Consider the following 56,584-nt stretch of genomic DNA (forward strand, 5'->3'; position numbering starts at 1 on the left):
AAAACCGCACAGCAGCATACAGGTGTAGCCAATCACTCGGCCTTCCCTGCGCAGTGGTCGGACGGCTTATGCCGCATACAGGTGTAGCCAATCACTCGGCCTTCCCTGCGCAGTGGTCGGACGGCTTATGCCGTGCTCTCCCGGGAGCCGAGTTCGTTCTGGCCTCCCTCGCCCTCGCGAAATTCACCGGCACCGCGCCGGTTGACGCGACTGCCGCCTCCGCAACAGCTTGGCCGTAGCAACGACGGCCAGGACCACACGGTTTTGCCGTACGCACGGCTCGCTTGTTCGCCGCAGTTTTTCCAGCCCTGTCGACGGAGCCGGAAACTTGCTGGCGAGACGAACCTAGCAGCGCCGCTCATCCGCACGAAGTTTTGGGCTCACGGAGAGCAATCCGCCCTGCCCTAACCTCTCGCGCCCGACGCTGCCGCGTCCACCGCAACCCGGCTCGCGACACGTGACGACACAAGATCGCCCCTCAAGGTCAAGCCGGGATGAACGACACATACGCCATTTCCGAATTTCGGCAAAGCGGAATATTTTCGAGTGAGCGGATTGACCGATCGCGGGGGTGTTTTGCCCGTCAGGCAACGCAAGGTCTCGTAGCCCGGATGGAGCGAAGCGTAATCCGGGGACTTACCACCAGATACAACGGCCCCGGATTTCGCTGCGCTCCATCCGGGCTACCAGAGGGCCGCTCAGGCCGACATCGCGCCCTTGCGCCCGAACGGATCGATCAGGCGGACGATCTCACAGACGGCAACGAGGCCGGCGAGCCAGACGGCGCTGGTCAGCCCAATGCGCGCGACGATGGCCACGGTGAAGGCGCCCTCGCCGCCGAGGGCCGGCGTCGCGGCGAGCAGCGCGAGCTCGTAGGCCGTGTAGGCCGCGACGAGCGTGAGCGCGAGCATCAGCGGTGTGCGTCCCTGCGGCAGCACGCGGAGCACGGCGGACGAGGCCGCGGTCGCCAGAAGCGCAGCGGCGCCGATGACAAAGCCCCAGGCGATGGTGCCGGCATCGATCGGGTAATGCAGCACGCCGAAGCCGATGGTCTGGTTCACCAGCCACGCTCCGGTGACGACGAGCAGCGCCGGCCGCAGCGGCAGCATCGCGGCCGCGACGACGGCGAATGCCGCAAACGGCGTCGCGCAGGCGAGCGCGAAACTTGCGAGGGCGCATGACACCGTCAGCAGCGCGAAGCAGAACATCGGGGCATGGCGCGGCGTGACCGGATGCAGCCGGAAACGGTCGGCACGAGGTGAAAGCATGTCAGCGGCCATGATTGGTCTCCCGACCCCGATCCTAGCACATTTGTCGAGAGATGAACCGCATGCGAACCGCCCGAACGCGAGGGCGCGCCTGCCGCTCAGGTTCGCCCTCTCGGCCGCTGAGCCCGAGCCCAGGCGATAGCGACGTCGCGCGGCGGGATGTCGATACGCCTGATCGGCGTCAATTCGCCGGAGGCCGAGACGATCGCGGTCTCCTCGCGGCGGCAGCGCGGACACACGAAGCAGACCTCATGCGGGGACGCCGACCAGCTCGAACGTTTGACGTTGGCCGCCATCGGCCATGCATCGCAATGCGAGCACGACACCAGAAACCGGCCGGGATCGAGCATACCCATTCCATCGGACTCCGCGTCCTGCCTGCCCTGCTCCAACGATATCCCATCCAAATCGTTCCGGTGTCCCGGCACCGTCAGCCGCCGGCGTTCCATCGCATCGGGGACCGCGTCCGGATGCGCCGCTCAGTGCGCCCCCTTGAGCGTGCAGGACGTGGTGCAGGTGACCGTGTTGCCGTGGTCGCACGCCTTGCAGGCACTGACGCACTGGTTCATGTCGCGGGGATTATAGGAGCTGTAGTTCCGCATCGGGCAGGACGCGGTCGAGCCGGTGATGTCCTGCTCCTGATTGCAGGCCGCCGTCATGAGCGCGAGCACGAGAACCGCAAGAAGGCGCATGGGATTGCCCTGTAAGGAACGGCAAAGCGACATCGGCGAGGCACGCTGCACCGCAACGAGCCCCGGCACTCCCACCGCGAGCAATCGCAAATCGCGCCGCTCGCATCCCAGAGGATGCGCGCCAAACATTAAGAACGGATTGCCGCCGCACTCAGGCCGCAGCCTTGCCCGCAGCCGCGATCACCTGCCGCATGTCCGCGGCCAGCTGGCGGTACTGCTCCCCGAGTTTCAGATAAAACTCCCGCTTCGCAGCGTCGGTGGCGAGCTTGGTGATCAGCTCGCATTCGGCGGTGAGCGTCTCGAACCGTTCCAGCCTGTCCTGAAGGTCTGTCATCGGCGTGTCCCCATCAAACGCCTCAAGGACACTCAACCTAAGCCCGGGAAATAGGTCACGGCGAACATCGTTATGGGGTAGAATTTCTTTTGTTCAAGGCGACGCCTTCGTGAGCTCGTTGCGACATCGAGGCAGGCAGCCGGGAGGTAGCCACATATTGACGCGCTCTCTGGCAGATGCCAGTTTCATCGGCGGTAGTGTCTGCAAGGACTCTTCAAGGGAATGCGGTGCGTCCGTCTCGGCGGGCAATTCCGCGGCTGCCCCCGCAACTGTAGGCGGATAGCCGACGACCAAACAAACCACTGGAGCCCCACGCGGGCCTCTGGGAAGGTGGTCGAAGGCGATGACCCGCGAGCCAGGAAACCTGCTGCCAGCCATGGTCACGCGCGAACGCATTGGGCGGGGTGCCCCGATGTCGGACAAGTAGCCGGTGCATCTGCCGCTTGGGGCGAAGGTAGATGGCTAAGGCAACCGCGGTGACAGTCTGTTTGCGTCGCCGCAGAGCGTTGTCGTGCAAAATCTTCATATCGGTGCTGGCGTTGCGCCAGCGTTTTCGCGTGTTTTCCTGATTGCCGCGCTCTCGTCGGCGTCGTTGTCTTCCACTGCCGTCGCCCAGAGCGCGGTTCAGGACAACCGGTCCCGGGAGGTTGGCCCGGTCATCGTCTCACCGCCCACTCCGAAGCCGGCTCCGGCCGTCGGCCCCGGCAATCAGCGATCCCGCGCGGCCCGCCGGGCCGCGGGACGCAATCGCGGCGCCCCTGTCGTCGCCGTTCCGGCGACCCAACCGCCGAGCGGCCCGGTCCAAACGCCGCTGAACACGGGCGCCGTCACTGAGGTCGGCTCCCGGCTCGGGATCACGGCCCGGGAGATGCCCGCGAGCGTAGAGGTCATCGACCAGCAGACCATACGGGAGCTGGGCATCAGGACCACCACTGATGTCGCCAAGTTGGCGGTCGGCGTGACCGGCGGCGATGCGCCGGGTGCACCCGCCATCTTCTCGATGCGCGGCTTTAGCGGCGACCAGATCTCTACCCTCTACAACGGCATCCCGATCGGTCCGTCGACCATGACCGGCCGTCCGATGGACACCTCCAATCTGCAGCAGGTGGAGATCATCAAGGGACCAGACTCGCTGGTGGCGGGCCTTGGCGCGACCGGCGGCGCCATCAACTACGTCACCAAGGCACCGCGCACCGGGCCGATCGTCAACGAGGCCTTCACCTCCTACGACTCCTTCAACGGCTATCGCGCCGGCTACGGTTCGGGCGGCAGCACGCTGATCGGCGGCCTCGACTACCGCTTCGACATCAGCCATTTCAACGACAAGAGTTTTATCGACGACACCTATTCGAAACTCAGCAACGTCTCCGGTCAGTTGAACTATCGCGTCAACGAGAGCCTGAAGGTCTGGGGCGCGGCCGAGTACAGGCAGGACAAGGACCGCTTCTACTGGGGAACGCCGCTGGTGCCGGCGAACGCTCCGGGCATCATTCCGACGAACGGCATCGTCTCGGGCCAGTGGACCAATTACTACCTCAACGGCCACACCGGGATGCTCAATCCGGTCACCATCGACGCGCGCACGCTAACCACCACCTACAACGTGCTCGACAACCACAGCGGCGCCAGCGAGCTCTGGCTGCGTAGCGGCTTCCAGTGGGACATCAACAACAGCGTCTCGCTGCGCAGCCAGGTCTACGGCTACGATGCGCACCGGCACTGGTTCAACAACGAGATCAATTCGTTCGACGATTCCGGCCCGAACAACGTCTATCGCGAGCGCCTGGCGCTGGACCATGCGCAGCGGCTCTATGGGAACATCACCGACCTTACCGTCAACTCGAATATCGGCGGCATGGACAACCGCTTCGTCGCCACCGTCGCGGCGAGCAGCTCGCAATTCAACGTTTCGCAGGACACGCTGTTCTTCTCGGACACGGTCGACCTGATCAATCCGGACCGCGGGCTCTACGGTCCGCGCAGCGACGAGAAGATCTATACCCACCTCGACACCGTCTCCCTGTCGTTCGAGGACCGGCTGAAGCTGACTTCGACATTCGCCCTGATCGGCGGCATCCGTTTTGAGAATATCGAGCTGTCGCGGACCCGCTTCGGCGAGAACGGCCTCCTGAAAGCCAACTATCCTTTCTCGACGACGTTCAAGCCGATCACCGGACGCGTCGGCTACACCTGGGACATCGCGCCCGGCGTGATGCTTTACAGCCAGTACGCGACGGCAGCCGACCCGACGGTGGCGAACATCTTCATCCTCAGGCCCACTACGCCGCTGCTACTGACGACGTCGCGGATCTATGAGACCGGCGTGAAGGTGCAATCGGCCGACAAGCGGGCCGAGGCCACGTTCTCGGCCTTCGACATCGAACGCAAGAACGTCTACGTCCCCGAGAGCGGCATCTTGTTCAACGTCGCCGGCAAGATGGCCTCCAAGGGCATCGAGATCGCGGCCGCGGTCAACCCGGTCGGCGGCCTGAAGCTGTGGGGCAATGTCGCCTTCGTGCAGTCGCGGTTCATCGACTTCACCTATGTCGACGGCAATGGCGACTTCCAGTCGTACTCGGGCAAGACGCCGCCGAACGTCCCGAACTTCATCGCCAATGCCGGGGCGTCCTATCGCTTCGACACGAAACTGCCGGTGGAGATCGGTGGCCTGGTCCGCCACGTCGGCGACCGCTTCAACTTCCAGGACAATCTGGTCACCATGAACGCCTACACGATCTTCGACGCATTCGCCTTCGTCGACATCCCCAAGGCCTATTTCCCGGGTGTCGACCAGACCCGGATCAGTTTTCGCGTCAAAAACCTGACAAACAAGCTCTACGCCGCCTGGGGCGATCCCGGTTACACCGACCAGATCATCCTGGGCGCACCGCGGAGTTACGAGGTGGCCGCTTCGTTCAAATGGTGAGGATGCAGCCTCTCCAATGTCGTCCCGGCGAAGGCCGGAACCCATACCGCGTGATCTCTCGATTGCGGAAGGCAGCAGTACTGAACGGCGAGTCTTCGCCAAACTGCCCCTGGGGTTATGGGTCCCGGCCTTCGCCGGGACGACACCGAGGGGAGTGAAATAATTACTTCTGCTCCAGCCGCCAGGCGCCGTCCCAGCCGGCGTCCGGCGGATTGGCCTCGAACTGCGCGATGCGGGCGAGCATGGTGCGCGAGGGACCGTCGCCGGGAACGGCTTCGAGCGCCGCGTTGAAGGCGGCACGTGCGTCGTCGAAACGGCGGGCGCGATAGGCGGCGAGGCCGTCGGCATAATGCGCGCGCAAGCTTTCCTGCTGCGTCGTGAGCGCGCCCGCCCTGCCCATCACCTCGAAGATGGGCTGCGGCGCGCTCTGGCCGGCGACCGCGAGACGATCAACCTCGCGGAGTTCGAGACCCGATCCGATCGCATCCGCGGTCGCCTGCGAGATCAGGATGCGGGTGCCGTAGACCTTGTTGACGGCCTCGAGCCGCGAGGCGAGGTTCACGGCATCGCCCATCACGGTGAAGCTCATCATCAGCTCGGAGCCGATGCTTCCGGTCAAGACCTCGCCGGTGGCGATACCGATCCGCAAGTCGCACGGCACCGGCATGGCGCGGATGCCGAGGAGATCCGGCAACTGCTTCTGGAGCGCCGGCACCTGATCGGCCATGTCGATGGCAGCACAGCCGGCGAGAAGCGCCTGCTCGTCCTCCTCGATGAAGGGCGGCCCCCAATAGGACATGATGGCGTCGCCGATATATTTGTCGATGACGCCGCGGTTGTTCCTGATTGGGCCGGACATCAGCGTGAAATAGTGGTTCATCACCTTGACGAGGCCGCGCGGGGTCATGCCCTCGCTCATCGAGGTGAAGCCGCTCATGTCGCAGAACATGATGGTCATCACCCGGCGCTGGCCGTCGATGGCGACTTCCGGCCGCTCGATCAGCCCCTGCACCACCTTGGGATCGATGTAGCGGCCGAAGGTCTCGCGGATCCGCTCGTTGTGGCGCAACTGCTCGACCATCCGGTTGAAGGCGGCGGCGAGCTCGCCGATCTCGTCCTGCGTCGACACCGTGATGGCCTTGTCGAAGCGGCCGGCCTCGACCTCGCGGGTGCCGGCCAGCAACAGCCGCACCGGACGCGTGATGCCACCGGAGACCAATAGCGCAAAGACAAATCCGACGATCGCCGCGAGGATGGTCACAATGCCCGAAACGATCATCGCCTGGCGCTGGTGGCCGATCACCTGCGCCGTGCTGGCGAAGACCTGCTTGAGCATGTCCGCGCGGATCGCGTCGATCTTCTGGTTGAACTGGTCACGCAGCGCGTCGAGATGCTCCAGCGTGCCGCGCATCTCCGTCATCTGCTTGGCATCGACCTGTTTGAGCAACTTGGCGTGTTCCTCGTTCATCCCCTGCCGCAGCTCGGTGACGACGGTCTCGATGCGCGTTTCGATCCGCGCCAGCGCCGCATTGTCGGAATGTGTCCTGGTGTCGTCGATGATCGCGTTGATGTGCTTGCGCGCACTCTCGGCCTCCTCGTCGATCTTCCGGTCCGCTTCCTCGAACTCGCGCAGGCGCGCCGCATAGGCCTCCTCCTCTGAGGGCGCCTGCATCTTCATCATAACCATCCGCCGCAGCGCCACCGACCGCTCCAGCGAGCGGATATTGGCGCGCGCCAGGTGCCCGTAGGCCGGGATGTAGCGATCGGTCAGCTCGTCCAGGAGGATGCCGACCTGGCTGGACATCACCATCGACAGGATCGAGGTGACCAGCATCAGGACGATCAATCCGAGGGCGATCCCGACGATCTTGCGCCGGATCGACTGGTTGAAAATCGGCATGGGTCCGGGACAATGGCTGAAAAGGGGGTCTGGGGACCTCAATACACCGGATTCTGGCTTGGGAACACGCGCAATCCGGCTGTTCTTGGCGTCCTGAACCGCCTGCCACCGTCGCGCGCGCCCCATTCGTTAACAAAGATTAAAGGCGCTACTTCTATCCCCCGTTGCACGAGTTCCCGCCTTCCATCCGTATTTTGCCGCATTGTTGCGTGAGCGTGAGGAATGCGAAACGATGCTGTGTCATCGTTTTTGATGTCGTCTTGATTCTCGAGCCGCATGTCGTCGCGGACTTTGGTTTGTACTGGTTTCGCAGGGGGACCACGGAATGAACCAGTGCCTACGCTCGCTCGCGTGTGTCGTTGCCGTGGCCGCTTTGGCCTTTCTCCCCACCGAGTTGGCAGCGAAGAGCAGTCACAAATCATCCGCGTCGAAGAAGACGCATGAAGCGAAATCCGGCAAGCAGCGCCATGCCGCGGCGGCCAAGTCGCGCCATGGCAAGCACGCCGCTGCCAAACGCAAGTCGAAGAAGCCCGACGACGAGCCCTCGGACAAGCCGGCAGCCCCGCCGCTCACCGGCGATCTCGCCGCGCTGAAGGACGCGATCGATCTGGCCCGCAAGGGCAAGACCGATGATGCAAGCGCGGCGCGCGACCGCATTGCCGATCCCGCCGGACAGAAGCTCGCCGACTGGTTCATGTTGCGCCATTCCGAGAGCACCGCGCCATTCAAGCGCTACGCCGCCTTCCTCGCCGCCAACCCGGACTGGCCGAGCAGCGCGCTGCTGCGCCGGCGCGCCGAAGCGCGGCTGTGGCAGGAGAAGAGCGACGCGGCCACCGTGCACAGATTCACCATGGACCGGCCGACCAGCGCCAAGGGCAAATTCGCGCTCGCCCGCGTGCTGCTCGCCGAGGGCGACAGCGACAGGGCCGCGCGTCTCGTGCGCGAGGCCTGGCGCACCGACGAATTGTCCGAACGCAGCGAGGAGGACTCTTACGAGGCGTTCCGCGATCTTCTGACCACTGATGATCATCGCGCCCGCATGGACAAGCGTCTGGGCGCCAAGGACTACGCCGGGGCACGGCGCGCCGCCAAGCGGCTCGGCGAGGATGCGCTCGCGATCGTCAAGGCCTGCGCCGCGGTCACCGGCAAGGCCAACAAGGCGCGGGACTATCTCGAGGACGTTTCGACCGACGCGCGCCGCGATCTCGGCTATGTGCTTTGCCGCGCGCAATGGCATCTCCAGAACGACCGCATCGACGACGCCGCCGATGTGATCCTGGCGGCCGCGCCCGACACGATGGCGGCGCAGGACACCGATGCCTGGTGGCGCGAGCGGCGCCTGCTGGCGCGAAAACTGCTCGACCAGGGCAAGTTCAAGACCGCCTATGACGTGGTGCGTGCGGCGGCCGTGCCGGCGATGGAGGTCTACCGCGTCGACTACCATTTCATGTGCGGCTGGATCGCGCTGCGCTATCTCGACGATCCCAGGACGGCGATGGTGCATTTCGCCGCGATCGACGAGGGCTCGCCCAATCCGCTCGCGCTGTCGCGCGCGCATTACTGGCGCGGCCGTGCCGCCGAGGCGATGGGCGCAACCGTCGACGCGCGCATGAGCTATCAGGCGGCGGCGCGCTATCCGACGGCCTATTACGGCCAGCTCGCTCGGGCGCGCCTCGGCCTCGACCGGATCGAGCTGCGTCCGCCCTCGCCCGTGCTGGCCGCGGCCGACACACCGCCCGCGGACGAACGCGTGCGCGCCGCCGACATACTGTACGGGATCGGCGAGCGCGACACGGTGTTTTATTACGTCGAGGACTTCGCCAAGGAGAGCACCGAGGTCGCAGCGCTCGAAGCGCTCGGCGAGCTCGCCGGTCGGCGCAACGATGCCCGCGCGATGCTCGAGGTCGGCAAGTCGGCGCTGGCGCGCGGGCTCGCGCTCGACCATTACGCGTTCCCGACCATCGGCATTCCCGAGCACAAGCAGGTCGCGCCCGCAATCGAGACCAGCGTGATCTATTCGGTGGCGCGCACCGAAAGCTCGTTCGACCAGCGCGACAAGTCCCCCGCCAACGCCGTCGGCCTGATGCAGGTGACGCCCGAAGCCGGGCGCGACACCGCAAAACGCTTCGGCCTGACCTATGACTGGGACAGGATGGTCTCCGACCCCGTCTACAACACGCAGATGGGTGCGGCCGAGCTCAGCGCGCTGCTGTCGGAATATCGCGGCAACCAGATCATGACCTTCGCCGGCTACAATGCCGGCCGCGGCCGCGTGCGCGAATGGGTGCAGGCGCGCGGCGATCCGCGCGACCCCAAGGTCGATCCGGTCGACTGGGTCGAGCGCATTCCCCTGTCGGAGACCCGCAACTACGTCCAGCGCGTGATCGAGAACGTGCTGGTCTACCGCGCGCGGTTCGAGGGCAGCAGCCCCGCCACGGCGAAGTCCGAGCAGCGCGTCACGACGCATGAGGTCAGCGCGGCACCAACGGCATCGGCCGCAGCCCCTGCACCTTAGCCTCGCAACGCCGGGGCTGGACGCGGCGCGAAGCTCGATGCAGTGACTGCGGCCGACTTCTCTGCGCGGCCAGCATTGCTCGGCTAGCCGTCACCTCCTTCCGGGGCGGGAAGGCTGTGCGCGCGCAGATATGCCTCGGTCAGCGAGCGCGAGAGCGCGCCCATCTGCATCATCCAGCTCCAGCTCGAAATGGCCGCCAACAGCGTGATGGCCTCGAGCGAAGTGCGGTAAGGCCAAAGCATTTCCATGGCCTGCTGCTGATATTGCCGGTAGCAATCAGTGTCGCAATACCGCCGTTGCGTGGACACATGGCGGACGTAACTCGCGCCCAACGGCTGGGCGCAGGCGCTGCAGGTGGCGCCGTGGCTGGGTCGTCCATGATTGACGAGCATGAATTTCAAGGTCGTGTCCTCTCCTGCCGGCGGGCGCACCGCCGATCGTCTCGACCACGTGTCCGCTCAAGACGCCGCTCGCGTACGCCCCTCGATCAACGGCGCAACTTCGCCATGCAGCGCGTAGCACTCGTAGCCGCAGTAAGGCAGCTGCGTCCTGGCGTCGCGCAGATAGCCGGTGCTGATCTGCTCGCAGCACCACAGACAGAACGTCTTGCGGAAAGGGGTTCTGCCGTTCACCAGTATGAATCTCACGTGGCACCTCCCAGCGCGAAGCAGTAGACCGTGTCGACCAGAGAGGCGGACGGCGGCGGCGCGCAAAGATGGTTGCGGCCGTCAGGATTGTCCCTGTTTCGCTCGACCTTCTGGGACGGGATGAGGATGTATTTGCCGTCTTCCCGGCGCCGGGCGTAGATCCTGCCGTCGACGTACTGAACCTCGGTCGGATAGCAATCTGCGTTGTTGCAGCAACTCAGCACCGGATTGTCGGGCATGTGCCAGCTCGAATAGAACTTCTCGTGCAGAAGCCGATCCTGGGACGGATGGTGACGATGTGCACCATCCTGCCTGACCTCCTCGGCCGCCACTCCCGTCATCACCGGAAGCGGCAGCGCGATCGCCAACAGGAGCTTGCAGGCACGGTTCAATTCAGCCTCCTGATTCAGAACTGCCGAACTGGGCTGATCCTCACGCCGCCTGAAATTGAAACAGCCATCGGCGGTCGCGCTCGCGGCGCGCCCTGAAGCGATCGAGGCATTTCCTTGAGCAGAGCGGCGTTCGCCAGGAATAATATCGGATCAGGCCAAACTTCCCGCCGCAGACGGCGCAGCCGTTTTCGGCAGGACGACGTTCGGATTGTTCGGACTTATCGCACATGATCCTCTCCTCTTGGCCTCTTATGGGTCCTGGCTTTCCTGGTGAGCGGTCACCACGTCGTCAATGAATGCGGCTTCTCAATCGTGACCCGCCAAGTCATGCGGCCGGTCAGGGCAACGGCAGAGGCGGAGCCTCTAAGGTGCATCACGCCGAGCTACGCGGCGGGTTGTGGTTCGCAATCGACTCCACTGGATTGGCAGTGAGACTAGGCCCTATGCAACGGATCGCTCAATTGTACGGAGGTAAATGCACGGTATGACTAGGGATGCGCGAGCTATACGTAGGTTTGTCCCGTAGTCTTGCGGACTTTGCCTGGGCGCAACGAGACGGCGCATGGCTCGCAGGCTGCACGGAGCCCGCGAGTTTTCGACGCAGAGCCCGACTTTGGTCGGAGGCAGAGTCCTGCTTGGTCTGAGGCAATTGCCCCTCTTGTCGCAAAATGCTCTACTCGCATTGACCCCAGCGAGCCGGGACGCATGCGATGATGCCTGGCCAGATCGCGAAACTTGGCAATTCGGCCGCTCAATTGCTGCTCGGCGGCCTTGCGGCGCTTCGATCTCTCGGCAACGGAGCGAAGGACAAGCCTGCGGTCGGAGATGACTGGCGGCAGGACAGCGAGCTGCGCGACGCCGTGAAGCAATGGCGCGAGGTGTTCGAGCACAATCCGGTCATGTACTTCATGATCGATCCGGCCGGAACGGTGCTCAACGTCAATACATTCGGCGCCGCGCAACTGGGCTACACGGCGGCCGAGCTGACCGGCCAATCCGTGCTGAACGTCTTCTTCGAGGAAGATCACGACCTCGTTCGCCGATGCGTCGCGTTGTGCCTGGAAACCGTGGACCAGTCGCATACCTGGGAGATCCGCAAGATCCGGAAGGACGGCTCGGTCCTCTGGGTCCGTGAAAACGCCAAGGCCATGCTGCGCCGCGACGGCACGCCGATCGTCCTGGTCGCCTGTGAAAACATCACCCAGCGCAAGGAGGCCGAGGATGCGCTGCGCCAGAGCGAGGCCTACCTCGCCCAGGCTCAGGAACTGAGCCGCACCGGCAGCTTCGGCCTGAACGCCGCGACCGGCGCGATCGTCTGGTCGAGGGAAACCTTTCGCATCTTCCAATGCGACCCGGCGGTGAAGCCGACCCTGGATTTTGTTTTTCAGCGCATCCATCCGGAAGATCGCGATGCGGTCCGCAAGACCCTCGATAGAGCCTTGCGCGAAGCGGAGGATTACGACCACGAGTATCGCCTGCTGATGCCTGATGGATCGGTCAAATATCTCCATTCCGTGGCGCGCGCGGTGAGACATGCATCAGGGCGCGTCGAGTTTGCCGGGGCTGTCACCGACGTCACGATCACAAAAGAAGCGGACCAGAGGTTGCGTCGCAGCGAGGCCTATTTGGCCGAAGCCCAGCGCCTTAGCCATACCAGCAGCTGGGCCTGGGACGTGAGTCGTCAGGAGTTCGCTTACCGATCGAATGAACTCTACCGCCTGTTCGGATTTGATCCGGACCAGCTCGATGTGCCGGCCAAGGCTTTCCAGCAACGGATCCTTCCCGAGGACTTTCGACGAATTGTCGACGTGGAACGTCAGGCGGTGCAGCAAAGGGAGCCCTTCGAAATTGACTTTCGGATTGCGCGTCCGGACGGTTCGATAAGACGCGTCCATACGGAAGGACATCCCGTCACGGGCAGCGACGGCGAGGTAAATGAAATTATCGGCACGCACGTCGACGTCACCGAGCAGTTCGTCGCAAAAGAAGCGCTGCAAAAGGCATTTGACGAGCTCAAGGAGTCCGAGCAGCGGTTCCGCGACTATGCCGAAACCGCATCGGACTGGTTTTGGGAGACCGGGCCGGATCACCGTATCACCCGGATCTCGGAACACGCCGATACGGCCATTGCTGCGCCGACGGGCTTGATCGGCCTGACCCGTTGGGACATTCCGCCCGATGCCGAGCTCGAGCCCGAGAAGTGGGAGCAGCATCGCGCGGCCCTCGATGCCCACCTTCCGTTTCGCGACCTGGTTTATCGCAGCAGGGATCGCAACGGATCTCCAATCTACGTGCGCACCAGCGGCAAGCCCTTCCACGACGCGAACGGCCATTTTCGCGGCTATCGTGGCGTCAGCAGCGATGTGACGGCGGCGACCCGCGCCGAGCAGGCCGAGGAAGCGCTGCGCAAGGCCCAAGCCGAGCTCGCCCATGTCACGCGCGTTACGATGCTCGGCGAACTGACCGCCTCGATAGCCCACGAAATCACCCAGCCTCTGGCTGCCGTGATCTCCAATGCAGACGCCTGCATCGGCTGGCTCGGCCGCGAACCGGCCGATCTGGATGCCGCGCGCCGCTCCGTGGAGTGGATTGTCGAGGACGCCAATCGGGCCAGCGAGGTGATCCGCAGGATCAGGGCGCTTGCGAAGAAGACCGAAATCGAAGTCGTTCCACTCGACATCAACCAGGTCGTCAGGGAGGCGTTGGCCCTCGTTCGGCGCGAGCTTGCCACCCATGCCGTGTCGGTGCGAATGGAATTGACGTCAAGTCTGCCCAGGATTTGCGGTGATCGGATCCAGCTCCAGCAGGTGCTGATCAACCTTGTCATGAACGGCATCGAAGCCATGGAAGCCAATGTTGGCCGCCCGCGCGAACTGGCGATCCGCTCCAGCCAAGTCGGCGAGAACGGCGACGGCCGCCTGCTCATCACCGTCACGGATCGCGGTGTCGGCCTTGACAAGGACGGGATGGAACGCATCTTCACGCCCTTTTTCACGACAAAGTCGGGCGGCCTGGGGATGGGACTATCGATCTGCCGGTCGATCATCGAGGCTCACGCGGGGCGGCTGTCGGCCTTTCCCAATGAGGGGAGCGGTGCGACTTTCCAGATTGCGCTGCCCTTGCCGCACGGGGACACGTCGTGACCGACCACGCCAAACCGACGCCGGCGCAGGCGGGCGCCGATGATCCGATCGTCATGATCGTTGATGACGATCCGTCGATGCGCCGTGCGCTCACCAATCTCTTTCAATCCGTCGGCCTCAAGGTCGAAGCCTTCGGCTCGGCAGCGGAGGTCATGGAAGCCAAGCCGCCGGCGGTCCCCAGTTGCCTTGTGCTCGACATTCGCCTGCCGGGCTCGAGCGGCTTCGACCTCCAGGCGGACCTCGCGAAGGCCAACATTCACACGCCCATTATCTTCATCACCGGTCATGGCGATATTCCCATGACCGTCAGGGCCATGAAGAGCGGCGCCATCGATTTTCTGACCAAGCCGGTGCGCGACCAGGACATGCTCGATGCGGTCCAGGCTGCGATCGAACGGGATCGCAAGCGGCGCGATGCCGAGAAGTCGGTATCAAGCGTGCGGACTCGCTTCGAAGGCCTGTCGGCGCGTCAGCGCGACATTCTCGCCCTGGTTGCGTCCGGCCTGATGAACAAGCAAGTCGCCGCCGAACTCGGATTGGCGGAGATTACCGTCAAAATCTATCGCGGCCAGATCATGCGGAAGATGGGCGCGAAGTCCTTGGCCGATCTCGTCAGGATGACCGAGGCGCTCGGAATCCAGCGCCCAGGGCGAAACGTGCAAACCTAAGTATGCTTTTCAAGCGCGCTCCGAGGGCCCACTTTCCGATGGGCGCTGCACCATGATCGGCGGCCCCCCCGATCAGGAGCGATCATGTCAATCCCTTCGGTCATTTCCGTCATTGACGATGATCCCTCCGTCCGGCTCGCGACGAACAATCTTCTGACGTCGCGGGGGTACACGGTCTACATCTTTGGCTCCGCTCACGAATTTCTCCAATCGGCTGAACTGCACCTGACGTCATGCGTGATCGCGGACGTGCAGATGTCGGCCATGAGCGGTGTCGATCTGTTGATGCATATGCGCGGCCTCGGTCACCGCACGCCCTTCATCTTCATGACGGCCTTTCCCGACGATACCGTGCGCGAGCGCGCGCTGAAGGCTGGCGCCATCTGCTTTCTCGCAAAGCCGTTTTCCACGCCGGCTCTCCTTCAATGTCTGGAGTCGGCCCTGACGGGGCTCGGTGAAGCCAGGACGTGATGCAGCAGCCTCGAGCCCTCTTCACGGCGAGGAATCTCGTCGTCGTGGCCGTGAACGAGGCGGCGATGCGCCTCAATCCACCTTGATGTTCGCCGCCTTGATGATCGGCCACCATTTCGCGATCTCCGCCTTCTGGCGCGTGCCGAGGGCTTCAGGGGTGAGCTGATCCTGGGGCGTCATCTCCAGGCCCTGGCTTTCGAGCTGTTTCTTCACGGCGGGATCGTTCAGCGCTTCCACGGCCGCAGCGTTGAGCCTGGTGACGATCTCCTTCGGCGTGCCCTTCGGCACCCACAGGCCCGACCACAGCGTCATGTTGAAGCCTTTCAGCCCCGCCTCCTCCGCGGTCGGGATCTCCGGCGCCGACGGCAGGCGCTTGTCGTCGGTGATCGCGTAGGCACGGATGGTGCCGGCGCGGACCTGGTTGATGGAGTTGGAGGTCTGGTCGACGATGAGGTCGATCTGGCCGGCGATGAGGTCGTTCAACGCAGGCGCGGTGCCGCGATACGGCACGTATTGCAGCTTGATGCCGCTGACGCTCTCGAAATAAACGCCGGCGATGTGGCTGCCGGAGCCCGCGCCGGCGGTACCGGCCGTTGCCGACGACGGCCGCGACTTCAGCCACGCCAGGAGCTCCTTCAACGAGGCCGCAGGCACGGCATTCTTGCTGACCACGATCATCGGGTTGCTCGGCAACAGCACCACCGGCTCCAGATCGGCGACAAGGTCGTAGTTGAGCTTGTAGACGGCGCCGTTGGCGACATGGGTGCCGAGATGGCCGAAGGAGATCGTGTAGCCGTCCGGCGGGGAATGCACGGCGCGGCCGACGCCGATCGAGCCGCCGGCGCCGGTGACATTCTCGATCACCAGCGGTTGGCCGAGCGACGTCCGCATGCGCTCGGCAAGCACGCGGGCCATCGCGTCCGACGGACCGCCGGCGGCGAAGGGCACGATGACGGTGATGGGACGTGAGGGATAATCATCGGCGCGCACGGCGCTCGTGACAGCAAGGATGCCGATCAGCGCGGCCCAGACGGGCTTCGTCATTGTGTCCTCCGCAGCGATTTTTGCTTTTTCCTTACCTCGCCCCGCTTGCGGGGAGAGGTCGAATTCGTGCGCAGCGCGAATTCGGGTGAGGGGGAGCCTCCGCGAGACCTTCTGCCAATGCGTTTGCGGAAGCAGGCCCCCCACCCCTAGCCTCTCAGCGCGAGCGAAGCTCGCCGCGGCCCCGCAAGAACGGGGCGAGGGAGAACTTCTAGAACTGCGAGAAGTCGATCGGCTTGTGCCGGTCGAGCGTGCGGGTCACCGGCGGCAGCGGGTACTTCAGGCCGGTGGCGCAGTTGAACAGCATCACGCGGTCGGTCTTGCTGACGCGGCCGTCGGCGAGGCTCGCCTTGTAGGCGGCGTAGGTCGCGGCGCCCTCGGGGCACAGCAACAGCCCCTCCTCGCGTGCGACCTCGTTCAGCGCCGACGAGATCTTGTCGTCGTCGACCGCGATGGCAAAGCCCTTGCTCTCGCGCACCGCGCGCAGGATCAGGAAATCGCCGATCGCCTGCGGCACGCGGATGCCGGACGCGATGGTGTGGGCGTCCTCCCAGCGCGTCGCATGCTCCGTGCCGGCCTCGTAGGCCCGCACCATCGGCGCACAGCCGGAGGCCTGCACCGCGACCATGCGCGGACGCTTCGCGCCGATGAAGCCGATCTTCTCCAGCTCGTCAAACGCCTTCCACATGCCGATCAGGCCGGTTCCGCCGCCGGTCGGATAGAAGATGACGTCGGGCACGTCCCAGCCGAGCTGTTCGGCGAGCTCCAGGCCCATCGTCTTCTTGCCCTCGATGCGGTAGGGCTCCTTCAGCGTCGAGGTGTCGAACCAGCCGACTTTTGCTTTCCCCTCGCCGACGATCTTGCCGCAATCGTCGATATAGCCGTTGACGCGGTAGACGGTCGCGCCCTGGAGTTCGATCTCGCTGACGTTCACCTCCGGCGTATCAGCCGGGCAGAAGATCGTGGTCTTGATGCCGCAGGATGTCGCGTAGGCCGCGAGCGCCGCGCCGGCATTACCATTCGTCGGCATCGCCATGTGCTTGATGCCGAGCGCCTTTCCCATCGACACCGCCATCACCAGCCCGCGCGCCTTGAACGAGCCGGTCGGCAGCCGCCCCTCGTCCTTGACGATGATCTCGCCGCCACCGAGCTTCTCCCCGAGCTTCGGCAGCCGGATCAGCGGCGTCGTGACCTCGCCGAGCGAGACGATGTCCTTGCATTTGCGCACCGGCAGCAGCTCGCGGTAGCGCCACATGTCGGCGGGGCGCTGGCTCAGCGCGTCCTTGGTCAGCGCCTTCTTCACCCGAGGGAGGTCGTAGCGCACCAGCAGCGGCTTGCCGGCCTTGGAGAGGTTGTGGACCTCATCGGCGGCGTAGCGGTCGCCTTCCATCGCGCATTCGAGATGGGTGACGAAGGTCGGGCGTTCGATGGTGAGGTTGTCGTTGTCTTTCACAACTGTTCTTTCATTTGGGTTTGCGGTTAGACCTTCAATAAGCACCGCCGCGCGGGGTTCGGCCCGCAGCGTCGGGGTACTTTGCATCGAGCGCGATATTATCGTCCCTGCACAGACCGGAGTAGCCCCAAATAAGTAGATGATCGCCGGGACGGGCGCGCGATTCCAGGTGGCGGACAAAATCTTCGTAATCGTCGAAGATTAGCATCAGTGGAGCAGAACTCCCCGCGTACAATCGGTGTTCCAGAATAATCGGCTCATGTTCCAGAATGTCCCGAACTTTGGCCAGCAATTTTGGCGCAAGGATATTGTTGCCAGTCTCTGACCAACCGTCATGAGCCGCCATTGAAGGCCCTATTCTAGATATTCAACACACGCCCATAAGCATCCAGCACGGCTTCCTTCATCATCTCCGACAGCGTCGGATGCGGGAACACCGTGTGCATCAGCTCTTCTTCCGTGGTCTCCAGGTTCATGGCCACCACATAGCCCTGGATCAGCTCGGTGACTTCCGCGCCGATCATGTGGGCGCCGAGCAGCTGGCCGGTCTTCTTGTCGAAGATCACCTTGACCAGGCCCTGGTCCTCGCCGAGCGCGATCGCCTTGCCGTTGCCGACGAAGGGGAAGCGGCCGACACGGATCTCGCGGCCATTCTCCTTGGCCTTGGCTTCGGTGAGACCGACGGAGGCGACTTGCGGCTGGCAGTAGGTGCAGCCCGGGATCAGGTTCTTGTCCATGGCGTGCGGGTGCAGACCCTTGATGGCCTCGATGCAGATCACGCCCTCATGCTCGGCCTTGTGCGCGAGCATCGGGGGGCCGGCAACGTCGCCGATGGCGTAGATGCCGGGGATGTTGGTCTTGCCGTAGCCGTCGATCACGATACAGCCGCGGTCGGTTTTGACGCCGAGCTTTTCCAGCCCAAGCCCTTCGATATTGCCGACCACGCCGACCGCCGAAATCACCCGCTCGAACTCGACCGTCACCGGCTTCTTGCCGTCGTCGATGGTGGCGACGACGCTGTCGGCCTTCTTCTCGAGCTTCGTCACCTTGGTCGAGGACAGGATCTTGATGCCCTGCTTTTCGAAGCGCTTTCGCGCCAGGCCCGCGATCTCGGCGTCCTCGACGGGCAGGATCTGCGGCAGCACCTCGACCACGGTGACATCAGAGCCCATGGTGTGGAAGAACGAGGCGAACTCGATGCCGATCGCGCCGGAGCCGACGACCAGCAGCGACTTCGGCATCCGCTCCGGCACCATCGCCTCGAAATAGGTCCAGATCAGCTTCTTGTCGGGCTCGAGCCCGGGCAGCACCCGCGGGCGCGCGCCGGTCGCGACGATGATGTGCTTGGCCTGGTAGCTCCCCTCGCCCAGCGCACCCTTCGGGGCCTCGACGTCGGACTTCTTCACCGTGACCTTGCCAGGCGCGTCGATCGAGGCCGCGCCCCAGATCACGCTGACCTTGTTCTTCTTCATCAGGAAGCCGACGCCGTCGTTGAGCCGCTTCGAGACGCCGCGCGAACGCTGCACCACCGCCTTCGGATCGAACGAGACGTTGTCGGCCGACAGGCCGTAATCCTTCGCGTGCTGCATGTAGTGGTAGATCTCGGCGGAGCGTAAGAGCGCCTTGGTCGGGATGCAGCCCCAGTTCAGGCAGATGCCGCCGAGATACGACTTCTCGACGATCGCGGTCTTGAAGCCGAGCTGCGCGGCGCGAATCGCGGTGACATAGCCGCCGGGGCCGGAGCCGATGATGATGACGTCGAAGGATGTGTCGGCCATTGCGGCTCCCATTCAACTGAACTTCGTAGGGTGGGCAAAGCGAAGCGTACCCACCGCCGTCTAACCCGTAAGAAATAAGGTGGGCACGGCGCCTTGCGCCTTTGCCCACCCTACGTATTCACCGTTCTCTGCTCACACCATCATCATGACGGGGTTTTCGATCAGCTGCTTGAACGCGCCGATCAGCTCGGCGCCGAGCGCGCCGTCGATGGCGCGGTGATCGCAGGACAAGGTCACGCTCATCATATTCGCGATCTCGATCTTGCCGCCGCGCACGACGGGGCGCTCCTCGCTGGTGCCGACCGCCAAAATGGTCGCATGCGGCGGGTTGATCACGGCGGTGAAATGGCTGATGCCGAACATGCCGAGGTTGGAGACCGCGGTGGTGCCGCCCTGGTACTCTTCCGGCTTCAGCTTGCGCGAGCGGGCACGCGCGGCAAAATCCTTCATCTCGTTGGAGATGGTCGAGAGCGTCTTGGTCTCGGCCTTGCGGATGATCGGCGTGATCAAGCCGCCGGGCATCGCCACGGCAACGCCGACGTCGGAATGGTGGTGCTTGACCATGCCGGATTCGGTCCAGCTCACATTGCAGTTCGGGATCTTCTGGAGCGCGACCGCCATCGCCTTGATGACGAAGTCGTTGACCGAGATCTTGTAGAGCGGCTTCTTCTCCTTGTCCTTCGGCGCGGCGGCGTTGATCTCCTCGCGTGCGGCGAGCAGCTTGCCGATGTCGCAGTCGATGGTGAGGTAGAAGTGCGGGACGTTCTGGATCGACGCGGTCAGCCGCTGCGCGATGGTGCGGCGCATGCCGTCGTGCGGGACGATGTCGTAGGAGCCGGGCTCGAACAGCGACAGGATCTGCTTGTCCGACATGGTCGGCGCGATCGCGGGCGCACCGGACGGCGCCGCCGCAGGTGCCTTCAGGCCCTTGCCGGACTTGGCCTGCTCGACGTCGCGCGCAACGACGCGGCCGTGCGGGCCGGTGCCGGTGACCATCGCAACATCGATGCCGGATTCCTTGGCRAGGCGCCGCGCCAGCGGTGACGAGAACACGCGACCGCCTTGGCCGTTGCTCTGCGCGGCGGGCGCGGCGGCCTGCGGCGCCGGAGCAGCAGCGGACGGCGGCGCAGCCTTGGGCGCAGCAGGTGCAGGCGCCGGAGCTTCAGCGGCCTTCGGCGGCGCGGCCGAGGCGCTCGGCTTCGCAGCCCCCGCGCCCGCAGCCTTGACGTCCTCGCCCTCGCCGGCGAGCACCGCGATCACGTCGTTGACCGGGACGTCCTGCGTGCCCTCGGGCACCAGGATCTTGGCGATCGTGCCCTCGTCGATGGCCTCGACCTCCATGGTCGCCTTGTCGGTCTCGATCTCGGCGATGACGTCGCCGGATTTGACCTTGTCGCCTTCCTTCTTCAGCCACTTGGCGAGGTTGCCCTTCTCCATCGTTGGCGAGAGAGCGGGCATCAGGATGTTGATGGGCATGCTGACCTCACGAAGAACTTCTCAAAACGTCGTCCTCGGGGCGAAGACGAACAGACCAGGTTTTAGTTGCCGATGTCGCCCTGCCAAAGGCGCTCATTGGCAGGATTGGAACGCCAAGTCTTCATCATGGTGATGGAGCGGTCGTCGGCAAGGTCGATCCAGGGGATGTTGAACTTGTCGAGGATGTCCTTGGAGCCCGGGAAGGTGACGGATTCCCCGATCACCACCAGCTTCACCTTGAACAGACCGAGCGCGCCGGCGCACATCGAGCATGGCGACAGCGTGGTGTACATGACGGTGTCGTGGAACGAGATCACGCCGGCCTCGCGCAGGCAGCTCATCTCGCCGTGCAGGATCACGTTGTTCTCCTGCACGCGGTTGTTGTGGCCGCGGGCGATGATCTTGTTGTCGCGCGTCAGCACCGCGCCGATCGGCAAGCCGCCCTGCGCGATCGAGGCCTCCGCCTCGCGGATCGCCTCCAGCATGAAATCGAAGTGATGGGATTCGATCGCCACGGTCAATGTCCCTTCTGCGATCGCGGCGTCGTGGTGCCGATATCGGTCGGCCGCTCGATCTCCGCCTGAAACATCTCCAGGATCCGGTTCAGGGCGTCCTCCTCGGTGTATTCGCTTTCGCGCGCATAGGCACGCGCGGCGTGGCGGGCGAGGTCGACGAGCAGCAGGCCCCACATGTCGGGCTCCTCGAAGGCGCGCTGGAACGCCATCGACAGCCCGCCGTCCAGCACGAAAACGCGCAGGATCTCGACCGCGTCCTCGCGGGCGATGACGTCGGGCGGCAGTGGCTGCTCCTTCGGGCCCGCCATGGTCTACCTGTAGCAGACGGCTTTGGCGGCCTCGACCACTTCAGCCGCCGAGGGAAGCGCGAGCTTCTCCAGGTTCGCGGCATAGGGCATCGGCACGTCCTTGCCGGAGACGCGGGCAACCGGCGCATCCAGATAGTCGAAGGCGTTCTCCATGATGCGCGCGGCGATCTCGGCGCCGACGCCGCTCTGCGCCCAGCCCTCTTCCACCGTGACGGCACGGCCGGTCTTCTTGACCGAGTTGACGATGGTCTCGGTGTCCATCGGCCGCAGCGTGCGCAGGTCGATCACCTCGGCCTCGATGCCGTCCTTGGCGAGCTCGTCGGCGGCCTTCAGCGCGTAGGTCATGCCGTTCGACCAGGAGATGATGGTGACGTGGCTGCCGGAGCGCACGATGCGCGCCTTGCCGATCGGGATCACGAAATCGTCGAGCTTCGGCACCTCGCCGGTATGGCCGTAGAGCACTTCGTTCTCGAGGAAGATCACCGGATTGGGATCGCGGATCGCGGCCTTGAGCAGGCCCTTGTAATCGGCGGCCGAGAACGGCGCGACGACCTTGAGACCCGGAACGTTCGAATACCAGGACGAGTAGTCCTGGCTGTGCTGGGCGGCAACGCGCGCGGCGGCGCCGTTCGGCCCGCGGAACACGATCGAGCAGCCCATCTGGCCGCCCGACATGTAGAGCGTCTTGGCGGCGGAGTTGATGATCTGGTCGATCGCCTGCATGGCGAAGTTGAAGGTCATGAACTCGACGACCGGCTTCAGCCCGGTCATCGCGGCGCCGACGCCGATTCCGGCAAAGCCGTGCTCGGTGATCGGGGTGTCGATCACGCGCTTGGCGCCGAATTCCTGCAACAACCCTTGCGTCACCTTGTAGGCGCCCTGATATTCCGCGACCTCCTCGCCCATCACGAAGACGTCGGCGTCGCGGCGCATCTCTTCGGCCATGGCGTCGCGCAGGGCTTCGCGGATGGTCTGCGTCACCATCTCGGTGCCGGCAGGCACTTCCGGATCTGGCTCGGCGACAGCCTGCGGCGCGGGCGCAGCCCTGGGCGCGGGTGCCTCGGCCTTCGCGGCGGCCGCGGCTGCGGGCTCCGCGGCCTTCTGCGGGGCAGGTGCCGGCGCCTTGGCGAGATCGGCGGCGCTCTCGCCGTCGGCGAGAATCGTCGCGATCGGCGTGTTGACGGCAACGTCGGCGGTCCCCTCGGGGATCAGGATCTTGCCGAGCGTGCCCTCGTCGGTCGCCTCGACCTCCATGGTCGCCTTGTCGGTCTCGATCTCGGCGATGACGTCGCCAGACTTGATCGTCTCACCCTCTTTTTTCAGCCACTTGGCGAGGTTGCCCTTCTCCATCGTGGGTGACAACGCGGGCATCAGCACTTGAATTGGCATATCGGCTCCAAAAGAAAGCTTGCGCGCGTTCAGCGGTAAATGTCGGTCCAGAGCTCGGCGGCATCCGGCTCGGGATCATGCTGGGCAAAGTCGGCGGAGGCATTGACGATGTCACGCACCTCGGCGTCGATCGCCTTCAGGTCCTGCTCGCTGACCTTGGCCGCGAGCAGGCGGTTGCGCACCTGCTCGATCGGGTCCTGGTCGTGGCGGACTTTTTCGACCTCCTCGCGCGTTCTGTACTTTGCGGGGTCGGACATCGAGTGGCCGCGATAACGGTAGGTCTGCATCTCCAGGATGAAGGGGCCCTTGCCGGCGCGGCACCAGGCGGCAGCCTCGTCGCCGGCGGCCTTCACGGCGCGGACGTCCATGCCGTCGACCTGCTGGCCGGGAATGTTGAACGAGGCGCCGCGCTTGGAGAAATCCTGCTGCGCCGAGGCGCGCGACACCGAGGTGCCCATGGCGTAGCGGTTGTTCTCGATGACGTAGATCACCGGCAGCTTCCACAGCTCGGCCATGTTGAAGCTCTCATAGACCTGGCCCTGGTTGGCCGCACCGTCGCCGAAATAGGTGACGCTGACATTGTCGTTACCACGATAGCTGTTGGCGAAAGCCAGCCCGGTGCCGAGCGAGACCTGCGCGCCGACGATGCCGTGGCCGCCGTAAAAGTGCTTCTCCTTGCTGAACATGTGCATGGAGCCGCCCTTGCCCTTGGAATAGCCGCCGCGGCGGCCGGTGAGCTCGGCCATGACGCCGTTGGCCTCCATGCCGGTGGCGAGCATGTGGCCGTGATCGCGATAGCCGGTGATGACCTGATCGCCCTGCTTCAGGGCCATCTGCATGCCGACCACCACGGCCTCCTGGCCGATATAGAGGTGGCAGAAGCCGCCGATCGCGCCCATGCCGTAGAGCTGGCCGGCTTTTTCCTCGAACCGCCGGATCAGGAGCATGTCGCGGAGCGCCTTGAGCTCCTGTTCCTTGGTGAATTCCGGGGGCGAACCGCCGTTGGTCTTGTCCTGTGGAGTGCTTGCGGCGGCTTTCTTGGGTGCGGCCATGGGAATTCCGGGTCAGAGAAATCTAAGCCCTCTCTAACCTAACTCAATCGCGTGCGAAAGCACCGCGGCGGCATGGCACGACTTTCATTATGCCGCACTGCAACGTGGCCGAAATTTTGCAAAACCTTTGGCGCGGATCAGGCAACATTAGCTCCGCCGCGAAGCCGGGCTTACCAGCCCAGCTCCCGCAGATAGGCCGTGCGGGCACCTACCCCCGTATGCGTGAAGTCGGTGAAGACCCCATCGACGCCAAGTCGGAAGAATTTGAGATATTCCAGGCCTGGATCGCCGCGATAGTCGGCGGCGAGATATTTCTTCTCGTTGCGGAACGTGAAGACATGCACGAACAGGCCGAGCTTGTGCGCATCGGCAATGAGGCTGGTCGGCTCCTGCGTCGAAGCCTCCGGCGTCGATCCCTTGTAGGGCGTGCCGTCGGCGTTGCTGTCCTTCCACGGCGCAATCTTGAGCGGAACGATATAGGGCTTCCACGGACCGATGCCGTCGGCGTAGGTCTTGATCTGCGCGAGGCCCTCCGGGGTCAGCATCGAATCGTACAGCCGCGCATCGCCCGCAACCGTCCAGTCGAACGGACGAGAATTGGTGATGTTGTTGAGGAGAACCTTGCCGGTCTTGAAGTCGATGCCGTTGCCATCGACGAGCTGGACCTGCCGCGTCTCCAGGCCACGGCTGCGCATATATTTCAGGCTGCCCGGCTCGAAGCTCTGAACGAGGATGGGCGCGTCCTTGGTGTTGAGGCCGTTGTCCTTGATGATCTTGATCAGGGCATCCTCGAGCGGGCGGCTGCCGGGCGCGCCGCAGCCGTTGGCGATCGCCTGGGCATTGTTCCAGGTCGGGTTCTTGGTTTCCGGGTAGACGAGGATCGAACGCCCCGTCTCCTTGCTCTTGGCCTTGGCGATGTCGATGACATCCTGGAAGCTGATGATCGGCAGCTTGCCGTTGAAGACCTTTGGCCTTTCATTGGCCGCGTCATAGGTGGTGCCGCCAATCCAGCTCTTCAGCTCGGCCATGGTGAAATCGGTGATGGACCAATCATTGGTATGGTCTTCGCCGTCGACGATCAGCGATTTCAGCACCGATTTGGGATCGGCCGGATCAATGAGATCGGTGAGATAGTCAGCAGGCACGCCGGTGGCAGACGGCGCCTTGACGCGCACACCGGGCACCGTGCGCTTGCGCGCGGCCACAGCCGCATTGGTCTTCGCCACCTCAGCAATGTTGGTGTTGTCAGCCAGCCAAGGGTTATGGCGCACCACCAGGACGCAGTCCTTGGTCAGATGCAAATCCTCTTCGAGCGCATCGGTTCCGAGCGCCGCGGCAAGTTCGTAGGATGCCTCAGTCTCTTCAGGCACCAGCCCCGGCAGTCCGCGATGTCCGAGGATCAGCGGCGGCTTTCCGTCAACGGTCAGGAAGTGCTTGGCGCCGGCCGGTGCCGGGCCGGTTTGCGCGACGGCCATCGATGGCGGCAGGAATGCCAAGGCCGCCGCGCCGAACAGCATCGCTCCAACACGCGTCTTCCGTCCTGAACGACTGTTCTTCATGGCCGAGCCTCCGTCCTTGCCTGGCATCGCTTCGAATGCCACACGCGCCGACCTGAATGAATAAAGTCGGCGCTCCCGTCTTGTCTCAATTCTCTGACAGACGGATGACGGCGGGCCCGACGGACAACAGCCCGGAACGAGCGGCGCGGAACAGCGCCGCCCGCTCCTGCCCGATCAGAAGAAGCCGAGCTTCTTTGGGCTGTAGCTGACCAGGAGGTTCTTGGTCTGCTGGTAGTGATCGAGCATCATCTTGTGGGTCTCGCGCCCGACCCCCGACTGCTTGTAGCCGCCGAACGCCGCATGCGCGGGATAGGCATGGTAGCAGTTGGTCCAAACCCGGCCCGCCTGGATCGCCCGGCCGAAGCGGTAGCAGCGGTTGGCATCGCGGCTCCAGACGCCGGCCCCGAGGCCATAGAGCGTGTCATTGGCGATCGCGAGCGCCTCGTCGTCGGTCTTGAAGGTCGTGACGGAAACGACGGGGCCAAAGATCTCCTCCTGGAAGATTCGCATCCTGTTGTGGCCCTCGAACACGGTCGGCTGAACGTAGAAGCCGCCGGCGAGATCACCTGCGAGCTCGGCACGTCCGCCGCCGGCGAGGAGCTTGGCGCCCTCCTCCTTGCCGATGTCGATATAGGAGAGGATCTTCGCCAGCTGCTCGCTGGAGGCCTGCGCGCCGATCATGGTGTCGGCGTCGCGCGGATCGCCCTGCTTGATCGCGGCCACGCGCTTGAGCGCCCGCTCCATGAAGCGGTCATAGATCTCCTCGTGGACCAGCGCCCGGCTCGGACAGGTGCAGACCTCGCCCTGATTCAGCGCGAACATGACGAAGCCCTCGATCGCCTTGTCGAAGAAGTCGTCGTCTTCCGCGGTGACGTCGTTGAAGAAGATGTTCGGCGACTTGCCGCCGAGCTCCAGCGTCACGGGAATCAGGTTCTGGCTGGCATATTGCATGATCAGCCGGCCCGTCGAGGTCTCGCCGGTGAAGGCGATTTTTGCAATCCGCGGGCTCGAGGCGAGCGGCTTGCCGGCTTCCAGGCCAAAGCCGTTGACGATGTTGAGGACACCGGGCGGCAACAGGTCGGCGACGATCTCGGCCCAGACCATGATCGAGGCCGGCGTCTGCTCGGCCGGCTTGAGCACCACGCAATTGCCGGCGGCGAGCGCCGGGGCGAGCTTCCAGCAGGCCATCAGCAGCGGGAAGTTCCACGGGATGATCTGGCCGACGACGCCAAGCGGCTCGTGGAAATGATAGGCGATGGTGTCGTGATCGATCTCGCCGATCGAGCCTTCCTGGGCGCGGACGACGCCGGCGAAGTATCGGAAGTGATCGATCGCCAGCGGCAGGTCGGCGGCGCGGGTCTCGCGGATCGGCTTGCCGTTGTCCCAGGTCTCGGCGATCGCAAGGCGCTCGAGATTTTCTTCCATGCGGTCGGCGATGCGGTTCAGGACCGCGGCGCGCTCGGCAACGCTGGTGCGTGCCCAGGCGCCCTTGGCGGCATGCGCCGCGTCGAGCGCGGCCTCGACGTCCTGATGGTCGGAGCGTGCGATCTTGCAGACGATCTGGCCGTTCACCGGCGAGGCGTTGTCGAAATACTTGCCGGAGATCGGCGCGACGAATTTGCCGCCGATGAAATTGTCATAGCGTGCGGCGAAGGGAACTTTGGTGACGCTGAGGAATTCCACCTTGTTCATTGATCACTCCCGATGTTTGCTGTTTGCGCAATTCGTCGTGTGCTCACGACTTGCGCAGACGATGTCGCGGGAGGCGTTTTCTGTCAGCCCGGGCGGGAGCGATGGCGGAGCCGACCTGTCGCAGTTCTGCGACAGTCGTGGGCGAGGCGAGTGCCAGAGGGAGCGCTTGCGGCCTCCACATCGTCATTGCGAGCGTAGCGAAGCAATCCAGAGTCCCTCCGCGGAAAGATTCTGGATTGCTTCGCTACGCTCGCAATGACGACTGATGAAACAGCAGCGCTCAATGCGCGTTCAGCCCGAACCGATTGAGCTTCCGGTGCAGGGTCGCGCGGCTCACGCCCAAGGCCTTGGCGGCCGCCGAAACATTGCCGCCCGCGCGCAACAGCGCCCGCTGCAGCACCGCGCGCTGACCTCCGGCAAGGTGGTCATGCGCGGCATCGCCGCCGAGGAGATCGGCCGCGGGCACCGGCTGCAACGGGCGGCCGGGCGCGATTCCCAATCCCACCCGGGCAGACCTTGTCGCGCCTATCACGAGATCATCCGCATTGACCGCGACCAGGCCGCCGCACTGGCCGTCCGCCGTCGCCGTCAGCACGATGCGGGCATGGGCGAAAGCGCTGCGAAACAGGTCGGCCTCGATCCGCTTGGCCGCCTCACCCGCCGCGAGCGCAATCAGATTGGCAAAGGCGTCGGTGCGGTCGGCGCGACAGGAGGAGACGTCGAGCACGCCGGCGAATCTGCCGTCATGGTCGTAGATCGGAACGGCGGTGCAGCTCAGCAGCGTGTTGCGGGTGAAGAAATGCTGATCGCGGTCGATCGTCAGCGGACGCTGCTCGACGACACAGGTGCCGATGCCATTGGTGCCCTCGTGCTCCTCACTCCACAGCGCGCCGGTCCACAGGCCCCAGGATTGAAAGGTGGCGTCGTCGGCCGGCGCGCCGCGACGATCGACCGGCACGCCGTCACCGTCGGCGAGCAGCACGCAGCAGCCGGCGGCGCCCACCGCCTGGTAGAGCCGGTCCATTGCACCGCGCGCGGCGGCCAGCAGCGGCGCGACGCGCTCGCGCGCCTGTCGCAACTCGGCTTCGCTGAGCCGCATCGGCGCGTGACGGCCACCGGGATCGAGATGATGCAGCCGGGACGAACGGCACCACGAGGCCACGAGCGCGGAGCGAGCCGCCTGGCCTGACGCAATGGCGGCCTCGACACGGGCCGCGTGATGCCGGGGCATTGACCCATTCATCACTGTTTCCTCCGGAAGGCAGTCTAGGCTGTGCCGGCACCACCCGGTTGATCTGCGTCAACCCTGGGCGGCAGCGACAGAAGCCATGAGCCCGTTGCGGCGTTGCCGTCAAGGCGGCAGCCCGGTTCCAGAGCTACGACTTTCGGTAGAGTTGAGACACGCCTGGCGGATGTCGACAGCGGCTTTCGATGCCGGTCTCGAAAACTGCCGAAAGCGCTAGTTCGAGTTGCTCAACCGAATGACATCATGCGGATTGGCATAGTCGAGCTGAAAGCGGGCTCGCTCGTCCAGCATGTCGGGGTCGATCTTCTCGGAGCGCAGCAGCGATACGCGCTGCTCGCTCCTGGCGCGCTCGCGCTTGAGCTGCGCCAGCTCGCTCGTTAGCGCAATGATCTCCTGGTCGAGTTCCTGGCGGGCATTCAGGCCGTATTTGCCGGTATAGGCGTTGACGCCGAAATAGCCGACGATGGCGGCGGCCATCGCGTAGAGGGCGAGACCGGTCAGGATCGATTTCAGGCGCGCACGGGAGACCATTTTGGCAGGATGGGGCAGCTTGGTTAAGGGAGTGCTAATTGTCCCCTGCCCGCGGCACCAATCGTCATCGTCATGCCCGGCCTTGTGCCGGGCATCCACGTTCTTCGTCGTCGCACGCAAGAACGTGGATGGCCGGGACATCTGGCGCGAAGACGCGCCTCGCGCCTCTGCCCGGCCATGACGAAGAAAAGCCTCAGCCGTGATGCTTCGCCACGTGCACGGCAAAGGCGTCGATATAGGCCTGGAGCACGGGCTTCAGCGAGTCCTTGACCAGATTGCCGTCCGCATCGAAAGCGTCGCCGACGGCGTTCAGGTAGATCTCGGGCTGCTGCATGATCGGACCAGCAATGCCGGGCAGGATGTTCTGGAGCGTCTTTGCGGCGCTGACGCCACCGAGCGGGCCCGGCGAGTTCGAGACGATGCCGACCGGCTTGCCGTTGAACGAGCTCTTGCCATAGGGCCGCGAGGCGACGTCGATGGCGTTCTTCAGCACGCCCGGGATCGCGCGATTGTATTCCGGCGTGACGAACAGGACGCCGTCCGACTTCTGGAGCTTGTCACGGAAGGCCAGCCAGTCCGCGGGCGGCGCGCCCTCGAGGTCCTGGTTGAAGAACGAGATGCCCGCCAGCGTGACGACCTCGAGCTTGAGGGACGCCGGCGCGAGCTTGGCGAGCGCCTTGGCGATCTTCAGCGAGAAGCTGTCCTTGCGCAGGCTGCCGGCGATGGTGACGATGTTATAGGCCATGGATTGTCCTCGAAGTCTTCAGCGGGAGTGCCGGGACGGCACTTAAGCGATCTCGCTCGATGGATGCAAGTGCATGGACCGGTCCGATTTGGAAACGCAGCGTTTCGCGAAAGCAGATGGTCGCCCAAAACAATCAGGCCGCCACGCGGCGGCCCGATCTTTCGCGCAAATCTGTAACTCGGATCAGATCGTCGGATTCCAGGCCGACGGGATCAGGCGATATTTGGCGCCGTCCTTCTCGACATGGCCGACCGAGGGGAAGGTGAAGTGGAAGCCGATCACGGTCGCCTTTTCCGCCGCCGCCATGTCGTAGAATTTGTGGCGCGTTTCCTGCGCCAACGCGGCGTCGGTGTCGAACATCACGTGCCAGTCCGGATTGCGCAGGAAGAATTCCGGGATGTTGGTGACGTCGGACTGGATCAGCACCTTCGCGTCACCCGAGGCGACCGCGAACGAGGTGTGCCCCGGGGTGTGGCCGGGCGTCGCGATCGAGGTGATGCCGGGCGCGACCTCCTTGCCCCAATCGTACTTGGTGACCTTGGACTCCAGACCGGCAAAGGTCTTCTTCACGTTGGCGAAATAGTTCTTCATCATCGCGTTGGACTCGGCCTTGGCGGCGTTGTCCTCGCTGGTCCAGAACTCCCAGTCCTTGCCGGGCACCATGATCTCGGCATTCGGGAACGCGAGCGCACCGTCGGCGAGGCGAATGCCGTTGGTGTGGTCGGGATGCAGATGCGACAACAGCACGACGTCGATGCTCTTGGGATCGACGCCGGCGGCCGCGAGGTTTTGCAGCGTGCGGCCGACCGCGCCCTTGCTCGGCTCGAGATTGGCCACGCCGTTGCCGGCGTCGATCAGCACGAGCTTGGAGCCGGTGTTGATGAGCTGCGGATTGAACGGCACCGTGACCATGCCCTTCGGCATGTAGGCCGCCTCGGCGGCGGCGAGCGCCTCGTCCTTGGGCGCGTTGACGACGAACTTGTCCGGCATCGGGAAGGTGCGCGCGCCGTCGTTGATCGAGGTACACTCAAGGCTGCCGACCTTGTAGCGGTAGAAGCCCGGCGCCTGCGTCCCGCTTGGCGGCACTGAGGCACGCGCAGTGATCGGTCCGAGCCCGGTAACGGCAGCTGCGCCCACAGCGGCCGCGCCCGCCAGCAAGTGGCGGCGATTCAGATCAGTCATGGAAGTGTCCCCTTCTTTGCTTGCGGTTGTCCCGCTTTCAACAGCGGCGGAATAATCCCCCGCTTCGCTCAGAAGGCAAGGCCTTCTTTGGGTGACGCCCCGGCGCTGATCACGACAATTTATTCGGGTTGATGAGGAATTTTTCGCCGGTGGCCCGTTTGGCGTAGACCGCGATATTGGCAGGGTCGAGCACTTCCTGCAGCGACACCACCTTGGTGTAGTGGCTCGCAAAGGTCGTCTTCAATTCGTCGACGACGCGCTGGCGCAGCTTTGCACCGTCCGCCTGCCCGATCTTCATCAGGAACGGAAACAACAGCCAGCCGCCGACACCCCAGGCCATGCCGAAGCCGCGCGGCAGCTCGATCGGGCGGACATCGAGGGCGCCGTAGACATAGACCTGCTTGTGCACGTTGGAGCCGTAACGGCTGTACTCCTTGGCGGTCTTGTTGATCGCGGCTTCCATGCAGTTGAGGATGTCGCCGGCAAGCTTGCCGCCGCCGATGGCATCGAAGGCGATGGTGGCGCCGGTCTCGACCAGCGCATTGGTGAGATCGCCGAGGAAGCTCGGTGCTGAGGAGTCGACGACATATTTGGCACCGATCTTGTGCAGGATGTCGGCCTGCTCCTTGCTGCGCACGATGTTGACCAGCGGGATGCCGTCCTTGATGCAGATCTTGTTCAGCATCTGCCCGAGATTGGAGGCGGCCGCGGTATGCACCAGCGCCTTGTGGCCCTCGCGCCGCATGGTCTCGGTCATGCCGAGCGCAGTCAGCGGGTTGACGAAGCAGGACGCGCCTTCCGCCGGCGTGGTGCCCGCCGGCAGCGGCAGGCATTCGCGCACCTTCAGGGTGCGATACTGCGCATACATCGCGCCGCCGATCATCGCGACGGTCTTGCCCATCAGCGCCTTCGCCGCATCCGACGAGCCGGTCCTGATGACGACGCCCGCGCCCTCATTGCCGACCGGCATGGATTCGTCGAGCCGGCCCGCCATCGCGCGCATCGCACCCTCCGGCACCTTGGCGGTGATGACGGGAGCCTCCTTCGTGCCCGACGCCTTCGCCGTGCTCATGTCGGCGGCGCCGACCAAGAGACCGAGGTCCGACGGGTTGATCGGCGTCGCCTCGACGCGGACGACGACCTCGTCCGCGGCGGGCTCGGGGGTCGGCACGTCGACCAGCGAGATTTCCAGCTCACCGCTCTTCTTGATCAGCGAACGCAGTTGCAGGCCGTTGTTGCCGTCGCTCATGTCGATCCTCCCCTGTTTTGTCAAAGCGCCGGCTTATGCCAGCGCCTTCAGTGCCGCCTTGCCGCCATAGAGCGCCTGCTTGCCGAGCTGCTGCTCGATGCGCAGGAGCTGGTTGTATTTGGCGGTCCGATCGGAACGCGCAAGGGAGCCGGTCTTGATCTGCCCGCAATTGGTGGCGACCGCGAGGTCGGCGATGGTGGAATCCTCGGTCTCGCCGGAGCGGTGCGACATCACCGAGGTGTAGCCGGCCTTGTGCGCCATCTCGACGGCGGCGAGCGTCTCGGTCAGCGTGCCGATCTGGTTGACCTTGATCAGGATCGAGTTGGCCCGGCCCGCCTTGATGCCTTCGGCGAGGCGCTTGACGTTGGTGACGAAGAGGTCGTCGCCGACGAGCTGGCACTTCTTGCCGATGAGGTCGGTGAGCTCCTTCCAGCCGTCCATGTCGTCTTCCGACATGCCGTCCTCGATGGTGACGATCGGATAACGGCCGACGAGGTCGGCGAGGTATTTGGCCTGCTCGGACACCGAGCGGGTCTTGCCCTCGCCCTCATAGACGTATTTGCCGTCCTTGAAGAACTCGGTCGAGGCGCAATCGAGCCCGATCACGATGTCGGTGCCCGCCTTGTAGCCGGCCTTGCCGATCGCGTTCATGACGAATTCGAGCGCGGCATCGGCCGACGGCAGGTTCGGCGCAAAGCCGCCCTCGTCGCCGACATTGGTGTTGTGGCCGGCCTTCTTCAGCTCCGACTTCAAGGTGTGGAACACCTCGGCGCCGTAGCGCAGGCCCTCGGCGAAGGACGACGCACCGACCGGCAGGATCATGAACTCCTGGAAGTCGATCGGGTTGTCGGCATGCACGCCGCCATTGATGATGTTCATCATCGGCACCGGCAGCAGCCGCGCCGAGGTGCCGCCGACGTAGCGATAGAGCGGCATGTCGAGCGAGTTCGCGGCCGCCTTGGCGCAGGCGAGCGAGACGCCGAGGATGGCGTTGGCGCCCAGCCGGCTCTTGTTCGGCGTGCCGTCGAGGTCGATCATGATCTGGTCGATCTGGGCCTGCTGCTCGGCATCGAGGCCGCTCAGGGCCTCGAAGATCTCGCCGTTGACGGCGCCGACCGCCTTGGTGACGCCCTTGCCGAGATAGCGGGCCTTGTCGCCGTCGCGCAGTTCCACCGCCTCATGGGCGCCGGTGGAGGCGCCGGACGGCACCGCGGCGCGGCCGAGCGCGCCATCTTCCAGCACGACGTCGACCTCGACGGTGGGGTTGCCACGGCTATCCAGGATCTCGCGGCCGATGATGTCGATGATGGCGGTCATGATGGTGCACTTCCGTTCGTTAGGTTTGATCGGTTCGCCGCGGGTCTTACACGGAGCGCAAGCAAATGTGAACGCTTGGGCGGCGCCCTTCGACTGACGCGTGAAGCGCCTCGGACTAAGCTTCACCCCGCCTGGTCTGCGCGTCCAACCTCCATCTGAAACAGTCGGGGTAACGCCATGAATCGCCGCCAGTTTCTTGCCTCGAGCGCCACCTTCCTCGCGATCCGCCCAAGTTTTGCGCAGGAGGGACTGTTCCGGACAAAATATTTCCCGATCAACCCCGGCATCGGCCTGCACGACCTCACGCCCGCTCCCGACGGTACGGTCTGGTTCACTGCGCAAGGCAAGGGCATGCTTGGCAGGCTCGATCCGAAGGACGGCAGTTTCAAGACGGTCAGCCTCGGCCAGGGCGCCGCCCCGCACGGCGTGACGATCGGCCCCGACGGGGCGCCCTGGATCACCGAAGGCGGCCAGAACGCGATCGCGCGGGTCGATCCGGCGGACCTGAAAGTCACGTTGTTCCGCCTGCCCGAAAAGTTCGCCTCCGCCAATCTCAACACCGGCGTGTTCGACAAGGAAGGCACCTACTGGTTCACCGGACAGTCCGGCTATTACGGAAGGCTCGCGCCAAAATCCGGCGACATGACGGTGTTCAAGGCGCCGAAGGGCGTCGGCCCCTACGGCATCACCGTCACGCCCAAGGGCGACGTCTGGTACGCCTCGCTCGCCGGCAGCCATATCGCGAAGATCGACCTGGCGAGCGGCAATGCGACCGTGGTCGAGCCGCCGACGCCGAACCAGGGCTCGCGGCGGGTCTGGTCGGATTCGCGGAGCCGGATCTGGGTCAGCGAGTGGAACAGCGGGCATGTCTCGGTGCACGACCCCGCCGACGGCTCCTGGAAGACGTGGAAGCTGCCGGGCGAGCGTCCTCGCACCTACGCGGTTTATGTCGATGACAAGGACAAGGTCTGGCTGACGGATTTCTCGGCCAACGCCATCGTGCGCTTCGATCCGATGACGGAAAAATTCACCAGCTTTCCGAGCGATCGTGCTAACGCAAATGTCCGCCAACTCGATGGCCGGCCGGGCGAGCTCTGGGGCTGCGAGTCCGGCAACGATAGGGTGGTGCTGATTCAGACGGTTGCCTCAGGTTGACGGCAGCCACAATTGCGTCCATCTCGGCATCCGCAAAGGATAACGACGATGGCGAAAAAATCTCTCCAGCTCGGCCGCGCGGTCGAGTGGCCGCACACACCGGAAGAGGCCCAGCTCGACCGTGTGCCCAATCCGCAGAAGGGCACGGACTACCTTGTCCGCTTCACGGTGCCGGAATTCACCTCGCTCTGCCCGGTCACGGGCCAGCCGGATTTCGCCCATCTGATGATCGACTACGCGCCCGGCCCGTGGCTCTTGGAGTCGAAGTCGCTGAAGCTCTACATCGCGAGCTTCCGCAATCACGGCGCCTTCCACGAGGACTGCACCGTGATGATCGGCAAGCGCATCGCGTCCGAGATCAAGCCGAAATGGCTGCGCATCGGCGGCTACTGGTATCCGCGCGGCGGCATCCCGATCGACGTGTTCTGGCAGACCGGCCGCGTGCCGAAGGGCCTGTGGGTGCCGGACCAGGGCGTGGCGCCCTATCGCGGGCGCGGCTAGCGAACAGGCGTGGGCGGCAGCCTCCGCCCACGCGCCGATGCGGCCTCCTCAGGTGATCGCGATCGGACAACCGTTGCTTCCCGTCGCGCCCTTGATCGGGGCGGGCGTGAAGGAATAGACGAACTGATACTTCTTGTCGGCGATGAGCTCGTCGAATATCAGGTTCTCGTGGTTGTGGATGCCGTGCTTGGTCTGCAATTCGGCATGGACCACGAAGGCGAGCGACTTGTCGGGATTGGGGACCACCTCGACCGCCCAGGTGTCGGCGGCCGTGAGGGCGAGATCCTTTTCGATCACCCACCGGGCAGCGTCGAGGCCGATGCCCGGCTCTCCGCTGTTGAAGCGATCATTGTTCTTCATCCACAGCGAGCCCCAGCCGGTGTGGAACATGATCGCGTCGCCCGGCTTGATGTCGCTCTCGGGGATGTTCTGCTTCTGGAGCGCCGCCTTGATATCGGCCGCGGTGATCTCCTGGCCGGCATCCATCATCCCGCCCTTGAGCGCGACCATGTCGAGGAGATGAGCGCGGGTGAAGATGGGATTGAGCTTCTCGACGCCGAGCTTCTTGAGACCATACGCATCGCTGATCTCTGCGGCGGTGAAGCCGTTGTAGAACCGCATCTCGCTCTTGTCGCCGTCCTTGCCCAGCTGGATGCCGATGTGGCCGAGGCCATCGAACTGTGTACCGGTCTGGCCGATCTCCGTGGCGAGAAATTCGTCATGATACACCAGCTTGTTGTCGCCGAACGGGCCACCGGTCGGACTACCGGGAATGCGCAGCGAGAACGCGCGCGCGCCGAACAACGGCATGCCTTGCTCGTAGACGCGGCCGATCTTGTAGATCTTGCCGTCCTTGATCCATTTCGCCGCATCGAGGACCTTCGCCGGCGTCATGTGGTTGGATGCGCCGGCCTCGTCATCCTTGCCCCATTTTGAAGGCCACCATGGCTTGTCGACACCCTTGGGCGTGGCGGCGGTCTGCGCCTGGGCTTCGGTGATCGGCGCGAGCGAGAACTTGCCATGCATCGAGCCCGCGAGCGCCGCGCCGGCCGCGCCTGCGAGGCCTGCGGTGCGAAGCAAGGTCCGGCGATCGGTCCCACCCTTTTGCTCGTCGCCCCTGATCTCATCGTCCATCGTTTCCTCCCAGGTTGTGCCCTGTAAGCCGGGCTTAAAAACTTATTTTCGGCATGCTCCTCCTCCATTAGGCTGTTGTCTAGCGACAAAAATAAGACCAGAGGTTGAGGATGCCGATGAGCCTGTTCGAGAGCGACAAGTCCGCCGAGCGACTTCCGGTATCGCTGATCACCGGGTTTCTCGGCAGCGGCAAGACCACGCTGCTCAATCGCCTGCTGCGCGACGACGCCATGAAGGACAGTGCGGTCGTCATCAACGAATATGGCGAGATCAGCCTTGATCATTTGCTGGTCGAGCGCGTCGATGGCGAGGTTGCAGTGCTCGCGAGCGGTTGTATTTGCTGCACTATCCGCAGCGATCTCGAGGAGACGCTGCGCGGACTGCTGGTGCGTCGCGACCGCGGCGAGGTGCCGCCATTCCGCCGGATTCTGGTCGAGACGACGGGCCTCGCGGATCCTGCCCCGATCGTTCAGTTGCTGCTGAACAATCCGCTGGTCTCGCATTTCCTGCGGCTCGACACCGTCGTCACGACGGTCGATGCCGTCAATGCGTCCCATCAGCTCGACCGTCAGTACGAGGCGGTGAAACAGGTGGCGCTTGCCGATCGGCTGCTGATCACCAAGCGGGATTTAGTCAACAACATTGACGCACTCGAGTTGCGTCTCCGCCGGCTCAATCCCGGTGCCGGAATCGACAGCGTGATGCACGGCGAGATCGATCCGGCACAATTGTTCGGTGCCGCCCTCGTCGATCCCGACAAGAAAACGGTTGACGTCGAGCGCTGGCTCAATGAACCGGCGTTCGCCGGCTCCGCCGGGGCGGCGCATGAGCACGACCATCACGGCCATCACGGCCATGATGGAGCGATCGTCAGCTTCATGCTCGCGTTCGACGAACCTCTCGACTGGATGGCGGTTTCAGACTGGCTGGCTCATCTGCGCCACACGCGCGGCGAGGACCTGCTGCGGGTCAAAGGGATTTTGAACCTCCGCGATGAGCCAACGCCGGTCGCGGTCCACGGCGTGCACCATGTTTTCCATCCGCCGGTGGCGTTGGCCAAATGGCCCGACACCGACCGGCGCTCGCGCATCGTGTTCATCACACGCGGCATAACGCGCCAGGAGGTGCTCGGCCTCTGGCAGGCCGTCGGCGCGGCAGCCTGAGACGGACGCGATCCTCGGCGGCGGACATCACCAGGCGTATCGCACCACGCCCTTGCCTGCGTAGGAGCGCGTGACGGACGAAAACTCGCCCTCGAACGAGCCGGCGGCGGACCAGCCGGTGAGCCATTTCTGATCGAGAATGCCCGCCGCGCGGGTCGCCAGCCGCCTGCCCCAGCCATTCCAAATTCCAAAGCGCAATTCGATGCTATGCGATGCGATTCATTGCCGATTATTTCGAACGGGAAAGAATTAGCTGCTTCGCGGCCGACGGACTATCGGCGACATTTTTCGTCACCGGCCCGGCCGCCAATTTTCCGCGGTGGTGTGATTGCGCGGCAACAGATGGTTACATATTTCCTGGGCACGCGGAGAACTGCGGGCGGTCTCCGCCGTCTTGCGGGCGCTTGGCAAGCACAAGGCCGGCGTCGTTCGCTCAAGACACGTTCCCCGCCCTAATAAGCACTCAGCAAATCCACCTTCGCATTCGCGAGCACCAGCCGCCGCGCCAGGATCGCGGCGAGATTGCGCATGATCTTCAGCGACGTCTCCGGGTGCAGGCGGCGATAGTCGGCAAAGCTGTCGAGCGGGAGCTCGAGGCAGGTCACCGGCGTATCGGCAAACACGTCGGCGCTACGGCCTTGCTCCAGGATCGCCATCTCGCCGAACTCCATGCCGGGACCGAGCGAGGCCAGCCGCACGCCGCTGCGCAATTTGACGCTGACCATGCCGCTTTGCAGGAAGAACAGCGAATTGGCGGGCTCGCCGGCGGCGATGATGCGCTGGCCGGCGGTGTAATGGCGCGTGGTCGAGAGCTTGACGATCGCGGCGATCTCGCCGGCGTCGAGCTCGGCGAGCAGCGCCTGCTCGCCGAGCTGGGCGCTCTCCTTCACGTCGGTGAAGCCGCCGAAACGATAGATCACCTGATCCTCGGCCCATTCGATGGCGTCGTCGAGCAGCGGAAAACGCCGCAACCTGCGCGGCTCGGCCGTGCGCGCCGAGATCGCCGTCCACAGCGCCGAGCTGTCCTCGAACCCGGACAAGATGGTGGTGACGCCGGCATTGCCGAGCGCCGTCAGTGTCTCGCCGAGCAGCTCGGCGCCGGCCGCGGTGATGTCGGGGACGCGGCGGAAGTCGATGATCAACAGCGGCGCGTTGGGCGGCTCACTGGTCAGTCTTCGCGTGACATAGTCGATGGTGCCGAAACTGAGCGCGCCGACCAGCTCAAGCACACGGATGTCGCTGTGGCGCTCGTCCAAAATCTGCTGCTCGTGCGGCTGGCGGCTGCGGCGCGAGGAGATGCCGTAGATGTCGTAATCCGCCATGATGCTGGTGCGGACGTCGGCATTGCGGTTGAGCATGTGCAGGTCGAACCGCGCCGACAGCGCCTCGCAGACCTTGAGGCCGCGCACGCTGTTGAAGTGATCGTCGAGCAGCGGCGAGAAGGTGCCGAGCCCCATCTGCGACGGCAGCGCCGCGACGATGCCGCCGCCGACGCCGCTCTTGGCGGGAATGCCGACGCGATAGGTCCACTCGCCGGCATAGTCGTACATGCCCGAGCTCGTCATCACCGACAGCGTGCGCGCGACGATGTGCGGCGTGATCACCTGCACGCCCGTCACCGGATTGATGCCGCGATTGGCGAGCGTTGCCGCCATCACCGCCAGATCGCGCGCGGTCACCAGGATCGCGCATTGGCGGAAATAAACGTCGAGCACCGCGTCGACGTCATCCGGCAGCACCGCGTAATTCCTGAGCAACCAGGCAATGGCGCGGTTGCGATTGCCGGTGGCGGTCTCGGACGCATGCACGGCATCGTCGACGCCGAGCTCACGGCCGGCGAACTGGCTGAGCTTGGAGCGAACCCGCTCGAAAGCGCCCTTCCCGTCCACCCCGTAGATCAGGCCCGAGCAGGCGATCGCACCGGCATTGACCATCGGGTTGAAGGGACGGTTGTCGTTGGTGAGCCGGATCGAGTTGAAGGCCTCGCCGCTCGGCTCGACGCCGATCGTGGCCGCGACGCGCTCCTCGCCCACCATCTCCAGCGCCAGTGCGAACACGAAGGCCTTCGAGACCGACTGGATTGTGAACGGCACCGCGCTGTCGCCGACCTCGTAGACGTGGCCGTCGATGGTGACGAGCGCGATGCCGAAATGACCGGGGTTGGCACGCTTCAACTCGGGAATGTAGTCGGCGAGCTCGCCCGAATTGTCGACCCGGAATTCCTCGTGGCAATCGGTCAGGAAGCGCCGCAGCGGTGGCCTCGTGGGGTACCCGCTCAATCGGGTCACGCCGGCTGCGCTGGGCGAACGGGTGGGCTGGGCGTCCACGGTCTCACACCTCGATTTGCTCAAGATGGAAGCAATACGCGTGCCATGCATACCGAGGGCGGCCGTGGCACGGTGACGCGAAGAGGATGGCGCGGACGTCGTGAGCAAGGCAACGGCAGGCTGCGAGCACGATGGTAGGGAATTGGCGGTTACCTCCAGCGCGTCAAACCACGCTGTCAGCCTCAGGCCCGCGCGTCGGAGGGTGCCCGCTGCTTGAGCAGCCGGGCGCAGACGAGACCCAGCACCACCATGATCGCTGCGCTCGTCACCAGGGTCGGCACCTTGCCGCCATGCTGCAGGCCGAAGCCATAGGCGAGCGGCCCCACCGTCTGTCCCATGAAGAAGAAGAACGAATGCAGCGACAGCGCGGTGGCGCGCGCCTCGACCGAGAGCTCGCTGGCAAAGACCTGGAGGCAGCCATGGGCCATGTAGAAGCCCCATCCCATGACCACGAGATTGAGCGTCTGAACCTCCCAGCGCAGACCGAAGGCGACGGCAACGAGCTGCGAGGCGACCAGCGTCATGCCGGCGATCATCATGCCCTTGACGCCGAGCCACGGCAGCATGCGCGACACCGTCATCGTGTAGAACAAGCCGCCGACGGCGAACCCCGCGATGACGATGCCGGCGATCGACAGCGAGGTCTGTCCGAGATCGAACAGGAACGAGGCGATGTAGGGAAACAGGCCGAGCACGCAACAGCCTTCGACGAACACGGCCGTGTAGCACACATAGGCATTCGGATTGGTGAAGATGGTGCGGTAGCCCGCCTTCAACGCCGACAGGCTCGTCTTCGGCGGATGTTTGATCTTGGCGCCGTGAAAGCCGGCGGCGACCGCGATCGAGGCGACGATCCCGAGCGCGCCGAGCACCGCCAGCACGCCGCGCCAGCCGAGGAAGTCGCCGATCAGGCCGGAGGCCGAGGCGCCGAGCAGATTGCCGGTCATCGCTCCGGCGAGCGTGCGGCTGATCGCAACCTGCCGCTTTTCCGGCCCGACGAGCTCGCTGGTGAGGCTCAGCGCGATCGGAAACACGCCGCCGGAGCCGATGCCGGCAAGGATGCGGCTGGCGAACAGCAGCGAGAACGAGGTCGAGAGCGCGCCGAGAATGTTGGCAAGGCCAAGCAGCGCGAGGCAGCCGATCATCAGCCGCGTCTTGCCGAAGAGATCGGCGGCAGCGCCAACCAGCGGCTGGATGATCGAGAAGGTGAAGGCGAACACCGCGGCAAAGCCTGCAGCGGTTGCGATGCTGACGCCAAAATCCTCGGCGACATGCGGCAGCACCGGATCGAGCGCGCGCGCCGAGAGCGCTGCGGCGAAGCTTGCGCCGGAGATGACGTAGAGCGCCGCCGGCAGGCCGTGATCGTGCGGCCGCGCCTCGCTTGGCTGCTGCATCAGCGCGCGCCGGCCTTGACGGAATCCTTTGCCAGCGCGTCGAAGGCCATCAGCGTGCGGATGAGCCCCTCGAACTCGCGCAGCGGCACCATGTTGGGCCCGTCGGAGGGCGCGCGGTCGGGATCCGGATGGGTCTCGATGAAGACGCCGGCAACGCCGACCGCCACGGCCGCGCGGGCCAGCACCGGCACGAATTCGCGCTCGCCGCCGGAGGAGGTCCCCTTCCCGCCCGGCTGCTGCACCGAATGGGTCGCGTCGAAGATCACGGGCGCGCCGGTGGTGCGCGCCAGGATCGGCAGTGCGCGCATGTCCGAGACCAGCGTGTTGTAGCCGAACGATGCGCCGCGCTCGGTGACGAGCACGTTGGGATTGTTCGCGTTGGTGATCTTGGCGACCACGTTCGCCATGTCCCAGGGCGCCAGGAACTGGCCCTTCTTGACGTTGACGACCTTGCCGGTGGCGGCCGCCGCCAGCAGGAGATCGGTCTGCCGGCACAGGAAGGCGGGAATCTGCAACACGTCCACCGCCTGCGCCACGTCGGCGCACTGCGCGGCATCATGCACGTCGGTCAAGACCGGCAGGCCGAGCGTGGAGCGTATCTCCGCGAAGATCGGCAGCGACTGCGCGAGCCCGAGGCCGCGCGCGGCCGACGCGCTGGTGCGATTGGCCTTGTCGAACGAGGTCTTGTAGACGAGGCCGACCTTCAGCCGCGCGCCGATCTCCTTCAGCGCGGAGGCCACCTCCAGCGCATGCTGGCGGCTTTCGAGCTGGCACGGCCCGGCAATGATCGAGATCGGCAGATCATTGCCGAATTTGACCGTGCCTATGGTAACGACCGGCGCCGCTGAATTCGAAGAGCCCAAGGCCAAATTTCCCTCGTTTCGCCGCGACCATAGCGACGATGGGGGTCCGATCAACCCCATTCGGCCCGGGCTATCAGAATATCAGGGTTGCGCCAGAGTTCCTCGCGCCGAAATGGCGTTATTTCACCGCCGAGAAGGCCGTCGGCGTGAGGAGCTGGCTGACGATGTTGCCAACGATCTGGCCGTCGGCTTCGGACTTCACACGCGCCTCCGTCCAGTCCGGATCGGTCACGAACGCACCCCACTTCTTCTCGCGCTCGGCGAGCGACTCCCAGGCCAGGAAATAGGTCAGGTCCTGGTTGGATTCGCCGATCAGCGTGGTGAAGAATCCGGCCTGGCGGATGCCGTGCTTCTCCCACAGCTTCAGCGTGGCCGTCTCGAACCGCTTCAGCAGCGCCGGCAGGCGGCCGGGCACGCAGCGATAGATGCGCATTTCGTAGATCATTCTTGTTCCTCCCTGATGACGTCGGCGGGTTATAATGGCTGACCGTGACGGTGTCTTGGGCCCTGCCCGAGGAGGCCCGCGGCGTCTGGCGCATGGCTGCCGGCCCGTCCGCAGCCATCACGTCGCGCCCGGTTCCCGCAATGCTGCGGCAATGATACTGGCGCTAGAACGGCTTGGTTGGGGCGCAGGTCGGGATCATGCGGATTTTACTCGTCGAGGATGAGGCGGAGATGGCCGGAGCGCTGACATCGGCGCTCAGGCGGTATGACATGATCGTCGATCACGTCCCCACGCTTGCGGAAGCGGAAGAGGCCATTTCCGCCGACGTCCACGCCGCCGTCCTGCTCGACCGCCAGCTCCCCGACGGCGACGGTCTCGCCCTGATCCCGAAACTGAGAGCGCGCGCCGACGGCGTTCCAATCATCGTCCTGACCGCGCGCGGCGAGCTCGCCGACCGTATCACCGGGCTCGACAGCGGCGCCGACGATTATCTGGCAAAGCCGTTTGCAGTCGAAGAGCTGCTGGCGCGGCTGCGCGCCGTGTTGCGCCGGCCCGCCGGGCTGCAGCCGGACGTCATTCGCGCCGGCCACCTCGCCTTCGACGTCGGCCATCGCGAGGCCAGCATCGACGGCCAGCCGTTCGAGCTGCCGCGCCGCGAGCTCCTGGTGCTCGAAGCCTTGATCCGCCGCATGGGCCGGACCGTGCTGCGCTCGGCGCTGGAAGAGGCGGTCTACAATTTCGACGACGAGATCCAGTCGAACGCGCTCGACACGCATATCTCGCGGCTGCGCCGCAAGCTCGCCGAGGCGAATGCCGGTGTCGAGATCCACGGCATCCGCGGCGTCGGCTATCTCCTGAAGAAGCTGCCATGAGCAAGCATGACGATCCCTATTGCCTGCGCTCGCGGCTGAGCTGGCGCCTGCTCTCGCTCCAGGCCGCGCTGCTGATCGCGCTCGTGGCCGTCGTCGTCGGAGCATTGTGTGCGTCCGGCTTCGTGCTCGCCGAGCGCGACGAGGATCGCGTGATCGACGTGGTGCAGCACGCAGTCGCGCGTGACGCGCAAGGCGGCCTGACGCTGCGACCGACGCGCGAGCTGGAGCAGTTGCGCGCGACAACGCCCGACCTCTGGTTCCTGGTCCGCGACAGGCAGGGACATTCGCTCAGTGAAGGCGCCGTGCCGGCCGAATTCGCCGCGATCGGCGGCGGCCTCGACCAGATCAGCCAGGCGCGGCTCGGCTGGCAGCTTTTCGAGGACGATCCGCGCAAGCCGGCGGCGCGGCTGAAGCGGGTCGACACCGCCGCCGGCAACGTGCAGATCATCACGGCGACGCAAGGCAGGCTCACCGGCGCCAAGGCGCTGGTCATGACGTCGCTTGCGTTTCTCGGCCTCGCCCTGCCCGGCCTGCTTCTGATGGGAACGGCGACCTTCATCGCGACACCGATGATCGTGCGACGCGCCTTCAAGGGGCTCGATACGACGGCGGACCAGGCGCGGCGCATCGATATCCATCAGCGCGGCGCACGGCTGTCGGTGGACCGGATTCCGCTGGAGGTCGTGCCGCTCGTGACCGCGGTCAATGACGCGCTGGCGCGGCTCGACCAGGGCTATGCCCGCCACAAGCGTTTCGTCGCAGATGCCGCACACGAGCTGCGCACGCCGATCGCGATCCTGAACACGCGGCTGGAGTCGCTTCCATCGGGACCGGACAAGACCCGTCTGCTGGAGGATGCCGCGCGGCTGGCAACGCTCGCCGAGCAATTGCTGGACATCCAGCGGCTCGACCGCTGCGGCCATCCGTTCACGCGCGTCGACCTCGTCCAGGTCGCGCAAAGCGCGGCCGCCGATCTCGCACCGCTGGCGATCGCCGCAGGCTACGAACTAGCGCTCGATGCACCCGCGACGCCGATCGAAACGATCGGCGATGCGGCCGCGTTGGAGCGCGCGCTGACCAACCTCGTGCAGAATGCGATCCAGCACGGCCCTCGCCGCGGCACCATCGGCATTCGCGTCAGCCGGCCTGCAAGCATCGAGGTCACGGACGAAGGCGCCGGCATTCCGGCCGATCAGCGCGAACAGATCTTCGAGCCGTTCTATCGGCTGACGCCGCGCGATCGCGGCGCCGGCCTCGGCCTCAACATGGTGCACGAGATCGTGCTCCTGCATGGCGGCCACGTCTCGGTCGCGGACGGTCCAGACGGCGGCGTGTGCTTCAAGATGACGTTGCCGCCGACCCGCGAGAATTGACGCAATCGGCGTGCTGCGCGCAATGCTGTCGCAATGCACTCCGGCGACTCTTCGGCCGCCTCACCTCTGATGTGCGAGGCGCAACCAAGATGCCGGAGTGCGCATGCCCAACGATTTCCTCTCCTTCTTCCTGTCCTGGATGTCAGCCCCGCGTCGCGTCGGCGCGATCGCGCCGTCAAGCGCGGCGCTGGCCGATCTCATCACCCGCGAGATCACCGCATCGACCGGCCCTGTTCTCGAGCTCGGCCCCGGCACCGGCGCGTTCACCTACAAGCTCCTCAAGCGTGGCGTGCGCCAGCAGGACCTCACGCTGATCGAATACGGCTCCGACTTCATGAAGCTGCTGCAAATGCGCTTTCCCGGCGCACGCGTGCTGTGGATGGACGCGGCGCGGCTGACGACGGAGCGCCTCTATGAGGGCGCGCCCGTCGGCGCGGTCGTCAGCGGCCTGCCGCTGCTCAACATGTCGACGCGCCAGGTCGTCTCCATCATCGGCGGCGCCTTCAGTTACGTCCGCCCGGGCGGCGCCTTCTACCAGTTCACTTACGGCATGAGTTGCCCGATCCCGCGGCCCGTGCTCGACCGGTTGGGCTTGCGCGCAAAGCTGGTGGATCGCGCTTTGCTGAACATGCCGCCGGCCGCCGTCTACAGGCTGACGCGGCGGCCACAGATGAAGATCGTCGCGGGATCGCTGGCGCCCGTCGCTTCAGCGCGGGTCGCCCTGGAGCCGATGCATCACGTGCGCGACTACTCAGCCGCGCCTTGAGCCGACTACACCAGCCGGCTCTGCACCATCGCCGCCTGAATGAACGAGGCGAACAGCGGGTGCGGCTCAAACGGACGCGACTTCAGCTCGGGGTGGAACTGCACGCCGATGAACCAGGGGTGATCCTCGTACTCGACGATCTCCGGCAGCACACCGTCCGGCGACAGGCCCGAGAACTTCAGGCCGTGCTGCTCGAGGCGGTCCTTGTAGGCGGTATTGACCTCGTAGCGGTGGCGGTGACGCTCGGAGATTTCGGTGGCGCCGCCATAGACCTGCGAGACCCGGCTGCCGCGATTGAGCGCCGCCGGATACGCCCCGAGCCGCATCGTGCCGCCGAGATCGCCGGCCTGCGTGCGCTTCTCGAGCTCGTTGCCGCGCAGCCATTCCGTCATCAGGCCGACCAGGGGCTCCTTGGTCGGACCGAACTCGGTGGAGTTGGCTTCCTCGATGCCGACCAGGTTTCGTGCGGCCTCGATCACCGCCATCTGCATGCCGAAGCAGATGCCGAAATACGGCACGTCGCGCTCGCGCGCGAACTGCGCCGCGCGGATCTTGCCTTCCGCGCCGCGCTGGCCGAAACCGCCGGGCACCAGGATGCCGTTGACGTGCTCGAGGAACGGCGCGGGATCTTCCTTCTCGAAGATCTCGCTCTCGATCCAGTCGAGATTGACCTTCACCTTGTTGGCGATGCCGCCATGCGAAAGCGCCTCGATCAGCGACTTGTACGCATCCTTCATGCCGGTGTACTTGCCGACGATGGCGATGGTGACATTGCCTTCGGGATTGCGGACGCGCTCGTTGATGCGCTGCCAGCTCTGAAGCGCCGGCGGAATCCGCGAGCCGATGCCGAAGGCGGCGAGCACTTCGTCGTCGAGGCCTGCGTTATGATAGGCCTCGGGCACGGCGTAGATGTTGTCGACGTCGCGCGCCTCGATCACGGCGCTTTCGCGCACGTTGCAGAACAGGCCGAGCTTTCGCCGCTCCTCCTTCGGGATCTCGCGGTCGGTGCGGCACAGCAGGATGTCGGGCTGGATGCCGATCGAGCGCAGCTCCTTCACCGAATGCTGCGTCGGTTTTGTCTTCAGCTCGCCCGCGCTCGGGATGTAGGGCAGCAGCGTCAGGTGGATGTAGACGGCGTGATCGCGCGGCAGCTCGTTCTTGAGCTGGCGGATCGCCTCGAAGAACGGCAGGCCCTCGATGTCGCCGACGGTGCCGCCGATCTCGACCAGCACGAAATCGTAATCGTCGTTGCCGGAGAGGACGAATTCCTTGATGGCGTTGGTGACGTGCGGAACCACCTGGATGGTCGCGCCGAGATAATCGCCGCGGCGCTCCTTGGAGATGATGTCCTGGTAGATCCGGCCCGTCGTGATGTTGTCGGCCTTGGTCGCAGGCCGCCCGGTGAAGCGCTCATAGTGACCGAGATCGAGATCGGTCTCCGCGCCGTCATCGGTCACGAACACTTCGCCGTGCTGATACGGCGACATCGTTCCGGGATCGAGGTTGAGATAGGGATCGAGCTTGCGGAGGCGGACCTTGTAGCCCCGGGCCTGCAGCAGGGCACCGAGTGCCGCTGAAGCCAGACCCTTGCCGAGCGAAGAAACCACGCCGCCGGTGATGAATATGTACCGCGCCATGGGACTTAACCTCTAATCCCTCGAATCCGATTCGCCAAAGCGATTCGTATTCCGCCCCAAAAAATCTACGGGCCTGTGGGTGAACCGAAACTGAGAGTGGTGACAGAGCCTTGATGGGGATTGTTGATGCAGGACGCTAGTCGCCGTCCTGCATGGCCCCCCTGCTTTATTGCGAGCGCGGCACCTGCGGGCCGGTCGGAGCCGGCGCCTGCTGCTGCTCGTCCGCCTTCTTCAGCGAATCCAGGATGCCGCCCGAGGTCGGCGGCGCGATCGGCGCCCCTCCGGCCGGCTGGCCCTGCGTGGCCGGCTGGCCGATGATCGACGAGGGCTTGCGGTCGTAGCCGGCGTACCAGGACAGGAACAGGCTGGTGAGGAAGAAGCCGGCCGCCAGGATCGCCGTTGTCCGCGACAACAGATTCGCGGTGCCGCGGCTCGACATGAAGCCGGCGCCTCCGCCCATGCCGAGACCGCCGCCTTCCGACTTCTGGAGCAGGACGGCGCCGATCATGACGGCAACGATCATAAGGTGGATGACGATGACAACAGTCTGCATAGTGCCCTTCCGTCACAAGCCGACAGCGCCGGTGCCGGCAGCCGATCGCGCTTCGCGGGTTTTCCTGAAGTTGCGCGGTGTTACACGATCGGAAACGGCATTGCCACCCCCGATCCGTCGGGCCGCGCACCGACGTTAGCTAGGGGCAGCCCCTGGCAATCGCAAGGAAATCGGCCGCCTTCAGGCTGGCGCCGCCGACCAGCGCGCCGTTGACGTTCTTGACCGCCATCAACTCGGCCGCATTCGAGGGCTTGACCGAGCCGCCGTAGAGGATGCGCATCCTGGCACCGGCGTCCTTGAACCGGGAGGTCAGGAATTCGCGGATAAAGCTATGAATCTGCTCGACATCCTGGGACGTGGGGGTCAGGCCGGTGCCGATCGCCCAGACCGGCTCGTAGGCCACGACCAGATTCGCCGCCGTGGAGCCGTCCGGCAGCGAGCCGTCGAGCTGGCCGCGCAGGATGTCCAGGGTCTGGCCGGCATCGCGCTGGGCCTGGGTTTCGCCGATGCAGACGATCGCGATGACCCCGGCCCGCCAGGCCGCTTCGGCCTTCTGCCGCACCAGGGCGTCGCTCTCGCCATGGTCGGCGCGGCGCTCGGAATGGCCGACGATGATGGCTGTCGCACCCGCGTCCGCCAGCATTTCGGCGGCGATATCGCCGGTATGGGCGCCGGCGGCCTTGAGATGGCAATCCTGCGCCCCGACCGCGACCGCCTTGCCGCCCGCCTTGTCGGCGAAGGCCGCTATCAGGGTCGCAGGCGGGCAGACCAGCAGATCGGCCTTGCCGGCCACCTCTGCCGCACCATTGAGCATGGCGTCGAATTCGGCAGTCGAGGCCTTCAGGCCATTCATTTTCCAGTTGCCGGCGATCAGCGGTCGGATGGCGTCGGTCATGTCAATTTCCAGCAGAATTGGGCAAGGGACGATTGCGCATGCGCTAGCAGAGCTGCCGCGGCAGTTCCAGAGACCAGGGGCTTTTAACCGCAGGGATCGAGAGCCGCCTGACCTGAGGTTGCGGGGGGAAAGCCGCCACTTTATGATGATCTATCAATTTGGTGACGCGCTTTTGCGGAATCTGCATTAAGACGCGCTCCCGTTCCCCTCCTGACCAAACAAGTTGGACCAAATGCTTCGAGGAATGCGCAAGGCCTCATCAAACTGGCTCGGCAAGACCATTATGGCCGTGGTGATGGGCGTGCTGATCGTCAGTTTCGGCGTTTGGGGCATCGCCGACATCTTCAAGGGCTTCGGGCAGTCCACGGTGGCCAAGGTCGGCAGAACCGAGATTTCGCTGAACGAATTCCGGCAGATCTATACCGACCGCCTACAGCAGATCAGCCGCCAGTTCGGCCGGCCCCTGACCCCTGACCAGGCCCGCGCGTTCGGGCTCGACCGTCAGGTGCTCCAGCAGACGATCGCGGAAGCCGCGCTCGATGAAGAGGCGCGCCGGCTCGGGCTCGGCCAGTCCGACGAACAGATCCGCCAGTTCATCATGAACGATCCGAACTTCAAGGGCGTCGGCGGCAATTTCGATCCGAACCGCTTCCAGGCCGTGATCCGCAATTTCGGCTACACCGAGCAACGCTACGTCGCCGACCAGCGCAAGGTGTCGCTGCGCCGGCAGATCACCGGCACGATCGGCGCCGGCCTCGAGCCGCCGAAGGCGATGATCGACGTGCTGACGCGCTTCCAGAACGAGCAGCGCGCGATCGAATTCGTCAGGCTCGACGCCGCGCAGGCAGGCCCCATCGACGCGCCCTCGCCTGAGGCGCTCGCCGCCTATTTCGAGGATCACAAGGTCCAGTTCCGCGCGCCCGAATACCGCAAGATCTCCTTCGTCGTGATCTCGCCGGAGGAGATCGGCAAGTGGACCGAGGTCTCCGACGAGGACGCGAAGAAGCTGTTCGAGCAGCGCAAGGACCGGCTCGGCACGCCGGAGAAGCGCCAGATCCATCAGATCGTATTCCCCAACGCCGCTGACGCGCAGGCTGCGCGCGAACGGCTTGCCGGCGGGCTGTCGTTCGAGGATCTCGGCAAGGAGCGCGGGCTGAGCGCGTCCGACGTCGATCTCGGGCTCGTGACCAAGTCCGCGCTCGACCCCGCGGTCGGAGACGCCGCCTTCGCGCTTCCCGCAGGCGAGATCAGCCAGCCGATCCAGGGCCGCCTCGGCACCGCGATCGTCAAGGTCGACAAGATCGAGCCGGGTGTCGAAGCGAACTACGCCAGCCTCGCCGGCGACATCAAGCGCGAGATCGCCACCGAGCGCGCGCGCATCAAGGTTGCGGAGCTCCGCGACAAGATGGAGGACGAGCGCGGCGGCGGCGCCAGCGTGATCGACGCGGCGCAGAAGCTCGGGCTCACGGCCGTGACCGTCGACGCCGTCGACCGCTCCGGCCGCGCCCCGAACGGCCAGCCCGTCGCCAACATCCCGCAGGGGCTCGACGTGGTGTCGCAGGCCTTCAACACCGATGTCGGCGTCGACAATGATTCGATCGCGTTTCGTGGCGGCTATGTCTGGTACGACGTGCTCGCCATCACGCCCTCGCGCGACCGCAATCTCGACGAGGTGCGCGACCAGGTCGAGGCGCGCTGGCGCCAGGACCAGATCGCCGCCAAGCTCAAGACCAAGGCGACCGAGATGGTGCAGAAGCTCGAACTCGGCGGCAAGCTCGCGGATGAAGCCGCAGCAATCGGCGCCAAGGTCGAGACCGCGACCGGCTTCAAGCGCGACGACTCGCCCGCCGGCGTGCCCGCGACCGTGGTTGCGGCCGCCTTCCGCACCGCCAAGGACGGCGTCGGACAGACGCCCGTGAGCGGCGGCAGCGAGGTGATCGTCTTCCGCGTCACCGACATCGTCGAACCCGCGGCCGACGCCGCCTCGGACGCCGTCAAGAAGCTGAAGGACAGCCTCGACCGCGCGCTGACCGAGGAGCAGGTCGCCTCCTACGTCAACAAGCTCGAGACCGACATCGGAACCACCATCAATCAGGCCGCCTTCGCGCAGGTGACGGGCGCGAACCAGTAAAGCAGTTGAAAGCACGCGATGGACGACCTGAAATCGATCATTGGAAAAGTGGCGACCGGCGCCAGCCTGTCGCGTGACGAAGCGGCATCCGCCTTCGACGCCATGATGTCCGGCGAGGCCACGCCCTCGCAGATGGGCGGCCTCTTGATGGCGCTGCGGGTGCGCGGCGAGACCGTGGACGAGATCACCGGCGCGGTCTCGGCGATGCGCTCCAAGATGCTCACCGTGACGGCACCCCCCGAAGCCGTCGACATCGTCGGCACCGGCGGCGACGGCTCCGGCTCGGTCAACGTCTCGACCTGCGCCTCCTTCATCGTCGCGGGCGCCGGCCTGCCCGTGGCCAAGCACGGCAACCGCGCGCTGTCGTCGCGCTCGGGCGCCGCCGACGTGCTGGCCTCGCTCGGCGTGAGGATCGATCTCAAGCCCGAGCAGGTCGGCCGCTGCGTGCGCGAATGCGGCATCGGCTTCATGTTCGCCCCGGCGCATCATCCGGCCATGAAGAATGTCGGCCCGACCCGGGTCGAGCTTGCGACGCGCACGATCTTCAACCTGCTCGGACCGCTGTCCAACCCGGCCGGCGTCAAGCGGCAGATGGTCGGCGTGTTCTCGCGGCAATGGGTGCAGCCGCTGGCGCAGGTGCTGAAGAACCTCGGTTCGGAATCCGCCTGGGTCGTGCACGGCTCCGACGGCCTCGACGAGATCACCCTCACCGGCCCGACCTTCGTCTCTGCGCTCCACAAGGGCGAGATCAGGAATTTCGAGGTGACGCCGGAGGAAGCCGGCCTGCCGCGCTGCGAGGCAAGCGCGCTCAAGGGGGGCGACGCCGACGCCAATGCGATCGCGTTGCAGGCCGTGCTTGACGGCAAGCCGAGCCCCTATCGCGACGTGGCGCTGATGAACGCCGCCGCCGCGCTGGTCGTGGCCGGCCGCGCCAAGGATCTCAAGGAAGGTGTGGCGATCGGCGCAAAATCGCTCGACAGCGGCGCGGCGAGCGCGCGGCTGAAACACCTGATCGCGGTCTCCAACGGCTGAGCTTCCCATGTCCGACATCCTGACCAAGATCGAAGCGTATAAGCGCGAGGAGATCGCAGCCGCCAAGCGCGCGCGGCCGCTGTCGGCTGTCGAGGCGACGGCGAAGGCGCAAGCCGCACCGCGCGGCTTTGTGCGCGCGATCAAGGCCAAGCATGCCAATGGCGACTACGCGCTGATTGCCGAGATCAAGAAGGCCTCGCCGTCGAAGGGGCTGATCCGCGCCGATTTCGATCCGCCGCTGCTCGCCAGGGCCTATGAGGCCGGTGGCGCCGCCTGCCTGTCGGTGCTGACGGACACGCCCTCGTTCCAGGGCCATCTCGACTTCATGGTGGCAGCGCGCGCGGCGACATCGCTGCCGGTGCTGCGCAAGGACTTTCTGTTCGACACCTACCAGGTGGCCGAGGCGCGCGCGCATGGCGCCGATTGCATCCTCATCATCATGGCCGCGCTCGACGATGCGACCGCCAAGGATCTCGAAGACGCCGCCATCGCCTACGGCATCGACGTGCTGATCGAGATCCACGACCGCGCCGAGCTCGACCGGGCGCTGAAGCTGCGTTCACCGATGATCGGCGTCAACAACCGGAACCTGCGCACCTTCGAGACCACGCTTGCGACCAGCGAGGCGCTGGCGCCGCTGATCCCGTCCGAGCGGCTGATGGTCGGCGAGAGCGGCATCTTCACGCCGGCGGACCTGGCCCGGCTCGAACGCGTCGGCATGTCGACCTTCCTGGTCGGCGAGAGCCTGATGCGGCAGGCCGACGTGGCCGCGGCGACCCGCACGCTGCTCGCGCGCGAGACCACGCCGCGCGCCACGGGTACGCGCTGACATGGCGCGCAAGCCCGCCGCAGCCAAGCCATCGAAAACGAAGGCCGGCCCTGCCCTCACCCATATCGGCGCCTCCGGCGAGGCGCGGATGGTCGATGTGTCGGACAAGCCGGCAACCGAGCGCCTTGCGGTCGCTGAAGGCCGCGTGATCATGAGCAAGGCGACGCTTGATCTGATCGTCTCCGGCAACGCCAAGAAGGGTGACGTGCTCGGCACCGCGCGCATCGCCGGCATCATGGCGGCCAAGCGCACCTCGGAGCTGATCCCGCTCTGCCACCCGCTGGCGCTGTCGAAGGTCACGGTCGACATCGAGCCCGACGCCAAGCTGCCGGGCTGCCTCGTCCGTGCCAGCGTGAAGGTGACGGGCCCGACCGGCGTCGAGATGGAGGCGCTCACGGCTGTTACGGTCGCCTGCCTCACCATCTACGACATGATCAAGGCGGTCGAGCGCGGCGTGCGTATCGAGGCCATCCATCTGGTCGAGAAGCTCGGCGGCAAGTCGGGCCACTACCGCGCCTGAGCGCCGCGCGATCACTTCAGCGACGAGCTGATCGATCCGAATTTTGCGTTGAGCTTGCTGCCCATGCCGTTCACGACGGTGATGATGGCAAGCGCGATGCCCACCGCGATCAGGCCGCTCGTCGCTTGCATTTGCGCGCGCCAATTCATCCTGCATTAACCGCGCTTCCTAACTTTGCCTCCATTCCGTTCCCGTAAACCAACGGGTGTTCCCGGGCTCAAGAACTGATCCTGGCGTGTGCACGACAGCGATCGAGATCATGACGAAATTCGGCAGTCGCCTCCTCGACCAGGCCGCGCTCGCGCGCAGCGGGCCGATCCGCTGGCTGGTCGTGGGCGGGATATTCCTGATCGCCGCGATCGCCGTCGGCGCGACGCTGATGGCGCAGAATTTCCGCGAGCGCGCGCTGCGCAACAGCGGACGTGAGCTGGAAAACACCGTGCTGCTGCTCGCTCACCATTTCGATCAGCAATTGCAGGATTTCGCGGTCATCCAGAAGGATTTCGTCGACCACGTCCACGCCACCGGCATCAACAGTGCAGAGGACTATCGCAGGCGCCTCTCCGGCCAGGACGTTCACCGGATGCTGCGCTCGAAGATCGAGGCGCTGCCCTATATGGGCGGCGTCAACGTCATCGATGCCGAGGGAAATCTGATCAACTCGTCGACCGCTTGGCCGGCCCCGAAGGTCAACGTCGCCGACCGGGCCTATTTCCGGACCTTCAGATATGATCCCCACTCCCCCGACGTCCTGATCGAGCCGGTGCACAGCCGTATCTCGGGCGCCTGGACCATCCTGATCGTGCGCAGGGTGCTGGGACCGAACGGCGAGTTCCTGGGCGTCGTCGGACGCGGCATCGAGCCCGCCAATTTCGAAAAGTTCTTCGAGTCCGTCGTGTTGGGCGAAGGCGCAACGATTTCGATGCTGCATCGCGACGGCACGCTGCTCGCCCGCTACCCCAATTCCGGTGAACTGATGGGACGGAATTTCAGGAACGGCTCGTTTGAGCAGCAGCGGATCTTCGGTCTCGATCATTTCGCCGGCCGCTTCATCAGCCCCGTCGACGGCGAGGACCGTCTGATCTCGGCGCGCGGCCTGCCCCACTTCCCGATCCTGATGATGGCGACCACGACGCGCGCGGCGGCGCTGACGGACTGGCGCGAGCAGATCGTCATCCTGATCTCGGTCGCAGGCGCCTCCGCGCTCGCCATCGCCGGCGTGCTGATCGCGATCGTGCGCAAGCTGCTCGAGCAGCATCGTCTCTCGCGCGAGCGGCTGATGCTGGAGAAGCAGCGCCTCGACCGCGCGGTCAACAACATGACGCAGGGCCTGCTGCTGTTCGATGCCTCGCAGCAGCTCATCGTGTGCAACCAGCGCTACGTCGAGATGTACCGGCTGTCGGCCGAAATCGTGAAACCCGGTTGCAGCTTCCGCGACATCATCGCGCATCGCAAGGCGACAGGCTCCTTCACCGGCAACGTCGACGCGTATGTCGCGCGTGTGCTGCGCGACATCCATGTGCGAAATTCCATGGTGGTCGACACCGCCGACGGCCGCTCCATCCAGGTCGTCAACGAACCGCTCACCGACGGCGGCTGGGTGGCGACGCACGAGGACATCACCGAGCGGCGCCGCACGGAAGAGCGCATCACCCACCTCGCCCATTACGACGCCCTGACCGACCTGCCCAACCGCACCATGTTCCACGAGCATCTGCGCGAGGCGCTGGCGGACACCGTCCATGGCGATGAACTCGCGGTGCACTACATCGACATCGACGAATTCAAGGGCGTCAATGACGCGTTGGGACATCTCGTCGGCGATGAGCTCCTGAAGTCAATTGCGTCGAGCCTCAACCGCTGCGCCGGTCCGACAGATTTCGTGGCGCGGCTCGGCGGCGACGAGTTCGCCATCGTGCAGAGCCCGGTGACCTCGGTGGATCAGGTCAACGACCTGGTCGCGCGGGTCTTCGAAGCCATCCGCGCGCCGTTCGACTGCATGGGCCATCATCTCACCACCGACGCCAGCATCGGCATTGCGCTTGCGCCACGACACGGGACGGCGCTGGACCAGATCCTGAAGAACGCGGACATGGCGATGTACGCCGCCAAATCCGCCGGACGGCGCACCTATCGCTTCTTCGAGCCGGAGATGGACGCCAAGGTCCGCGAGCGGCGGCAGCTCGAGACCGACCTGCGCTACGCCATCGCCCAAGGCGGGCTTGAAGGCGGCCTCGAGGTCTACTACCAGCCCTGCCTCAGCCTGAAGGACGATCGCATCACCGGGTGCGAGGCGCTGGTGCGCTGGCGCCATCCCGAGCGCGGCATGGTCTCGCCGGCGGAATTCATCCCGATCGCCGAAGACACCGGCCTGATCAACGAGATCGGCGAATGGGTGCTGGCGACCGCCTGCCGGGACGCAGCGACCTGGCCCGACGACATCCGCCTCGCCGTCAACGTCTCCCCGGTGCAGTTCAAGAGCGGCACGCTCGCCCTGAAGATCGTGGCGGCGCTCGCCGCCTCCAACTTCCCGGCGAGCCGGCTCGAGCTCGAGATCACCGAGGCGGTGCTGATCCGTGACGACGACGTCGCGCTTGCGATCCTGCATCAGCTCCGCGCCATCGGCGTGCGCATCGCGCTGGACGATTTCGGCACCGGCTACTCATCGCTGAGCTATCTGCACCGCTTCCCGTTCGACAAGATCAAGATCGATCGCTGCTTCGTCAACGACATCGCCGGCCCCGACGGCTCCGCTAGCATCGTGCAGGCCGTCGTCAACCTCGCCAGCGCCCGCCGCATGACCACCACGGCCGAAGGCGTCGAGACCGAGGAGCAGCAGCGCCTGTTGCGCACGCTCGGCTGCTCCGAGATGCAGGGTTATCTGTTCAGCGCCGCGAAACCGGCCGACGAGGTGCTGGATCTGTTCGCGCTGCATCGCAGCCGCCTCGCCCAGCGCGGCGGCGCGGAGAGCCGCCGGCGCGAGGCCGGCTAGGCCTTCGCTCCGCCCTTCAGGCTTGATCGTTACGCCCAGCCAATGTATCTCCACCGTGCAGCTGCCGACACGGCACTGCCGTAGGCGTTACCGTCATCCAACGCGTCCTTTGTCGAGAGGATCCCAGCTGGGAGTTCTCGATTCACGAGACGCCACGGTCATGCCATCACTCTCCCTGCTTGCACATCCGTTCAAGACGCCTCTTCCGGCACGCCTCACACGCGCCGCGATGTTTGCTGTCCTGTCGGATGGCTCGCCATTGGGAGTTTCCAAGGTTGCCGTGGCCCTCAACTCCATTGAGAGGCAACCATGAAGATGACTGGCAATACGATCCTCGTCACCGGCGGCACCAGCGGAATCGGCCGCGCGCTGTCTGAGGCTTTCCACGACCGCGGCAATCGCGTCATCGTTACAGGGCGACGGCAGGCCCTGCTCGATCAGATCACGGCTGAACGCCCCGGCCTGATCGGCCTACCGCTCGACCTAGACGATTCCGCGAGCCTGCCCCGCTTG

At 65.1% G+C, this 56,584-nt stretch carries 52 protein-coding genes, 1 pseudogene and 1 riboswitch (1 of these 54 cut by a window edge); of the genes and pseudogenes, 17 read left to right on the top strand and 36 right to left on the bottom strand.

The genetic code is table 11. The annotated features are described in order from the left end of the window. Positions 1-698: 698 nt before the first annotated feature. The 4 genes from ACXJMY_RS27235 to ACXJMY_RS27250 form a co-directional block, all read right to left on the bottom strand. Entirely contained in the window at positions 699-1,280 is a 582-nt protein-coding gene (locus ACXJMY_RS27235) for a hypothetical protein (protein WP_456622436.1), read from the bottom strand. 86 nt (positions 1,281-1,366) lie between these two features. After that, positions 1,367-1,624, bottom strand: a complete 258-nt coding sequence (locus ACXJMY_RS27240; protein ID WP_456622437.1) for a hypothetical protein — start codon at positions 1,622-1,624, stop codon at positions 1,367-1,369. A 123-nt stretch (positions 1,625-1,747) separates the two neighbouring features. Continuing rightward, positions 1,748-1,960, bottom strand: coding sequence for a hypothetical protein (locus tag ACXJMY_RS27245; RefSeq protein ID WP_456622438.1), 213 nt, complete (start codon positions 1,958-1,960; stop codon positions 1,748-1,750). Positions 1,961-2,111: 151 nt separating this feature from the next. Continuing rightward, positions 2,112-2,294: a hypothetical protein gene (locus tag ACXJMY_RS27250; protein ID WP_456622439.1), complete on the bottom strand. Its 183-nt coding sequence runs from the start codon at positions 2,292-2,294 to the stop codon at positions 2,112-2,114. A 175-nt stretch (positions 2,295-2,469) separates the two neighbouring features. After that, positions 2,470-2,680: riboswitch (cobalamin riboswitch) on the top strand. 482 nt (positions 2,681-3,162) lie between these two features. On the opposite strand from ACXJMY_RS27250, the gene ACXJMY_RS27255 reads away from it, so the two are divergent. Continuing rightward, entirely contained in the window at positions 3,163-5,220 is a 2,058-nt protein-coding gene (locus ACXJMY_RS27255; protein ID WP_456622440.1) for a TonB-dependent receptor, read from the top strand. 163 nt (positions 5,221-5,383) lie between these two features. Here ACXJMY_RS27255 and ACXJMY_RS27260 read toward each other — a convergent pair whose 3' ends face one another. After that, positions 5,384-7,120, bottom strand: coding sequence for an adenylate/guanylate cyclase domain-containing protein (locus ACXJMY_RS27260; RefSeq protein WP_456622441.1), 1,737 nt, complete (start codon positions 7,118-7,120; stop codon positions 5,384-5,386). A 325-nt stretch (positions 7,121-7,445) separates the two neighbouring features. On the opposite strand from ACXJMY_RS27260, the gene ACXJMY_RS27265 reads away from it, so the two are divergent. After that, positions 7,446-9,635, top strand: a complete 2,190-nt coding sequence (locus ACXJMY_RS27265; RefSeq protein WP_456622442.1) for a lytic transglycosylase domain-containing protein — start codon at positions 7,446-7,448, stop codon at positions 9,633-9,635. 83 nt (positions 9,636-9,718) lie between these two features. Here ACXJMY_RS27265 and ACXJMY_RS27270 read toward each other — a convergent pair whose 3' ends face one another. The 4 genes from ACXJMY_RS27270 to ACXJMY_RS27285 are packed head-to-tail and all read right to left on the bottom strand — an operon-like array spanning position 9,719 to position 10,903. Next, on the bottom strand, positions 9,719-10,036 hold the full coding sequence (locus ACXJMY_RS27270; protein ID WP_456622443.1) for a hypothetical protein: 318 nt from the start codon (positions 10,034-10,036) through the stop codon (positions 9,719-9,721). Positions 10,037-10,093: 57 nt separating this feature from the next. Continuing rightward, positions 10,094-10,282 carry a hypothetical protein gene (locus ACXJMY_RS27275; protein WP_456622444.1) on the bottom strand — a complete coding sequence of 63 codons (189 nt, stop codon included), beginning with the start codon at positions 10,280-10,282 and terminating at the stop codon, positions 10,094-10,096. After that, positions 10,279-10,674 (bottom strand): hypothetical protein, encoded by a 396-nt coding sequence (locus ACXJMY_RS27280; RefSeq protein WP_456622445.1) that lies wholly within the window; start codon positions 10,672-10,674, stop codon positions 10,279-10,281. Before ACXJMY_RS27280 ends, ACXJMY_RS27275 begins: the two co-directional genes overlap by 4 nt. A 40-nt stretch (positions 10,675-10,714) precedes the next feature. Continuing rightward, on the bottom strand, positions 10,715-10,903 hold the full coding sequence (locus ACXJMY_RS27285; RefSeq protein WP_456622446.1) for a hypothetical protein: 189 nt from the start codon (positions 10,901-10,903) through the stop codon (positions 10,715-10,717). 481 nt (positions 10,904-11,384) lie between these two features. On the opposite strand from ACXJMY_RS27285, the gene ACXJMY_RS27290 reads away from it, so the two are divergent. The 3 genes from ACXJMY_RS27290 (at position 11,385) to ACXJMY_RS27300 (ending at position 14,956) form a co-directional block, all read left to right on the top strand. Beyond that, positions 11,385-13,817: a PAS domain-containing sensor histidine kinase gene (locus ACXJMY_RS27290; protein ID WP_456622447.1), complete on the top strand. Its 2,433-nt coding sequence runs from the start codon at positions 11,385-11,387 to the stop codon at positions 13,815-13,817. Next, positions 13,814-14,485, top strand: coding sequence for a response regulator transcription factor (locus ACXJMY_RS27295; RefSeq protein WP_456622448.1), 672 nt, complete (start codon positions 13,814-13,816; stop codon positions 14,483-14,485). Before ACXJMY_RS27290 ends, ACXJMY_RS27295 begins: the two co-directional genes overlap by 4 nt. Positions 14,486-14,569: 84 nt before the next feature. Next, the gene (locus ACXJMY_RS27300; RefSeq protein ID WP_456622449.1) at positions 14,570-14,956 is read left to right on the top strand and encodes a response regulator transcription factor; all 387 of its coding nucleotides are present in this window, start codon (positions 14,570-14,572) and stop codon (positions 14,954-14,956) included. Positions 14,957-15,028: 72 nt separating this feature from the next. Here ACXJMY_RS27300 and ACXJMY_RS27305 read toward each other — a convergent pair whose 3' ends face one another. The 17 genes from ACXJMY_RS27305 to eno all read right to left on the bottom strand — a co-directional run bounded on the left by ACXJMY_RS27305 (position 15,029) and on the right by eno (position 33,489). Further along, positions 15,029-16,000, bottom strand: coding sequence for a tripartite tricarboxylate transporter substrate binding protein BugD (locus tag ACXJMY_RS27305; RefSeq protein ID WP_456622450.1), 972 nt, complete (start codon positions 15,998-16,000; stop codon positions 15,029-15,031). A 208-nt stretch (positions 16,001-16,208) separates the two neighbouring features. Continuing rightward, positions 16,209-17,450, bottom strand: coding sequence for a threonine synthase (locus ACXJMY_RS27310; RefSeq protein WP_456622451.1), 1,242 nt, complete (start codon positions 17,448-17,450; stop codon positions 16,209-16,211). A 34-nt stretch (positions 17,451-17,484) separates the two neighbouring features. Then, positions 17,485-17,796: a hypothetical protein gene (locus ACXJMY_RS27315; RefSeq protein ID WP_456622452.1), complete on the bottom strand. Its 312-nt coding sequence runs from the start codon at positions 17,794-17,796 to the stop codon at positions 17,485-17,487. Positions 17,797-17,809: 13 nt separating this feature from the next. Then, positions 17,810-19,228, bottom strand: coding sequence for a dihydrolipoyl dehydrogenase (gene lpdA / locus ACXJMY_RS27320; protein WP_456622453.1), 1,419 nt, complete (start codon positions 19,226-19,228; stop codon positions 17,810-17,812). A gap of 132 nt (positions 19,229-19,360) precedes the next feature. Then, positions 19,361-20,704: a pyruvate dehydrogenase complex dihydrolipoamide acetyltransferase gene (locus ACXJMY_RS27325; protein ID WP_456622454.1), complete on the bottom strand. Its 1,344-nt coding sequence runs from the start codon at positions 20,702-20,704 to the stop codon at positions 19,361-19,363. A 62-nt stretch (positions 20,705-20,766) separates the two neighbouring features. Continuing rightward, positions 20,767-21,219, bottom strand: a complete 453-nt coding sequence (locus ACXJMY_RS27330; RefSeq protein ID WP_456622455.1) for a nucleoside deaminase — start codon at positions 21,217-21,219, stop codon at positions 20,767-20,769. A 2-nt stretch (positions 21,220-21,221) separates the two neighbouring features. Continuing rightward, on the bottom strand, positions 21,222-21,527 hold the full coding sequence (locus ACXJMY_RS27335; RefSeq protein WP_456622456.1) for a DUF5076 domain-containing protein: 306 nt from the start codon (positions 21,525-21,527) through the stop codon (positions 21,222-21,224). 3 nt (positions 21,528-21,530) lie between these two features. Continuing rightward, complete coding sequence (locus ACXJMY_RS27340) at positions 21,531-22,916, bottom strand: pyruvate dehydrogenase complex E1 component subunit beta (RefSeq protein ID WP_456622457.1); 1,386 nt, start codon at positions 22,914-22,916, stop codon at positions 21,531-21,533. A 29-nt stretch (positions 22,917-22,945) separates the two neighbouring features. After that, on the bottom strand, positions 22,946-23,968 hold the full coding sequence (gene pdhA, locus ACXJMY_RS27345) for a pyruvate dehydrogenase (acetyl-transferring) E1 component subunit alpha (protein WP_456622458.1): 1,023 nt from the start codon (positions 23,966-23,968) through the stop codon (positions 22,946-22,948). Between the two features lie 170 nt (positions 23,969-24,138). Next, the gene (locus ACXJMY_RS27350; protein WP_456622459.1) at positions 24,139-25,527 is read right to left on the bottom strand and encodes a glycerophosphodiester phosphodiesterase family protein; all 1,389 of its coding nucleotides are present in this window, start codon (positions 25,525-25,527) and stop codon (positions 24,139-24,141) included. Between the two features lie 174 nt (positions 25,528-25,701). Then, on the bottom strand, positions 25,702-27,219 hold the full coding sequence (gene adh / locus ACXJMY_RS27355; RefSeq protein ID WP_456622460.1) for an aldehyde dehydrogenase: 1,518 nt from the start codon (positions 27,217-27,219) through the stop codon (positions 25,702-25,704). A 280-nt stretch (positions 27,220-27,499) separates the two neighbouring features. Beyond that, positions 27,500-28,462, bottom strand: coding sequence for a GAF domain-containing protein (locus tag ACXJMY_RS27360; RefSeq protein WP_456622461.1), 963 nt, complete (start codon positions 28,460-28,462; stop codon positions 27,500-27,502). A gap of 216 nt (positions 28,463-28,678) precedes the next feature. Further along, positions 28,679-28,996, bottom strand: a complete 318-nt coding sequence (locus ACXJMY_RS27365; RefSeq protein ID WP_456622462.1) for an FtsB family cell division protein — start codon at positions 28,994-28,996, stop codon at positions 28,679-28,681. Between the two features lie 193 nt (positions 28,997-29,189). Then, positions 29,190-29,741 carry an NADPH-dependent FMN reductase gene (locus ACXJMY_RS27370; RefSeq protein WP_456622463.1) on the bottom strand — a complete coding sequence of 184 codons (552 nt, stop codon included), beginning with the start codon at positions 29,739-29,741 and terminating at the stop codon, positions 29,190-29,192. Between the two features lie 183 nt (positions 29,742-29,924). Beyond that, the gene (locus ACXJMY_RS27375) at positions 29,925-30,923 is read right to left on the bottom strand and encodes an MBL fold metallo-hydrolase (protein WP_456622464.1); all 999 of its coding nucleotides are present in this window, start codon (positions 30,921-30,923) and stop codon (positions 29,925-29,927) included. A gap of 109 nt (positions 30,924-31,032) precedes the next feature. Then, positions 31,033-32,172, bottom strand: a complete 1,140-nt coding sequence (locus tag ACXJMY_RS27380) for a zinc-binding dehydrogenase (protein WP_456622465.1) — start codon at positions 32,170-32,172, stop codon at positions 31,033-31,035. A 33-nt stretch (positions 32,173-32,205) separates the two neighbouring features. Then, positions 32,206-33,489 (bottom strand): phosphopyruvate hydratase, encoded by a 1,284-nt coding sequence (eno, locus tag ACXJMY_RS27385; protein WP_456622466.1) that lies wholly within the window; start codon positions 33,487-33,489, stop codon positions 32,206-32,208. A 177-nt stretch (positions 33,490-33,666) separates the two neighbouring features. Between eno and ACXJMY_RS27390 the strand changes: the two genes are divergently transcribed. Both ACXJMY_RS27390 and queF read left to right on the top strand, forming a co-directional pair. Beyond that, positions 33,667-34,644 carry a Vgb family protein gene (locus ACXJMY_RS27390; RefSeq protein WP_456622467.1) on the top strand — a complete coding sequence of 326 codons (978 nt, stop codon included), beginning with the start codon at positions 33,667-33,669 and terminating at the stop codon, positions 34,642-34,644. Positions 34,645-34,692: 48 nt separating this feature from the next. Continuing rightward, on the top strand, positions 34,693-35,145 hold the full coding sequence (queF, locus tag ACXJMY_RS27395) for a preQ(1) synthase (RefSeq protein WP_456622468.1): 453 nt from the start codon (positions 34,693-34,695) through the stop codon (positions 35,143-35,145). Positions 35,146-35,193: 48 nt separating this feature from the next. On the opposite strand, the gene ACXJMY_RS27400 is transcribed toward queF, so the two are convergent. Continuing rightward, positions 35,194-36,279 (bottom strand): cyclase family protein, encoded by a 1,086-nt coding sequence (locus ACXJMY_RS27400; protein WP_456622469.1) that lies wholly within the window; start codon positions 36,277-36,279, stop codon positions 35,194-35,196. A gap of 110 nt (positions 36,280-36,389) precedes the next feature. On the opposite strand from ACXJMY_RS27400, the gene ACXJMY_RS27405 reads away from it, so the two are divergent. After that, positions 36,390-37,442, top strand: coding sequence for a CobW family GTP-binding protein (locus ACXJMY_RS27405; RefSeq protein WP_456622470.1), 1,053 nt, complete (start codon positions 36,390-36,392; stop codon positions 37,440-37,442). Positions 37,443-37,469: 27 nt separating this feature from the next. Here ACXJMY_RS27405 and ACXJMY_RS27410 read toward each other — a convergent pair. The 5 genes and pseudogenes from ACXJMY_RS27410 to ACXJMY_RS27430 form a co-directional block, all read right to left on the bottom strand. Then, a pseudogene (locus tag ACXJMY_RS27410) lies at positions 37,470-37,571 on the bottom strand (autotransporter outer membrane beta-barrel domain-containing protein); the annotation flags it as partial. Positions 37,572-37,894: 323 nt separating this feature from the next. Next, entirely contained in the window at positions 37,895-39,769 is a 1,875-nt protein-coding gene (gene glsA / locus ACXJMY_RS27415; RefSeq protein WP_456622471.1) for a glutaminase A, read from the bottom strand. A 182-nt stretch (positions 39,770-39,951) separates the two neighbouring features. After that, positions 39,952-41,163, bottom strand: a complete 1,212-nt coding sequence (locus ACXJMY_RS27420; protein ID WP_456622472.1) for an MFS transporter — start codon at positions 41,161-41,163, stop codon at positions 39,952-39,954. Then, positions 41,163-42,026, bottom strand: a complete 864-nt coding sequence (gene kdsA / locus ACXJMY_RS27425; RefSeq protein ID WP_456622473.1) for a 3-deoxy-8-phosphooctulonate synthase — start codon at positions 42,024-42,026, stop codon at positions 41,163-41,165. Before kdsA ends, ACXJMY_RS27420 begins: the two co-directional genes overlap by 1 nt. Before the next feature lie 118 nt (positions 42,027-42,144). Next, positions 42,145-42,471: an NIPSNAP family protein gene (locus ACXJMY_RS27430; RefSeq protein ID WP_456622474.1), complete on the bottom strand. Its 327-nt coding sequence runs from the start codon at positions 42,469-42,471 to the stop codon at positions 42,145-42,147. A gap of 197 nt (positions 42,472-42,668) precedes the next feature. Here ACXJMY_RS27430 and ACXJMY_RS27435 point away from each other — a divergent pair, with 197 nt between their 5' ends. The 3 genes from ACXJMY_RS27435 (at position 42,669) to ACXJMY_RS27445 (ending at position 45,482) form a co-directional block, all read left to right on the top strand. Next, positions 42,669-43,343: a response regulator transcription factor gene (locus ACXJMY_RS27435; RefSeq protein ID WP_456622475.1), complete on the top strand. Its 675-nt coding sequence runs from the start codon at positions 42,669-42,671 to the stop codon at positions 43,341-43,343. After that, the gene (locus ACXJMY_RS27440) at positions 43,340-44,716 is read left to right on the top strand and encodes a sensor histidine kinase (protein ID WP_456622476.1); all 1,377 of its coding nucleotides are present in this window, start codon (positions 43,340-43,342) and stop codon (positions 44,714-44,716) included. Before ACXJMY_RS27435 ends, ACXJMY_RS27440 begins: the two co-directional genes overlap by 4 nt. Before the next feature lie 103 nt (positions 44,717-44,819). Then, positions 44,820-45,482: a class I SAM-dependent methyltransferase gene (locus ACXJMY_RS27445; protein ID WP_456622477.1), complete on the top strand. Its 663-nt coding sequence runs from the start codon at positions 44,820-44,822 to the stop codon at positions 45,480-45,482. Between the two features lie 5 nt (positions 45,483-45,487). Here ACXJMY_RS27445 and ACXJMY_RS27450 read toward each other — a convergent pair whose 3' ends face one another. The 3 genes from ACXJMY_RS27450 to tpiA all read right to left on the bottom strand — a co-directional run bounded on the left by ACXJMY_RS27450 (position 45,488) and on the right by tpiA (position 48,567). Further along, positions 45,488-47,119 carry a CTP synthase gene (locus tag ACXJMY_RS27450; RefSeq protein ID WP_456622478.1) on the bottom strand — a complete coding sequence of 544 codons (1,632 nt, stop codon included), beginning with the start codon at positions 47,117-47,119 and terminating at the stop codon, positions 45,488-45,490. A 166-nt stretch (positions 47,120-47,285) separates the two neighbouring features. Continuing rightward, entirely contained in the window at positions 47,286-47,672 is a 387-nt protein-coding gene (gene secG / locus ACXJMY_RS27455; RefSeq protein ID WP_456622479.1) for a preprotein translocase subunit SecG, read from the bottom strand. A 139-nt stretch (positions 47,673-47,811) separates the two neighbouring features. Further along, positions 47,812-48,567, bottom strand: coding sequence for a triose-phosphate isomerase (gene tpiA / locus ACXJMY_RS27460; protein ID WP_456622480.1), 756 nt, complete (start codon positions 48,565-48,567; stop codon positions 47,812-47,814). A 232-nt stretch (positions 48,568-48,799) separates the two neighbouring features. On the opposite strand from tpiA, the gene ACXJMY_RS27465 reads away from it, so the two are divergent. From ACXJMY_RS27465 to moaC, 4 genes are read left to right on the top strand one after another with little or no spacing between them, the layout of a single operon-like run. Further along, positions 48,800-50,698: a SurA N-terminal domain-containing protein gene (locus tag ACXJMY_RS27465; protein ID WP_456622481.1), complete on the top strand. Its 1,899-nt coding sequence runs from the start codon at positions 48,800-48,802 to the stop codon at positions 50,696-50,698. A gap of 18 nt (positions 50,699-50,716) precedes the next feature. Continuing rightward, complete coding sequence (gene trpD, locus ACXJMY_RS27470) at positions 50,717-51,730, top strand: anthranilate phosphoribosyltransferase (RefSeq protein ID WP_456622482.1); 1,014 nt, start codon at positions 50,717-50,719, stop codon at positions 51,728-51,730. Positions 51,731-51,737: 7 nt separating this feature from the next. Then, a complete protein-coding gene (gene trpC / locus ACXJMY_RS27475; RefSeq protein ID WP_456622483.1) occupies positions 51,738-52,559 on the top strand; it encodes an indole-3-glycerol phosphate synthase TrpC in 822 nt (273 codons plus the stop codon). A gap of 1 nt (position 52,560) precedes the next feature. Next, on the top strand, positions 52,561-53,079 hold the full coding sequence (gene moaC / locus ACXJMY_RS27480) for a cyclic pyranopterin monophosphate synthase MoaC (protein WP_456622484.1): 519 nt from the start codon (positions 52,561-52,563) through the stop codon (positions 53,077-53,079). An 11-nt stretch (positions 53,080-53,090) separates the two neighbouring features. Here the strand turns inward: moaC and ACXJMY_RS27485 are convergent, their stop codons facing one another. Next, positions 53,091-53,228 carry a Flp family type IVb pilin gene (locus ACXJMY_RS27485; protein ID WP_456622485.1) on the bottom strand — a complete coding sequence of 46 codons (138 nt, stop codon included), beginning with the start codon at positions 53,226-53,228 and terminating at the stop codon, positions 53,091-53,093. A 107-nt stretch (positions 53,229-53,335) separates the two neighbouring features. Between ACXJMY_RS27485 and ACXJMY_RS27490 the strand changes: the two genes are divergently transcribed. Both ACXJMY_RS27490 and ACXJMY_RS27495 read left to right on the top strand, forming a co-directional pair. After that, positions 53,336-56,071: a bifunctional diguanylate cyclase/phosphodiesterase gene (locus ACXJMY_RS27490; protein WP_456622501.1), complete on the top strand. Its 2,736-nt coding sequence runs from the start codon at positions 53,336-53,338 to the stop codon at positions 56,069-56,071. A 309-nt stretch (positions 56,072-56,380) separates the two neighbouring features. Beyond that, a protein-coding gene (locus ACXJMY_RS27495) for an SDR family oxidoreductase (RefSeq protein ID WP_456622486.1) crosses the window boundary here: on the top strand, positions 56,381-56,584 show its 5' portion. 552 nt of this gene lie beyond the right edge of the window; the window shows 204 of its 756 coding nt (coding positions 1-204); the start codon lies at positions 56,381-56,383; its stop codon lies beyond the right edge, outside the window.

Source organism: Bradyrhizobium sp. P5_C12 (genome assembly GCF_054049735.1).

Bases quoted from the DNA above. Each gene is read 5' to 3' on its own strand.
- ACXJMY_RS27465 (WP_456622481.1), top strand. From the start codon at position 48,800: ATGCTTCGAGGAATGCGCAAGGCCTCATCAAACTGGCTCGGCAAGACC.
- ACXJMY_RS27380 (WP_456622465.1), bottom strand. From the start codon at position 32,172: ATGAGCGACGGCAACAACGGCCTGCAACTGCGTTCGCTGATCAAGAAG.
- adh (WP_456622460.1), bottom strand. From the start codon at position 27,219: ATGAACAAGGTGGAATTCCTCAGCGTCACCAAAGTTCCCTTCGCCGCA.
- ACXJMY_RS27350 (WP_456622459.1), bottom strand. From the start codon at position 25,527: ATGAAGAACAGTCGTTCAGGACGGAAGACGCGTGTTGGAGCGATGCTG.
- ACXJMY_RS27440 (WP_456622476.1), top strand. From the start codon at position 43,340: ATGAGCAAGCATGACGATCCCTATTGCCTGCGCTCGCGGCTGAGCTGG.
- ACXJMY_RS27430 (WP_456622474.1), bottom strand. From the start codon at position 42,471: ATGATCTACGAAATGCGCATCTATCGCTGCGTGCCCGGCCGCCTGCCG.
- ACXJMY_RS27250 (WP_456622439.1), bottom strand. From the start codon at position 2,294: ATGACAGACCTTCAGGACAGGCTGGAACGGTTCGAGACGCTCACCGCC.
- ACXJMY_RS27370 (WP_456622463.1), bottom strand. From the start codon at position 29,741: ATGGCCTATAACATCGTCACCATCGCCGGCAGCCTGCGCAAGGACAGC.
- ACXJMY_RS27245 (WP_456622438.1), bottom strand. From the start codon at position 1,960: ATGCGCCTTCTTGCGGTTCTCGTGCTCGCGCTCATGACGGCGGCCTGC.
- ACXJMY_RS27235 (WP_456622436.1), bottom strand. From the start codon at position 1,280: ATGGCCGCTGACATGCTTTCACCTCGTGCCGACCGTTTCCGGCTGCAT.
- ACXJMY_RS27240 (WP_456622437.1), bottom strand. From the start codon at position 1,624: ATGGGTATGCTCGATCCCGGCCGGTTTCTGGTGTCGTGCTCGCATTGC.
- ACXJMY_RS27375 (WP_456622464.1), bottom strand. From the start codon at position 30,923: ATGACTGATCTGAATCGCCGCCACTTGCTGGCGGGCGCGGCCGCTGTG.
- trpD (WP_456622482.1), top strand. From the start codon at position 50,717: ATGGACGACCTGAAATCGATCATTGGAAAAGTGGCGACCGGCGCCAGC.
- queF (WP_456622468.1), top strand. From the start codon at position 34,693: ATGGCGAAAAAATCTCTCCAGCTCGGCCGCGCGGTCGAGTGGCCGCAC.
- ACXJMY_RS27265 (WP_456622442.1), top strand. From the start codon at position 7,446: ATGAACCAGTGCCTACGCTCGCTCGCGTGTGTCGTTGCCGTGGCCGCT.
- lpdA (WP_456622453.1), bottom strand. From the start codon at position 19,228: ATGGCCGACACATCCTTCGACGTCATCATCATCGGCTCCGGCCCCGGC.
- ACXJMY_RS27405 (WP_456622470.1), top strand. From the start codon at position 36,390: ATGCCGATGAGCCTGTTCGAGAGCGACAAGTCCGCCGAGCGACTTCCG.
- ACXJMY_RS27390 (WP_456622467.1), top strand. From the start codon at position 33,667: ATGAATCGCCGCCAGTTTCTTGCCTCGAGCGCCACCTTCCTCGCGATC.
- moaC (WP_456622484.1), top strand. From the start codon at position 52,561: ATGGCGCGCAAGCCCGCCGCAGCCAAGCCATCGAAAACGAAGGCCGGC.
- ACXJMY_RS27255 (WP_456622440.1), top strand. From the start codon at position 3,163: ATGCCCGCGAGCGTAGAGGTCATCGACCAGCAGACCATACGGGAGCTG.
- ACXJMY_RS27260 (WP_456622441.1), bottom strand. From the start codon at position 7,120: ATGCCGATTTTCAACCAGTCGATCCGGCGCAAGATCGTCGGGATCGCC.
- ACXJMY_RS27485 (WP_456622485.1), bottom strand. From the start codon at position 53,228: ATGAATTGGCGCGCGCAAATGCAAGCGACGAGCGGCCTGATCGCGGTG.
- ACXJMY_RS27340 (WP_456622457.1), bottom strand. From the start codon at position 22,916: ATGCCAATTCAAGTGCTGATGCCCGCGTTGTCACCCACGATGGAGAAG.
- ACXJMY_RS27360 (WP_456622461.1), bottom strand. From the start codon at position 28,462: ATGAATGGGTCAATGCCCCGGCATCACGCGGCCCGTGTCGAGGCCGCC.
- ACXJMY_RS27315 (WP_456622452.1), bottom strand. From the start codon at position 17,796: ATGGCGGCTCATGACGGTTGGTCAGAGACTGGCAACAATATCCTTGCG.
- pdhA (WP_456622458.1), bottom strand. From the start codon at position 23,968: ATGGCCGCACCCAAGAAAGCCGCCGCAAGCACTCCACAGGACAAGACC.
- ACXJMY_RS27300 (WP_456622449.1), top strand. From the start codon at position 14,570: ATGTCAATCCCTTCGGTCATTTCCGTCATTGACGATGATCCCTCCGTC.
- ACXJMY_RS27450 (WP_456622478.1), bottom strand. From the start codon at position 47,119: ATGGCGCGGTACATATTCATCACCGGCGGCGTGGTTTCTTCGCTCGGC.
- ACXJMY_RS27305 (WP_456622450.1), bottom strand. From the start codon at position 16,000: ATGACGAAGCCCGTCTGGGCCGCGCTGATCGGCATCCTTGCTGTCACG.
- ACXJMY_RS27290 (WP_456622447.1), top strand. From the start codon at position 11,385: ATGATGCCTGGCCAGATCGCGAAACTTGGCAATTCGGCCGCTCAATTG.
- ACXJMY_RS27285 (WP_456622446.1), bottom strand. From the start codon at position 10,903: ATGTGCGATAAGTCCGAACAATCCGAACGTCGTCCTGCCGAAAACGGC.
- tpiA (WP_456622480.1), bottom strand. From the start codon at position 48,567: ATGACCGACGCCATCCGACCGCTGATCGCCGGCAACTGGAAAATGAAT.
- ACXJMY_RS27400 (WP_456622469.1), bottom strand. From the start codon at position 36,279: ATGGACGATGAGATCAGGGGCGACGAGCAAAAGGGTGGGACCGATCGC.
- ACXJMY_RS27445 (WP_456622477.1), top strand. From the start codon at position 44,820: ATGCCCAACGATTTCCTCTCCTTCTTCCTGTCCTGGATGTCAGCCCCG.
- eno (WP_456622466.1), bottom strand. From the start codon at position 33,489: ATGACCGCCATCATCGACATCATCGGCCGCGAGATCCTGGATAGCCGT.
- trpC (WP_456622483.1), top strand. From the start codon at position 51,738: ATGTCCGACATCCTGACCAAGATCGAAGCGTATAAGCGCGAGGAGATC.
- secG (WP_456622479.1), bottom strand. From the start codon at position 47,672: ATGCAGACTGTTGTCATCGTCATCCACCTTATGATCGTTGCCGTCATG.
- ACXJMY_RS27335 (WP_456622456.1), bottom strand. From the start codon at position 21,527: ATGGCGGGCCCGAAGGAGCAGCCACTGCCGCCCGACGTCATCGCCCGC.
- ACXJMY_RS27365 (WP_456622462.1), bottom strand. From the start codon at position 28,996: ATGGTCTCCCGTGCGCGCCTGAAATCGATCCTGACCGGTCTCGCCCTC.
- ACXJMY_RS27420 (WP_456622472.1), bottom strand. From the start codon at position 41,163: ATGCAGCAGCCAAGCGAGGCGCGGCCGCACGATCACGGCCTGCCGGCG.
- ACXJMY_RS27435 (WP_456622475.1), top strand. From the start codon at position 42,669: ATGCGGATTTTACTCGTCGAGGATGAGGCGGAGATGGCCGGAGCGCTG.